This is a genomic window from Microbacterium shimangi (assembly GCF_043556445.1).
In the GTDB taxonomy this organism is placed as follows: Bacteria; Actinomycetota; Actinomycetes; order Actinomycetales; family Microbacteriaceae; genus Microbacterium.
In genome coordinates this window covers 965,281-1,017,574 of record NZ_JBIGII010000004.1, presented here as the reverse complement: position 1 = coordinate 1,017,574, position 52,294 = coordinate 965,281, and the positions used below count along the sequence as shown (strand labels likewise).

At 69.0% G+C, this 52,294-nt stretch carries 66 protein-coding genes (1 of these 66 cut by a window edge); 28 read left to right on the top strand and 38 right to left on the bottom strand.

The annotated features are described in order from the left end of the window. Window positions 1–64: 64 nt before the first annotated feature. The gene (locus tag ACFXQA_RS11910; RefSeq protein ID WP_394520051.1) at window positions 65–655 is read left to right on the top strand and encodes a nucleoside deaminase; all 591 of its coding nucleotides are present in this window, start codon (window positions 65–67) and stop codon (window positions 653–655) included. Between the two features lie 12 nt (window positions 656–667). On the opposite strand, the gene ACFXQA_RS11905 is transcribed toward ACFXQA_RS11910, so the two are convergent. Beyond that, entirely contained in the window at window positions 668–1,840 is a 1,173-nt protein-coding gene (locus ACFXQA_RS11905) for a hypothetical protein (RefSeq protein ID WP_394520050.1), read from the bottom strand. A 90-nt stretch (window positions 1,841–1,930) separates the two neighbouring features. Here ACFXQA_RS11905 and ACFXQA_RS11900 point away from each other — a divergent pair, with 90 nt between their 5' ends. The 4 genes from ACFXQA_RS11900 (at window position 1,931) to ACFXQA_RS11885 (ending at window position 5,148) form a co-directional block, all read left to right on the top strand. Beyond that, window positions 1,931–2,353, top strand: coding sequence for a YchJ family protein (locus tag ACFXQA_RS11900; RefSeq protein WP_394520049.1), 423 nt, complete (start codon window positions 1,931–1,933; stop codon window positions 2,351–2,353). A gap of 46 nt (window positions 2,354–2,399) precedes the next feature. Continuing rightward, window positions 2,400–3,536, top strand: coding sequence for an NAD(P)-binding domain-containing protein (locus ACFXQA_RS11895; RefSeq protein ID WP_394520047.1), 1,137 nt, complete (start codon window positions 2,400–2,402; stop codon window positions 3,534–3,536). Window positions 3,537–3,570: 34 nt separating this feature from the next. Further along, the gene (locus tag ACFXQA_RS11890; RefSeq protein ID WP_394520046.1) at window positions 3,571–4,212 is read left to right on the top strand and encodes an SDR family oxidoreductase; all 642 of its coding nucleotides are present in this window, start codon (window positions 3,571–3,573) and stop codon (window positions 4,210–4,212) included. 159 nt (window positions 4,213–4,371) lie between these two features. Next, complete coding sequence (locus tag ACFXQA_RS11885) at window positions 4,372–5,148, top strand: isocitrate lyase/PEP mutase family protein (RefSeq protein ID WP_394520045.1); 777 nt, start codon at window positions 4,372–4,374, stop codon at window positions 5,146–5,148. A 4-nt stretch (window positions 5,149–5,152) separates the two neighbouring features. On the opposite strand, the gene ACFXQA_RS11880 is transcribed toward ACFXQA_RS11885, so the two are convergent. From ACFXQA_RS11880 to ACFXQA_RS11870, 3 genes are read right to left on the bottom strand one after another with little or no spacing between them, the layout of a single operon-like run. After that, the gene (locus ACFXQA_RS11880; protein ID WP_394520044.1) at window positions 5,153–5,788 is read right to left on the bottom strand and encodes an LON peptidase substrate-binding domain-containing protein; all 636 of its coding nucleotides are present in this window, start codon (window positions 5,786–5,788) and stop codon (window positions 5,153–5,155) included. Continuing rightward, the gene (locus ACFXQA_RS11875; RefSeq protein WP_394520043.1) at window positions 5,785–6,852 is read right to left on the bottom strand and encodes an FUSC family protein; all 1,068 of its coding nucleotides are present in this window, start codon (window positions 6,850–6,852) and stop codon (window positions 5,785–5,787) included. Before ACFXQA_RS11875 ends, ACFXQA_RS11880 begins: the two co-directional genes overlap by 4 nt. Before the next feature lie 59 nt (window positions 6,853–6,911). After that, window positions 6,912–7,139 (bottom strand): hypervirulence associated TUDOR domain-containing protein, encoded by a 228-nt coding sequence (locus ACFXQA_RS11870; RefSeq protein WP_394520042.1) that lies wholly within the window; start codon window positions 7,137–7,139, stop codon window positions 6,912–6,914. 107 nt (window positions 7,140–7,246) lie between these two features. Between ACFXQA_RS11870 and ACFXQA_RS11865 the strand changes: the two genes are divergently transcribed. The 3 genes from ACFXQA_RS11865 (at window position 7,247) to ACFXQA_RS11855 (ending at window position 8,731) form a co-directional block, all read left to right on the top strand. Beyond that, a complete protein-coding gene (locus ACFXQA_RS11865) occupies window positions 7,247–7,585 on the top strand; it encodes a TraR/DksA family transcriptional regulator (RefSeq protein WP_394520041.1) in 339 nt (112 codons plus the stop codon). Between the two features lie 97 nt (window positions 7,586–7,682). After that, entirely contained in the window at window positions 7,683–8,465 is a 783-nt protein-coding gene (locus ACFXQA_RS11860) for a CPBP family intramembrane glutamic endopeptidase (protein WP_394520040.1), read from the top strand. A 50-nt stretch (window positions 8,466–8,515) separates the two neighbouring features. Further along, window positions 8,516–8,731 (top strand): SCO4848 family membrane protein, encoded by a 216-nt coding sequence (locus tag ACFXQA_RS11855; RefSeq protein ID WP_394520039.1) that lies wholly within the window; start codon window positions 8,516–8,518, stop codon window positions 8,729–8,731. 15 nt (window positions 8,732–8,746) lie between these two features. On the opposite strand, the gene ACFXQA_RS11850 is transcribed toward ACFXQA_RS11855, so the two are convergent. Next, window positions 8,747–9,586, bottom strand: coding sequence for a helix-turn-helix transcriptional regulator (locus ACFXQA_RS11850; RefSeq protein WP_394520038.1), 840 nt, complete (start codon window positions 9,584–9,586; stop codon window positions 8,747–8,749). 102 nt (window positions 9,587–9,688) lie between these two features. Between ACFXQA_RS11850 and ACFXQA_RS11845 the strand changes: the two genes are divergently transcribed. Then, complete coding sequence (locus ACFXQA_RS11845; protein ID WP_394520037.1) at window positions 9,689–10,453, top strand: SDR family NAD(P)-dependent oxidoreductase; 765 nt, start codon at window positions 9,689–9,691, stop codon at window positions 10,451–10,453. A gap of 62 nt (window positions 10,454–10,515) precedes the next feature. Here the strand turns inward: ACFXQA_RS11845 and ACFXQA_RS11840 are convergent, their stop codons facing one another. The 4 genes from ACFXQA_RS11840 to ACFXQA_RS11825 all read right to left on the bottom strand — a co-directional run bounded on the left by ACFXQA_RS11840 (window position 10,516) and on the right by ACFXQA_RS11825 (window position 13,125). Then, the gene (locus ACFXQA_RS11840) at window positions 10,516–10,938 is read right to left on the bottom strand and encodes an organic hydroperoxide resistance protein (RefSeq protein WP_394520036.1); all 423 of its coding nucleotides are present in this window, start codon (window positions 10,936–10,938) and stop codon (window positions 10,516–10,518) included. Window positions 10,939–10,955: 17 nt separating this feature from the next. Then, window positions 10,956–11,396 (bottom strand): MarR family winged helix-turn-helix transcriptional regulator, encoded by a 441-nt coding sequence (locus tag ACFXQA_RS11835; protein WP_394520035.1) that lies wholly within the window; start codon window positions 11,394–11,396, stop codon window positions 10,956–10,958. A 170-nt stretch (window positions 11,397–11,566) separates the two neighbouring features. Continuing rightward, window positions 11,567–11,923, bottom strand: a complete 357-nt coding sequence (locus tag ACFXQA_RS11830; protein ID WP_394520034.1) for a UBP-type zinc finger domain-containing protein — start codon at window positions 11,921–11,923, stop codon at window positions 11,567–11,569. Continuing rightward, the gene (locus tag ACFXQA_RS11825; RefSeq protein WP_394520033.1) at window positions 11,920–13,125 is read right to left on the bottom strand and encodes an MFS transporter; all 1,206 of its coding nucleotides are present in this window, start codon (window positions 13,123–13,125) and stop codon (window positions 11,920–11,922) included. Before ACFXQA_RS11825 ends, ACFXQA_RS11830 begins: the two co-directional genes overlap by 4 nt. A gap of 146 nt (window positions 13,126–13,271) precedes the next feature. On the opposite strand from ACFXQA_RS11825, the gene ACFXQA_RS11820 reads away from it, so the two are divergent. Both ACFXQA_RS11820 and ACFXQA_RS11815 read left to right on the top strand, forming a co-directional pair. Then, on the top strand, window positions 13,272–13,958 hold the full coding sequence (locus ACFXQA_RS11820) for a DUF7255 family protein (RefSeq protein ID WP_394520032.1): 687 nt from the start codon (window positions 13,272–13,274) through the stop codon (window positions 13,956–13,958). 68 nt (window positions 13,959–14,026) lie between these two features. Next, window positions 14,027–14,677, top strand: a complete 651-nt coding sequence (locus ACFXQA_RS11815; RefSeq protein WP_394520031.1) for an SGNH/GDSL hydrolase family protein — start codon at window positions 14,027–14,029, stop codon at window positions 14,675–14,677. Between the two features lie 19 nt (window positions 14,678–14,696). On the opposite strand, the gene ACFXQA_RS11810 is transcribed toward ACFXQA_RS11815, so the two are convergent. The 5 genes from ACFXQA_RS11810 to ACFXQA_RS11790 all read right to left on the bottom strand — a co-directional run bounded on the left by ACFXQA_RS11810 (window position 14,697) and on the right by ACFXQA_RS11790 (window position 17,384). Then, window positions 14,697–14,819, bottom strand: a complete 123-nt coding sequence (locus ACFXQA_RS11810) for a hypothetical protein (RefSeq protein ID WP_394520030.1) — start codon at window positions 14,817–14,819, stop codon at window positions 14,697–14,699. A gap of 13 nt (window positions 14,820–14,832) precedes the next feature. After that, window positions 14,833–15,072 (bottom strand): hypothetical protein, encoded by a 240-nt coding sequence (locus ACFXQA_RS11805; protein WP_394520029.1) that lies wholly within the window; start codon window positions 15,070–15,072, stop codon window positions 14,833–14,835. A 94-nt stretch (window positions 15,073–15,166) separates the two neighbouring features. After that, on the bottom strand, window positions 15,167–15,739 hold the full coding sequence (locus tag ACFXQA_RS11800; RefSeq protein WP_394520028.1) for a DUF2238 domain-containing protein: 573 nt from the start codon (window positions 15,737–15,739) through the stop codon (window positions 15,167–15,169). After that, window positions 15,736–16,566, bottom strand: coding sequence for an endonuclease/exonuclease/phosphatase family protein (locus tag ACFXQA_RS11795; RefSeq protein ID WP_394520027.1), 831 nt, complete (start codon window positions 16,564–16,566; stop codon window positions 15,736–15,738). Before ACFXQA_RS11795 ends, ACFXQA_RS11800 begins: the two co-directional genes overlap by 4 nt. Continuing rightward, a complete protein-coding gene (locus ACFXQA_RS11790) occupies window positions 16,563–17,384 on the bottom strand; it encodes a glycosyltransferase family 2 protein (RefSeq protein WP_394520026.1) in 822 nt (273 codons plus the stop codon). Before ACFXQA_RS11790 ends, ACFXQA_RS11795 begins: the two co-directional genes overlap by 4 nt. Before the next feature lie 160 nt (window positions 17,385–17,544). On the opposite strand from ACFXQA_RS11790, the gene ACFXQA_RS11785 reads away from it, so the two are divergent. From ACFXQA_RS11785 to ACFXQA_RS11775, 3 genes are all read left to right on the top strand, one after another. After that, window positions 17,545–17,844: a biopolymer transporter Tol gene (locus tag ACFXQA_RS11785; RefSeq protein WP_394520025.1), complete on the top strand. Its 300-nt coding sequence runs from the start codon at window positions 17,545–17,547 to the stop codon at window positions 17,842–17,844. 99 nt (window positions 17,845–17,943) lie between these two features. Beyond that, window positions 17,944–18,426 carry a pyridoxamine 5'-phosphate oxidase family protein gene (locus ACFXQA_RS11780; RefSeq protein WP_394520024.1) on the top strand — a complete coding sequence of 161 codons (483 nt, stop codon included), beginning with the start codon at window positions 17,944–17,946 and terminating at the stop codon, window positions 18,424–18,426. A 44-nt stretch (window positions 18,427–18,470) separates the two neighbouring features. Beyond that, window positions 18,471–19,205 (top strand): sulfurtransferase, encoded by a 735-nt coding sequence (locus tag ACFXQA_RS11775; protein WP_394520023.1) that lies wholly within the window; start codon window positions 18,471–18,473, stop codon window positions 19,203–19,205. Between the two features lie 11 nt (window positions 19,206–19,216). Here ACFXQA_RS11775 and arfB read toward each other — a convergent pair whose 3' ends face one another. Together arfB and ACFXQA_RS11765 are read right to left on the bottom strand one after the other, a co-directional pair. Then, entirely contained in the window at window positions 19,217–19,654 is a 438-nt protein-coding gene (arfB, locus tag ACFXQA_RS11770) for an alternative ribosome rescue aminoacyl-tRNA hydrolase ArfB (RefSeq protein WP_394520022.1), read from the bottom strand. A 296-nt stretch (window positions 19,655–19,950) separates the two neighbouring features. Beyond that, a complete protein-coding gene (locus ACFXQA_RS11765; RefSeq protein ID WP_394520021.1) occupies window positions 19,951–20,673 on the bottom strand; it encodes an alpha/beta hydrolase in 723 nt (240 codons plus the stop codon). Window positions 20,674–20,774: 101 nt separating this feature from the next. Between ACFXQA_RS11765 and ACFXQA_RS11760 the strand changes: the two genes are divergently transcribed. Together ACFXQA_RS11760 and ACFXQA_RS11755 are read left to right on the top strand one after the other, a co-directional pair. Beyond that, window positions 20,775–21,734 carry an AraC family transcriptional regulator gene (locus tag ACFXQA_RS11760; protein ID WP_394520020.1) on the top strand — a complete coding sequence of 320 codons (960 nt, stop codon included), beginning with the start codon at window positions 20,775–20,777 and terminating at the stop codon, window positions 21,732–21,734. A gap of 53 nt (window positions 21,735–21,787) precedes the next feature. Further along, window positions 21,788–22,408: a histidine phosphatase family protein gene (locus ACFXQA_RS11755; RefSeq protein WP_394520019.1), complete on the top strand. Its 621-nt coding sequence runs from the start codon at window positions 21,788–21,790 to the stop codon at window positions 22,406–22,408. A 37-nt stretch (window positions 22,409–22,445) separates the two neighbouring features. Here the strand turns inward: ACFXQA_RS11755 and ACFXQA_RS11750 are convergent, their stop codons facing one another. The 6 genes from ACFXQA_RS11750 to ACFXQA_RS11725 all read right to left on the bottom strand — a co-directional run bounded on the left by ACFXQA_RS11750 (window position 22,446) and on the right by ACFXQA_RS11725 (window position 27,864). Next, a complete protein-coding gene (locus tag ACFXQA_RS11750; RefSeq protein ID WP_394520018.1) occupies window positions 22,446–23,477 on the bottom strand; it encodes a hypothetical protein in 1,032 nt (343 codons plus the stop codon). Further along, window positions 23,470–24,102: an ATP-binding cassette domain-containing protein gene (locus tag ACFXQA_RS11745; RefSeq protein ID WP_394520017.1), complete on the bottom strand. Its 633-nt coding sequence runs from the start codon at window positions 24,100–24,102 to the stop codon at window positions 23,470–23,472. Before ACFXQA_RS11745 ends, ACFXQA_RS11750 begins: the two co-directional genes overlap by 8 nt. Further along, window positions 24,093–25,235, bottom strand: coding sequence for a peptidoglycan-binding domain-containing protein (locus ACFXQA_RS11740; RefSeq protein ID WP_394520016.1), 1,143 nt, complete (start codon window positions 25,233–25,235; stop codon window positions 24,093–24,095). Before ACFXQA_RS11740 ends, ACFXQA_RS11745 begins: the two co-directional genes overlap by 10 nt. A 47-nt stretch (window positions 25,236–25,282) precedes the next feature. After that, on the bottom strand, window positions 25,283–25,810 hold the full coding sequence (locus ACFXQA_RS11735) for a hypothetical protein (protein ID WP_394520015.1): 528 nt from the start codon (window positions 25,808–25,810) through the stop codon (window positions 25,283–25,285). Window positions 25,811–25,830: 20 nt separating this feature from the next. Continuing rightward, complete coding sequence (locus ACFXQA_RS11730) at window positions 25,831–26,163, bottom strand: hypothetical protein (RefSeq protein ID WP_394520014.1); 333 nt, start codon at window positions 26,161–26,163, stop codon at window positions 25,831–25,833. A gap of 204 nt (window positions 26,164–26,367) precedes the next feature. Next, complete coding sequence (locus tag ACFXQA_RS11725) at window positions 26,368–27,864, bottom strand: MFS transporter (protein WP_394520013.1); 1,497 nt, start codon at window positions 27,862–27,864, stop codon at window positions 26,368–26,370. 106 nt (window positions 27,865–27,970) lie between these two features. Here ACFXQA_RS11725 and ACFXQA_RS11720 point away from each other — a divergent pair, with 106 nt between their 5' ends. Next, window positions 27,971–28,609, top strand: coding sequence for a TetR/AcrR family transcriptional regulator (locus tag ACFXQA_RS11720; RefSeq protein ID WP_394520012.1), 639 nt, complete (start codon window positions 27,971–27,973; stop codon window positions 28,607–28,609). A gap of 56 nt (window positions 28,610–28,665) precedes the next feature. On the opposite strand, the gene ACFXQA_RS11715 is transcribed toward ACFXQA_RS11720, so the two are convergent. From ACFXQA_RS11715 to ACFXQA_RS11700, 4 genes are all read right to left on the bottom strand, one after another. Further along, a complete protein-coding gene (locus ACFXQA_RS11715) occupies window positions 28,666–28,869 on the bottom strand; it encodes a cold-shock protein (RefSeq protein WP_394520011.1) in 204 nt (67 codons plus the stop codon). A 31-nt stretch (window positions 28,870–28,900) separates the two neighbouring features. After that, entirely contained in the window at window positions 28,901–29,221 is a 321-nt protein-coding gene (locus tag ACFXQA_RS11710) for a hypothetical protein (RefSeq protein WP_394520009.1), read from the bottom strand. 214 nt (window positions 29,222–29,435) lie between these two features. Beyond that, complete coding sequence (locus tag ACFXQA_RS11705) at window positions 29,436–30,680, bottom strand: FAD-dependent oxidoreductase (protein WP_394520008.1); 1,245 nt, start codon at window positions 30,678–30,680, stop codon at window positions 29,436–29,438. 21 nt (window positions 30,681–30,701) lie between these two features. Continuing rightward, on the bottom strand, window positions 30,702–31,646 hold the full coding sequence (locus tag ACFXQA_RS11700; protein ID WP_394520007.1) for a hypothetical protein: 945 nt from the start codon (window positions 31,644–31,646) through the stop codon (window positions 30,702–30,704). A 47-nt stretch (window positions 31,647–31,693) separates the two neighbouring features. Between ACFXQA_RS11700 and ACFXQA_RS11695 the strand changes: the two genes are divergently transcribed. Then, window positions 31,694–32,773: a hypothetical protein gene (locus tag ACFXQA_RS11695; RefSeq protein ID WP_394520006.1), complete on the top strand. Its 1,080-nt coding sequence runs from the start codon at window positions 31,694–31,696 to the stop codon at window positions 32,771–32,773. A 6-nt stretch (window positions 32,774–32,779) separates the two neighbouring features. Here the strand turns inward: ACFXQA_RS11695 and ACFXQA_RS11690 are convergent, their stop codons facing one another. Then, a complete protein-coding gene (locus ACFXQA_RS11690; protein WP_394520005.1) occupies window positions 32,780–33,859 on the bottom strand; it encodes a DNA polymerase IV in 1,080 nt (359 codons plus the stop codon). A gap of 131 nt (window positions 33,860–33,990) precedes the next feature. Between ACFXQA_RS11690 and ACFXQA_RS11685 the strand changes: the two genes are divergently transcribed. After that, complete coding sequence (locus ACFXQA_RS11685; protein WP_394520004.1) at window positions 33,991–34,935, top strand: SPFH domain-containing protein; 945 nt, start codon at window positions 33,991–33,993, stop codon at window positions 34,933–34,935. Window positions 34,936–34,959: 24 nt separating this feature from the next. Beyond that, window positions 34,960–35,178, top strand: coding sequence for a hypothetical protein (locus tag ACFXQA_RS11680; protein ID WP_394520003.1), 219 nt, complete (start codon window positions 34,960–34,962; stop codon window positions 35,176–35,178). Window positions 35,179–35,208: 30 nt separating this feature from the next. Here ACFXQA_RS11680 and ACFXQA_RS11675 read toward each other — a convergent pair whose 3' ends face one another. The 4 genes from ACFXQA_RS11675 to msrB form a co-directional block, all read right to left on the bottom strand. Beyond that, complete coding sequence (locus ACFXQA_RS11675) at window positions 35,209–36,291, bottom strand: epoxide hydrolase family protein (RefSeq protein WP_394520002.1); 1,083 nt, start codon at window positions 36,289–36,291, stop codon at window positions 35,209–35,211. Beyond that, a complete protein-coding gene (locus ACFXQA_RS11670) occupies window positions 36,288–37,493 on the bottom strand; it encodes a MalY/PatB family protein (protein ID WP_394520001.1) in 1,206 nt (401 codons plus the stop codon). The genes ACFXQA_RS11675 and ACFXQA_RS11670 overlap by 4 nt, the downstream gene beginning before the upstream one ends. 72 nt (window positions 37,494–37,565) lie before the next feature. Next, window positions 37,566–38,117, bottom strand: a complete 552-nt coding sequence (msrA, locus tag ACFXQA_RS11665) for a peptide-methionine (S)-S-oxide reductase MsrA (RefSeq protein ID WP_394520000.1) — start codon at window positions 38,115–38,117, stop codon at window positions 37,566–37,568. Beyond that, the gene (msrB, locus tag ACFXQA_RS11660) at window positions 38,114–38,575 is read right to left on the bottom strand and encodes a peptide-methionine (R)-S-oxide reductase MsrB (RefSeq protein ID WP_394519999.1); all 462 of its coding nucleotides are present in this window, start codon (window positions 38,573–38,575) and stop codon (window positions 38,114–38,116) included. Before msrB ends, msrA begins: the two co-directional genes overlap by 4 nt. 114 nt (window positions 38,576–38,689) lie before the next feature. Between msrB and ACFXQA_RS11655 the strand changes: the two genes are divergently transcribed. Further along, window positions 38,690–39,466, top strand: a complete 777-nt coding sequence (locus ACFXQA_RS11655; protein WP_394519998.1) for a fimbrial protein — start codon at window positions 38,690–38,692, stop codon at window positions 39,464–39,466. A gap of 24 nt (window positions 39,467–39,490) precedes the next feature. On the opposite strand, the gene ACFXQA_RS11650 is transcribed toward ACFXQA_RS11655, so the two are convergent. After that, window positions 39,491–40,609 carry a zinc-binding alcohol dehydrogenase family protein gene (locus tag ACFXQA_RS11650; RefSeq protein WP_394519997.1) on the bottom strand — a complete coding sequence of 373 codons (1,119 nt, stop codon included), beginning with the start codon at window positions 40,607–40,609 and terminating at the stop codon, window positions 39,491–39,493. Window positions 40,610–40,683: 74 nt separating this feature from the next. On the opposite strand from ACFXQA_RS11650, the gene ACFXQA_RS11645 reads away from it, so the two are divergent. Continuing rightward, a complete protein-coding gene (locus tag ACFXQA_RS11645) occupies window positions 40,684–41,244 on the top strand; it encodes a TetR/AcrR family transcriptional regulator (RefSeq protein ID WP_394519996.1) in 561 nt (186 codons plus the stop codon). Window positions 41,245–41,266: 22 nt separating this feature from the next. Here ACFXQA_RS11645 and efeB read toward each other — a convergent pair whose 3' ends face one another. Genes efeB through efeU form a run of 3 tightly spaced genes read right to left on the bottom strand, consistent with a single transcriptional unit; the run spans window position 41,267 to window position 44,743 of the window. Beyond that, the gene (gene efeB, locus ACFXQA_RS11640) at window positions 41,267–42,580 is read right to left on the bottom strand and encodes an iron uptake transporter deferrochelatase/peroxidase subunit (RefSeq protein ID WP_394519995.1); all 1,314 of its coding nucleotides are present in this window, start codon (window positions 42,578–42,580) and stop codon (window positions 41,267–41,269) included. A gap of 1 nt (window position 42,581) precedes the next feature. Beyond that, entirely contained in the window at window positions 42,582–43,811 is a 1,230-nt protein-coding gene (gene efeO / locus ACFXQA_RS11635; RefSeq protein ID WP_394519994.1) for an iron uptake system protein EfeO, read from the bottom strand. After that, complete coding sequence (efeU, locus tag ACFXQA_RS11630) at window positions 43,808–44,743, bottom strand: iron uptake transporter permease EfeU (protein ID WP_394519993.1); 936 nt, start codon at window positions 44,741–44,743, stop codon at window positions 43,808–43,810. Before efeU ends, efeO begins: the two co-directional genes overlap by 4 nt. A gap of 207 nt (window positions 44,744–44,950) precedes the next feature. On the opposite strand from efeU, the gene ACFXQA_RS11625 reads away from it, so the two are divergent. From ACFXQA_RS11625 to ACFXQA_RS11615, 3 genes are read left to right on the top strand one after another with little or no spacing between them, the layout of a single operon-like run. Then, window positions 44,951–45,772, top strand: coding sequence for an SDR family NAD(P)-dependent oxidoreductase (locus ACFXQA_RS11625; protein ID WP_394519992.1), 822 nt, complete (start codon window positions 44,951–44,953; stop codon window positions 45,770–45,772). 5 nt (window positions 45,773–45,777) lie between these two features. Then, on the top strand, window positions 45,778–45,933 hold the full coding sequence (locus ACFXQA_RS11620; protein WP_394519991.1) for a DUF2256 domain-containing protein: 156 nt from the start codon (window positions 45,778–45,780) through the stop codon (window positions 45,931–45,933). After that, window positions 45,930–47,378: a cryptochrome/photolyase family protein gene (locus ACFXQA_RS11615; RefSeq protein ID WP_394519990.1), complete on the top strand. Its 1,449-nt coding sequence runs from the start codon at window positions 45,930–45,932 to the stop codon at window positions 47,376–47,378. Before ACFXQA_RS11620 ends, ACFXQA_RS11615 begins: the two co-directional genes overlap by 4 nt. 95 nt (window positions 47,379–47,473) lie before the next feature. Here ACFXQA_RS11615 and ACFXQA_RS11610 read toward each other — a convergent pair whose 3' ends face one another. From ACFXQA_RS11610 to ACFXQA_RS11600, 3 genes are all read right to left on the bottom strand, one after another. Further along, the gene (locus tag ACFXQA_RS11610) at window positions 47,474–47,755 is read right to left on the bottom strand and encodes a thioredoxin family protein (RefSeq protein WP_394519989.1); all 282 of its coding nucleotides are present in this window, start codon (window positions 47,753–47,755) and stop codon (window positions 47,474–47,476) included. 209 nt (window positions 47,756–47,964) lie between these two features. Continuing rightward, the gene (locus tag ACFXQA_RS11605; protein ID WP_394519988.1) at window positions 47,965–48,669 is read right to left on the bottom strand and encodes a response regulator; all 705 of its coding nucleotides are present in this window, start codon (window positions 48,667–48,669) and stop codon (window positions 47,965–47,967) included. Continuing rightward, window positions 48,663–49,916, bottom strand: a complete 1,254-nt coding sequence (locus ACFXQA_RS11600; RefSeq protein WP_394519987.1) for a sensor histidine kinase — start codon at window positions 49,914–49,916, stop codon at window positions 48,663–48,665. The genes ACFXQA_RS11605 and ACFXQA_RS11600 overlap by 7 nt, the downstream gene beginning before the upstream one ends. Window positions 49,917–50,041: 125 nt before the next feature. Between ACFXQA_RS11600 and ACFXQA_RS11595 the strand changes: the two genes are divergently transcribed. The 3 genes in view from ACFXQA_RS11595 to ACFXQA_RS11585 are tightly spaced (each overlapping or abutting the next) and all read left to right on the top strand, a layout consistent with a single transcriptional unit that may run on beyond the window. Then, complete coding sequence (locus tag ACFXQA_RS11595) at window positions 50,042–51,025, top strand: Bug family tripartite tricarboxylate transporter substrate binding protein (RefSeq protein ID WP_394519986.1); 984 nt, start codon at window positions 50,042–50,044, stop codon at window positions 51,023–51,025. Then, a complete protein-coding gene (locus tag ACFXQA_RS11590) occupies window positions 51,022–51,675 on the top strand; it encodes a tripartite tricarboxylate transporter TctB family protein (protein WP_394519985.1) in 654 nt (217 codons plus the stop codon). Before ACFXQA_RS11595 ends, ACFXQA_RS11590 begins: the two co-directional genes overlap by 4 nt. Continuing rightward, a protein-coding gene (locus ACFXQA_RS11585) for a tripartite tricarboxylate transporter permease (protein ID WP_394519984.1) crosses the window boundary here: on the top strand, window positions 51,675–52,294 show its 5' portion. Its footprint extends 928 nt past the window's final position; the window shows 620 of its 1,548 coding nt (coding positions 1–620); its start codon is at window positions 51,675–51,677; its stop codon lies off the right edge, out of view. The genes ACFXQA_RS11590 and ACFXQA_RS11585 overlap by 1 nt, the downstream gene beginning before the upstream one ends.

Below are 52,294 nucleotides of genomic sequence, written 5' to 3'. Positions count from 1 at the left end.
CGGATCGGAGTCGATGGAACCCCTCCGTAACAGGGGGTTCACACGGATACGCGAGGATGAAGGCATGACTCTTGCGACCGGATTCTCCGTTTCTCTTCCCGCGTGGCTGCAGGGCGAGCTCGACCAGCTGCCCGAGGTGCTCCCGACCGCGGAGGAGCGCATGGATCTCGTGAACGCGCTCGCCGACCGCAATTGGCGCGAGGGCAACGGCGGGCCGTTCGCGGCGATCGTCGTCGAAGCCACCACGGGGCGCCTCGTCTCCGCCGGGGTGAATGTGGTGCTGAGCTCGGGCCTCAGCTCGCAGCACGCCGAGGTGACCGCTCTCGGACTCGCGCAGACGGCCCTGGGCCGGTGGGACCTCGGTGCCGACGGCGCCGACCTCGAGCTGGTCGTCAACTGGCGCCCCTGCGTCATGTGCTACGGCTCCACGATGTGGAGCGGGGTGCGCTCGCTCGCGATCGCCGGTGACGGGCCCGAGCTCGAAGAACTCAGCGGTTTCGACGAGGGTCCGATGGTCGCCGACTGGGCCGAGCAGTTCGAGGCACGGGGCATCCGCGTGAGTATCGGTGTGCGGCGCGATGAGGCGACGGAGGTCTTCCGGGCCTACGGCGCATCCGACTCGACCGTGTACAACGCGCGAGGCGTCGTCGACTGAACCCGCGGAGGGCTAGAGCGTCCCCGGACCCCAGTACACGCTCTGGCCCGAGTCGAGATCGACGACGTAGGAGCCCGACGCCACGGCTTCGGCACCCACGTCGAAGATCTCGTAATAGGTGACGGTCTCGCCGGGTTCGATGGTTCCGAGGTCGTAGACGCTCGGGTAGGTGTCGTCGTAGGAGACGTAGGCGAGATCGGCCAAGCCGCCGTCTGCGGTCAAGAAGCTCGAGTACGGCAGGTAGGAGTAATCGGACGCGAGGTCGATCGTTTCGTCGGTGGCGTTCGTGAGTTCGATGGGCACACCGATGAACGCCCCGTAGACGGGTGTCTCGTCGCTGTTGACGAGTGCCTCTTCAGTCAGGTCTTCGAACGGCAGAACAGTCATCTCCCACGCGACTTCGCCGACGCTCTCATCGAAGAGGGTGAGTGTGGAACCGGGCGCGAGAGGGTCGGCGACGGTGTTGCCCTCTTCGCCCAGCTCGGGGGCGCTCAGCCACGGGTACGACGAGGAGTACTCGGGGTTCAGCTCCGGATCCTGATCCGGCGGACCGGACAGAAGACCGTCGAACCCGCCGACGAGAGCCATGACGACCGCCCACACCAGTGAGAAGACGAACCCGACCGCCGAGATGATGATGGCGGCGATCGCGAGGCCCTTCCGGGGCATCCTGCGGGCCAGCGCAATGATCGCGAGCACGATCGCCGCGATGAAGAGGATCCACGACAGTGCCAGCCCACCGAAGGGGCTGAAAGACACGGCGAAGCCGAGGATCGATGACGCCAGGGCGAGGATGCCGAGCACCGGTGTTCCTCCGGCGGCGGGCGGACGAGGCTGCCAGGGGGCGCCACCGGGGTAGCCGCCGTTCGGACCGTAGGCGTTCGGCGGATAGCCGACGGGTGCCGGGCCGCCGGCGGGCGGACCCCACGTGGGCGGGGCGCCGGGGTAACTCTGGAACGGAACGCCGCCAGGGCCCGCCGGCGTTCCGGCACTCTGGGGCATGGCGCTCTGCTGAACGGCACTCTGCTGAACGGCACTCTGCTGAACGGCATAGGGCGGAACGGGCGCGGCGTAGGGCGGAAGAGGCGCCGGGGGAGCTGCCTGGGGCGGCGCTGCCGCGTACGGCGGCAGGGGCGGCGACGCGACGGCGTCTTCGTCCTCGTTCGGGCGGGTGCCGTCGGTCATGGCTGCTCCTGTTCGGTGGTCGCCCGCCCATGCTACGGAAGTTGCGCGACGCGGCGGGGACGCTGTGGAGTGCCGCATTAGAGTACGAGCGTGTCATTCGGAGCCGCCGCCGCGTCGGGGGGATTCGCGCGCGTTTCGCCCGATGATCCCTGCCCGTGCGGTCGGGATCGGTTCGACGGATGCTGCGCACCTCTCCTCGATGGGCGAGACGCGCCGACGGCCGAGCGTCTGATGCGGTCGCGGTACACCGCTTTCGTCATCGGGAACGCCGAATACCTGCGCCGCACGTGGCACCCGCGCACCCGCCCGTCCGACGTGGGGCTCGACCCCGCCACGCGGTGGACAGGTCTGGAGATCCTTTCTGCGGAGGCGGGTGCAGCCGGCGACGAGTCGGGGAGCGTCGAGTTCCGCGCCCGCTGGCGGGTCGGTCGAGAGCACGATGAACTGCACGAGCGCAGCAGATTCGCGCGACGCGGTGCACGCTGGGTCTACGTCGACGGCGAGATCCTCTGACGCCGACCGCTGGAATACCCGCGGCTCGCCCGCCGTTCGGGGCTTCGTGACGAATTCTCCGCGGCCTGTCGACGTCGTCGTCGTCGGTGCCGGCCAGGCGGGGCTTTCAGCCGCCTACCACCTGCGCCGGCGCGGTTTCGTTCCGGCGGCCGAGGCGGCAGCATCCGATCGTTCCTTCGTGATCCTCGATGCGAACGACCGGCCAGGGGGAGCATGGCAGCATCGTTGGTCGTCGTTGCGGATGGCGACGGTCAACGGCATCCACGAGCTGCCGGGGTTCGTCGTCCCCGCCGCCGACCCGACCGCGCGGGCCAGTGACGTGCTGCCCGCGTATTTCGCCGCCTACGAAGCGCGCTTCGACCTCGACGTGCAGCGCCCGGTGGCGGTCACGGCGGTGCGGCGCGCCGATGACGACCCGCACGGACGCCTTCTCGTCGAGACGGACACCCACACCTGGGCGACGCGGTACGTGGTCTCGGCCACCGGCACGTGGACCCGCCCGTTCTGGCCGCGCTACCCCGGACAAGAGGTGTTCGGCGGACGCCAGCTGCACACCGCCGATTACGTGTCGGCCGAGGATTTCGCCGGCCGTCGCGTGCTCGTGGTCGGAGCGGGCGTCTCGGCCGTGCAGCTTCTCGAAGAGATCTCGCACGTCGCCACGACTTTCTGGATGACGCGTCGTGAGCCCGACTGGATCGAGACCGACTTCGACGTGCCGGCGCGGGTGGCCGCCATCGCCGGTGTCGAAGACCGGGTGCGTCGAGGGCTGCCGCCCGGCAGCGTCATCTCGGTGACGGGGATGCACTGGACGCCGTGGGCACGCGCGGCGCAGAAGCGAGGCGTGCTCGAACGCCTGCCGATGCTCACGCGCATCGAAGAGAGCGGCGTGCGTCTTCCCGACGGGACGTTGCTCGCGGTGGACGACATTCTGTGGGCGACCGGGTTCCGACCCGCCCTCGAGCACCTCGCGCCGCTGCGGCTCCGAACTCGCGACGGCGGTTTTCGCGTCGCCGACTCGCGGTCGCTCGACGAACCTCGGCTGTTCTTCGTCGGATACGGCCCGTCGGCCTCGACCGTCGGGGCGAACCGCGCCGGTCGTCAGGTGGTGGCGCAGATCGTCGCCGAAATTCGAGAGCTCGAATCGGCGTCAACCCCCGCCCCGGCTGTCGCGGCCGGTGCGTAGCGTGGAATCACCGACGTAAGAAAGGTAGGAACTCATGAAGGTTCTCGTTCTCGGCGGCCACGGAAAAGTGGCACTCCTCCTCGCTCCGCTGCTCTCGCAGCGCGGCGACGACGTCACCTCCGTCATCCGCAACCCCGACCACGCCGCAGACATCACGGCGGCCGGCGCGACACCCCTCGTTCTCGACATCGAGTCGGCCGACGAGGCCGCCGTTCGCGACGCGGTCTCGGGCTTCGACGCCGTCGTCTGGTCGGCCGGCGCCGGCGGCGGTACCACCGAGCGCACGTACGCGGTCGACCGCGATGCGGCGATCCGGGCGATGGATGCAGCCGCCGCGACCGGTGTGCGGCGCTTCGTGATGGTGTCGTGGATCGGATCCACTCACGACCACGGCATCTCGCCCGATGATTCGTTCTTCGCCTACGCGGATGCCAAGCTCGCCGCCGACGACCATCTGCGTGCGACGGCCCTCGACTGGACGATCCTCGGACCCGGAACGTTGACCCTCGACCCGCCCACCGGTGCCATCACCCTCGACCCGCAGGGCCAGGGCGAGGTGTCGCGCGCCGATGTCGCCGCCGTCATCGCGGCGTCGCTGCTCGATGACCGCACCGTGGGGCGGTTCATCCGGTTCGGCGCCGGAGACCAGCCGATCGCCGACGCGCTCGGCGCCTAGGGCCGCCGGACCCTTCGACAAGCTCAGGGGCCGGCGGGCGGCAGGACGCCTCGGTCGCTGAGCTCGTCGAAGCGGCTGCGGTGCTCGTCGGGCTACTTCAGACGCCGAGCCGCCGCAAAGCCACGCCTGCCCTCAGGTCGCGGCCGTAGCGTGTTCGCCATGAGCACTCAGATCGGAAAAGCCCAGACCTTCGCGCAGCTGCACACAGCTCCCCAGATCCTCCGCGTCGTGAACGTGTGGGACGTCGTCTCGGCGAAGGCGATCGCCGCTCTCCCCGAGACGAAGGCGATCGCGACCGCCGGTCACTCCATCGCGGCGACCTTCGGCTACGAGGACGGCGAGAACATCCCGCTCGACGTCATGCTCGACATGGTGCGCCGCATCGCCGAGGCGGTCGACCTGCCGGTCACCGCCGACCTCGACGCGGGTTTCGGCGACGCCGGTGAGACGACCCGCAAGGCCATCGCGGCGGGCATCGTCGGGGCGAACATCGAAGACCGGTTGAAGCCGCTCGCCGAGTCGGTCGCCGCCGTCGAAGCCGCGATCGCCGCGGGTGAGGCAGAGGGCGTGCCGTTCGTGCTGAACGCGCGCACCGACGCTTTCGTGCGCGGCGGCGATCGCCCCGCATCCGAGTCGGTCGCCGACGCCATCGAGCGGGGTCGCGCCTTCCTCGCGGCGGGCGCGACGTCGGTCTTCGTGCCCGGTGTTCTCGACGCCGACATCACGCGTCAGCTCGTCGAAGGCATCGGCGACCGCCGTGTCAGCGTCATCGGTCTGCCCGGGGCATTGACCGCCGCGGAATACGAGTCGCTCGGGGTGGCGCGCATCTCGTACGGACCGACGACGCAGCGCGTCGCGCTCACCGCGCTGCAGGACGTCGCGAAAGAGCTCTACGCAGACGGAGTCATTCCGGCGAGCACCCGCGCTCTCAACTGAGGCGTCAGTCGAGGGGCTCCTCGTCGATGCCGCGCACGGCGAGGAGTTCTTCGGCACCCAATGTCAGGTCGATGACTTCGCGCAGCAGTCCGCCGGCACTGGTCGTCCGCAGCAGTGCCAACTGATCGAGAGGCCCGAGCGGAGCGATGGCGGCGATCTGCCATGCGCGCGCCAGCGGGTCATCGGCGAGTTCGATTCCGGGCTCCCACCGCGTCGTGCCGTATTCGCCGGCCCGCGACAGGACGCGACGGACGATGCTCTCGGCCTCGGCAGACAAGGGGGCGAGGGCATCGTTCCACTCGAGTTCGGGCAGCATCCGCACCCGAGCCCGCGGGTAGGGCGCGTCGTCCAGCCACTCGACGACCTCGAAGCGGCCGCCGCCTCGCGCGAGAACGGAGATCTGCCCCTCCTGCGGAAGCACCCGTTCCAGACGCGCCACCGTTCCGAGGGCGAACCGGCGGTCGCCGCCGCCCGTTTCGCTCCCTCGCTCGATCAGCACGACGCCGAACTCGGCGGGCTGCTCGTCCAGCAGCATCCCGAGCATCTTCAGGTATCGCTCTTCGAAGATGCGGGCGGCCAGCGGGGTGCGGGGAAACAGCACCATGCCCAGCGGGAACATCGCGAGAATACGTTCGGTCATGTGTGCGTCGTTTCTCCGAGGGCTTCGTGGATGCGGTGGAGGTCGACCAGCAGCGAACCGACGAGTATCCAATAGCCCGCCGACGGGGCGCCCACTTCGAGCGGGCGAGTCAGTGCAGGGGGTTCGAGGGCGGCGGATGCTGCCGTATCGGGCTCGTGCGTCCGTGCGGCGGCGGACGAGCGATGGCGGACGATCGTGAGGTGCACGTCGTGGGCGGCGCGACGGAGTTGGTCGGCGATCGCACGCACGGTCGGTTCGTCGGCGATGGAGGGGTCGTAGCGGTCGTACGCCGCACGGGTCATGCCGATGACCTGGGTCATGATCGGGGTGAACACCTCGAGCAGGCTCTCGAGGCGCGCGAGGTCGGCCCGATGGCGCCGCCCGCGGGGGTTGAGCGCAAGGGAATCGGTGGCATCGGACAACGCGGCTTCCGCGGTGTCTCGCATCGGGCGCATGAGCCGCGCCTGCAGGAGGAGTTCTTCGAGCGAGGCGGGGGTCTGCGGCGACTCGAGGGCGTCGGCGAGACGGCCGAGCGCGGCGGTGAGTTCATCGCCGAGCGCTTCGATCCGTTCCTGCGCCGGTGCCACCACCACCGGAGGAACGAGCAGCACGTTGACGATGAGTCCGATGAGTGCGCCGATCAGCGTTTCGATGACGCGGTCGACGGCGTAAAGGGGAGTGGCGGTGCCCAGCGCGAGCACGAGGATCGCACTGATGGCGACCTGGTTCGCGGCGCCGGGCGTCAGCTTCAGCGCCCACGCCACCAGCAGGGCGACGGCCGCCGTGACGAGGATCACCCACGTCGACGAACCGAGTGCGATGCCCAGGGCCGAAGCGACGATGACGCCGGCGATCACCCCGACGCTGCGCTCCAGTGCCCGGGTCAGTGACTGGTTCAGGCTCGGTTGCACGACCAGCAGAGCCGCGATCGCCGCGAACACAGGCGGCGGGCCCGGCACGAGCGCACCGGCGACGAGCCACGCCGCGATGGTGGCGATCGCCGACTTCGCGACCTGCAAGAAGGGGGTACGGCGCGCGGAACGGAAGGAAGCGGTCACACGCATGCTTCGAGAGTAGGCCCGCAGCATCCGCTCGCCCCTCTTCTGCGTTATGCCGGCACGACTCAGGAGTCGGCGGAGCCCTTGAGCTTGCGCAGGGCCGATCCCTTGTGCGCCGCGCGGTTGCCGCTCTTCTCCGACTCGACGATGTACGCCGGCTCGTCGGATGACGCGGTGAACTTCTGTCCGGCGAGGGTGAAGTCGCTCGTTTTCTGCTCGACGACGGTGCCGCGCGTGCGACCCTGCGGGGTGTTCCAGCTCACCCGATCGCCGGAGGAGAGGTCTTTCGTCATGGCGCGTCCCTTGTTCGATTCCCTCGATCGTGGCGGGCCCGCGGCCGGATCGCACGGGATTGACAGGCCGCCCTGCCGAGCCCATCGGCGCGTAGCGTGGGTGCGTCATGACCGTCGATCACGCCGCAATCCTGCAAACGCTTCTCCGCGAGGCCGAGACGCGGCTCGTGCACCTCGACGACGACGAGCGCAGTCTGCTGCGCGACCGTTCGGACGCCACCGCCGATGACGAGCACGATCCCGAAGGATCCACGCTCTCGGGGGAGTGGACGCGGGTCGATGCTCTTCGCCGTGGGGCCGAGCTCGATCGGACCGATGCCGCCGCCGCACTGGAGCGTCTCGCCGAAGGCTCTTACGGTATCTGCGTCGTGTGCGGCGCGCCGATCGCGGCGGGGCGGCTCGAGGCGCGTCCGACAGCGGCGACGTGCATCGCCTGCGCCCGGTGACACCGGAAAACCGGCGGGTGCGGAGACGGTGAGGTTGACGATAGCTTGATCTCGTTCAGACCTGCGTGGCCACGTTGCGAGAGAAGAGGACCGCCGGATGTCTCCGTCTGTGAGGGTTCGCCCCAGGGTATGGATCGGTCTCGCGATCTACGTCGGCTACGTGATCGTCGTCTTCGCCGTCCAGGGCCTTTCCGGTGTGCGATACAACGAACTCGGAGAGAGCGGCAGCACCCTCTTCTTCGGCGCCGGTCTGTCGCTGATCGTCGCGGCTGTGCTGTTGGCGATCACGACCACGCTGCTCGGGTGGTGGCGGCCCGCCCTGTTCGACCACCGCCGAAGCGTGCGCTGGCCGATCATCGCACCCCTCCTGATGGTCGTCGCGGTCGTCCTCAACCTCGTCTCGGTGGACTGGGCCTCGTACGACGGGGCGTTCTTCGCCGCATCCCTCGTGATCATCCTCGTCGGCTTCACCGAAGAGCTCACCACTCGCGGGCTCCTCCTCACTGCACTGCGAAGCCGACTCAGCGAGGTGTGGGTGTGGCTGCTCACCACCGCCCTGTTCGCCGGGATGCACCTGCTGAACGCCGCCAATGGGCAAGACCTCGGGCCGACCATCCAGCAGGTGGTCTTCGCGTTCCTGGGGGGAACGGTCTTCTACATCTTCCGTCGTGTCACCGGCACGCTCATCTGGCCGATGCTGCTTCACGGCCTGTGGGACTTCTCGACCTTCGCCATCGGGCGCGGCACCCCCGCCCCGACGTTCGTCATCGGACCCGTCGTCGAAATCGTCGCGGGCATCCTCGCGCTCATCGCCGTGGCATTCGTCATCCGCGGGGCCGACGAGCGGATCGACGGGAGAACCCAGCCCGCTTCCGCGTGATCCCCGCGCCGGCACCCACCGCGGTATTCGCCGCCGCGTAGGCTTCGACGGTGGAAACTGTGCCGGTCGTCCTGCTCTTCGTCAATGCCGCCTTCAACGTGATCGTGTGGCCGCGGTTCTACACCCGTGTGGCGAAGGACCCTCGCGCACGAGATGCCGCCGGTAAGGCGACGACGTTCCTCATCGTGCACGCGGTACTCATCGCCCTCGCCCTCGCGCTGGCCCTCGCGTCGATCATCGCGGGCATCGTCGCGATCACCGTCTGAGTCACGGCCGGCGCCTCACGCCGTCATGCGCTGGGTGCCGAGCACGCAGAGGAGCGCGAGTTTCTCGGCGTCTTCGGTGCCCGGCCGAGCCGTGAAGACGAGCAGTCGTTGACCGGCTTCGGTGTCGAGGAGCGTCTGGCATTCCAGGGTCAGGTCCCCGACGCCGTCGTGGTGGAACCGCTTGGACATCGGATGCTTGTCGCTGACCTCGTGCGACGCCCACGCCGCGACGAACTCGGGGCTGATGCGCAAGAGCTCGGCGACGATCGCGCCCACCATCGAATCGCTGCCGAGACGCGCGTAGGCGTTGCGAAGCTCGGCGGTGAAGATCCGCCCGCGCAGTTCGTGGTCGGCTTCGGGGTAGATCGCGCGTGAGGCAGGATCGGTGAACCAGCGATAGGTGGTCGAGCGGGCCATGCCCTCGAGACCCGACAGGTCGCCGAGCAGGGCCTTCGCGGGTTCGGTCTGCAGGAGCACCTCACCCCGTTCACTGATCACCTGTGCGGGGGTGTCGCCCAGCCTGTCGATGATGCGGAGGATGCCGGGCGCGATGTGGTCGCTCACACCGATCCGATCGGGTGGGGCCTGTCCCGCGATCCGGTACAGGTGATCCCGCTCGTCCAGGTCGAGACGCAGCGCCCGGGCGAGCGCGCGCAGCATCTGCGTCGACGGCTGCGGGCCCCGCTGCTGCTCGAGGCGGTTCAGATAGTCGGTCGACATCCCCGCGAGCTGAGCGACTTCTTCGCGCCGTAAGCCGGGTGTGCGGCGACGCGGCCCGCGTGAGAGCCCGACATCCTCGGGCTGCAGCGCCTCGCGTCGCGTGCGAAGGAACTCAGCGAGTTGCATGCGGTCCATGCCCCCATTGTCTGCTCTCTCGACGCGAGACAGCCAGGGACCGCCGCTCCCTCGATGAGCGCGCCCTGGCTGCCCGTCAGCCGTCGGCCGAGAGTGGAGCACATGACCAATTCACGCATCACCCTCATCACCGGCGGCTCCCGCGGACTCGGCAGGGCTGCGGCTCTCGCCCTCGCCGACGCCGGCGACGACGTCGTCGTCACCTTCCACACCAACGGCGGCGCCGCCGCATCCGTCGTCGCCGAGATCGAGGCACGGGGTCGGCGCGCCGTCGCGCTGCCGCTGGACACGACAGACCCCGACACGTTCCCCGCGTTCGCCGACGCCCTGCGCGGCGCCCTGGCGGAGACCTGGCAGCGCGACGACTTCGACGTGCTGCTCAACAACGCCGGCTACGCCGGGAACACGCCGTTCGGCAAGATCGACCGTACCGAGATCGACCGGCTCGTGGCCGTGCACTTCACGGGGGTCGTGCTCCTCACGCAGGAACTCGAGCCGCTGATCGTCGACGGCGGACGGATCCTCAACATCTCGACCGGACTCAGCCGGTTCGCCACCGCGTCGGCGTTCTCCGTTTACGCGGCGATGAAGACGGCGATCGAGACGTGGACGCTCTACCTCGCGAAGGATCTCGGCGCACGTGGCATCGCGGTGAACGTTCTCGCACCCGGCGCGACCGCCACTGATTTCGCCGGCGGAAGCATCCGCGACAGCGAGCAGTACCGCGCGATGATCCTGCCGACGGTCGCCATGGGTCGGATCGGACAGCCCGACGACATCGGTGCGGCGATCGCCGCGGTGCTCGATCCGCGTATGGGCTGGGTCACGGCTCAGCGCATCGAGGCCTCGGGCGGCCAACGGCTCTGACGCGAAACGACGAACCGCCGGCCCCTGGGGACCGGCGGTTCGTCGTGCGGGCGGTGACTCGATCAGTCGTCGGTGACGGTGACCTTCACGTCGATGTTGCCGCGGGTCGCGTTCGAGTACGGGCACACCTTGTGCGCGGCGTCGGCGAGAGCCTGAGCCTGGTCGTGCGGCACGTTCGGGATGACGACCTCGAGTTCGACGGCGAGCTGGAAACCGCCGTCGCCGTTCGGACCGATGTGCACGCGTGCACCGACGGTCTCGTCTTCGAGCGTGATCTTCTGCGAGCGGGCGACGCCCTGGAGCGCACTGTGGAAGCACGCCGCGTAGCCGGCGGCGAAGAGCGCCTCGGGGTTGGGGGCGCCGCCCGCGCCGCCCATCTCTTTCGGGATGCTCAGGTCGAGATCGAGGGTGCCGTCTTTCGTCGCGACGTGTCCGTTGCGTCCTGCGCCGGTCGACAAAGCTTCTGCGGTGTAGATGACGTCCATGGGGATGTCCTTTCGGTTCAGGAGGCGGATGCCTCGGAGGAGGCCTGCACGGTGCGGGTGAGGCTGTGCAGGGAGTCGAGGAGCCCGCGCGCGGTATCGAGCCCGATGCCCATGCAGGTGGCGATCTCGGCCGAGACGCCGCTCATGCGGGCGCGGAGGTCGGTGCCGAGCTCAGTCAGTTCGACCTCGACGACACGTTCGTCGTCGGAGCGTCGGGCGCGCGTGACGATACCCGCCCGCTCGAGGCGACGCAGCAGCGGCGACAGCGTGCCCGAGTCGAGGTCGAGAGCCTGGCCGAGCTGACCGACCGTGCGAGTGCCGTCGGTCCAGAGCGTCACCAGCACGAGGTACTGCGGATAGGTCAGGCCCCAGGGCTCGAGCACCCGGCGGTAGGCCTGGGTGGTGGCACGGCTCGCCGAATAGAGGGCGAAGCACACCATCTCGTCGGTCGCGGGCATGCAATAAGCATTGCACGCGATCTAGTTGTGCACAACCTAAACCGCTCCAGCATCCGCTGCAGAACCCCGCGGTGGTGTGAACAAACCGATGAAGTGGGCACCGAACCTGAGGAGATCCCCGATTTCGAGGGGGGAGTCGCCGCGTGCCCGCCTCGAGGCGCGGGATGTCCTCAGCTTTCGTCGAGCTGCCGCTCCCAGTCCGCGGGCAGGCGATCGGCGGGGCCGGGGACAGTCTGGCTGCGGGGATGACTGCGCGGCGGCGCCAGAGCCGGCCCGTCGAGGTACTCCTCGGTGGTGTAGTCCCAGAACCACTCCTCGCCGGGTTCGTAACTCTGCATCACCGGGTGCGCCGTGGAGTGGAAGTGCGCGGTGGCGTGCTTGTTGAGCGATGCGTCGCAGCATCCGACATGCCCGCACCGGGCACACCGGCGCAGGTGCACCCACCAGCTACCGGTGGCATCGCACTCGACGCAGCCCGGCCCACTCGGGGGGACGTCGGTGCGGAGGGAATCTGTCGACGCGTTCATGAGGCTGCCTTCCGGGTGCGCATGACGAGGCCGGCGCTCACCGTGGCGATGAGCACCAGCGCGGAGAAGACGAGCAGCACAGTGGTCTGCTCGACGAATGTCAGGAAGAGACCCACCGCGAGCACCGGCAGGGCGAGTCCGCAGTACGCGATGAGAAAGATCAGTGCCAGCGTTTCACCGCGGCGGCTCGGGTCGGCGAGCGATGACGCGGTCGCGATCGACGACTTGAACAGCAGCCCGACGCCGACGCCGGCGACGATGCCGCCGATCAGGAAGACGGCGAGCTGGGGGAGTACCGCCCCGGACGCGACCCCGATCAGCCCGACGGCGCAGCAGCCCACCGCGATGCCGAGCTGCGTCCGCAGCGGCACGCGTGCGAACACGAGTTGGCCGGCGGCCGCGGCGGCGAACACCGAGAACGCGGTGGCGCCCGCGGCGAGGTGGTCCGGCTGCTCGAACGTGCCGACGAGGAAGGTCGGCGCGAGCGAGGTGAACAACCCGAACACCGAGAACCCCGCGAAGGCGCCGAACCCCGCCGCGATGAACGCACGACGGGCCGACGGCGGAGCGGCCAGCCGCTGAGGTCGGTACACCGGTCGCTGCTCGGGCACGCGGACGGTCTCGGGCACGGCGGTGAGCACGACCGCCGCGATGAGCAGGGCGACGAGGAAGACGACATGGGGGAGCACGAGCGGGGCGGGGAGGAACTCGGCGAAGAGGCCGCCGATCAGGGGGCCGAGCGCCAGGCCTCCGAGGTTGGCGGCTCCCGCGACGGATGCTGCCACGATCGCGTTCTCGTCGGGTCGCGCCTTGGCGCGCAACTCTCCGAGGTGGGCCGTGGCGGTGGCCGTGAGGATTCCGATGCTCGCGCCGTTGACCAGCCGCGCGACGATGAGGCCCGGTACCGAGCTCCACGCGAGGAAGAGCACGGCGGACAGCGCCGAGACCAGCACGGCGATCACCAGCATCCGTCGTCGTCCTGCCCAGTCGCTCACGTGTCCGACGAAGAACAGGCTGAAGACGACCCCCACCGCGTAGGCGGCGAAGACGACGGTCACCACCGAGACCGGGAAGCCGTCTTGCTGTTGGTAGAGGGGGTACAGCGGAGTGGGGACCGTGGAGTAGGCCATGACGAGGACGAAGCTCACCGCGACGACCCAGAATCCTGTGGCGTGCGAGATGCGCGATTTCTTCTCGGCCATGCTGTTCCCCTTCTTCCTCTCCGACCGTAGAGCCTCGGTGCCGTTCCTGGGTGCGACGGTTGTCGAGGGCCCCGCCGATCCTGATGTTCGACCGCCCGACCCCGGCTATTCACCCGTCGGCCGTCGTGAAGCGAGAAGGTGTAGTCGTGGTGCGTGGAGATCGACAAGACCGACTCGGCCGGCTGCTGCGCGGCCTCGGCATGGACACCGCGGTGGCGCCGCCGCTGCCGCGAAGCCCCGGGCTGGACCAGCCCGTCGCGGGGTGGGTGCGCGAGCTGTACACGCAGCTCGGTGGGGTGCTGCAGACGCCGTTGCTCAAACCCGTCGGCTGGGATCTCTCGCTGCGAGGAAGCAGCGGCCGCCTGGTCGTCGAACTCGACGAGGAGCAGCATTTCACCCGCTACCGTCTGACCACGCTCGCGGCGCCCTGGGCCGAAGGCCTGCCGTGGACCGACGACTACCGTCGCTTCTGCCTCACTCGTGAAGATGCGGCACTACTCACGCATTCGTCGGGCGGCTTCTGGGAGAGCATCGGCTCGGCGACGCAGTTCGGTGCCGCCGCGCCGCACGGCGACCTCTCGGGTCCCGGCTCCCCGAGCTGGAAGCAACGCGCCTTGTACGACGCGATGCGCGACGCGGTCGCGGCGTCCGGCGGGGTGCGGCTCGCGCGGCTGTCGGTCCACGACGATCTCGGCGGCGTGACACTCAACGACGTGCTCGAAGACGCCGCCGAATTCGACGACGATGCGTTGCGCGATCTGCTCGACCGCCGTACCTCCGGAACGCGCGTGGCGGCTCCCGGCGCGGTGCTCGCGGAGACTCTGCCACGCTGAGCGAAACCCCGAGTCGCAAACCGCCACGGGGGTTGCTCCGAAGAGAGAGCGACGAGCGGGAGGTACGGATGCGTCGCATCATCGCTGCGATCGTGGGTGCCCTCGGCCTCGCCCTGACCGGATGCTCCGGGGCGTCGGTGGCGCCGCCGCCCGACGACGGTCGACCGCTCGTGGCCTTCTACGGCGACTCGTACACCCTCGGGACCGGCGCGAGTTCGCCCGAGGCGCGCTGGTCGACGCGGATCGCCCAGGACCACGGGTGGCGCGAGTTCAATCCCAGCGTCAACGGGCTCGGATTCGTGAACAACCGCGATGCACGGGGCGTCGACCTGCCCGGCGACATCATCGCGGCAGAACCCGACATCGTCATCGTCACGATGGGCCTCAACGACGTCTTCAGCTTCGAGGCGCGTGGCACGGCGATCCGCGATCGTATCGCCGACGACTTCGAAAGGCTCGCCACCGCACTTCCCGAGGCCCGGTTCATCGTCGTCGAGCCCTTCTGGTACACCGCCGAGCGACCGGAAGGGCTGGAAACCATCATCGGATGGGTCTCGGATGCTGCGGCAGACATCGACGCCGAGTACATCCCCGGTGCGTCGTCATGGATACAGGGCCGCCAGGGTGAGATGGCCGACGACGGCCTTCACCCGAACGACTCCGGGTACGACGAGATCTATCGGAACATGAAGACAGCCCTCGCTGAGCGAGGGCTGTGATTCACGACCGGCAGGGGGATCAGCCGGAGGGGTTCTCGGTGGGTGTTCCGTCTTCGTCGGTCGTGTCGACGTCGTCGGGGGCGCCGCCCGTCGCGGCGTCGGTGTCGATGTCGGTGCTGTCGCGCTGTTCTTTGTCGCTCATGGTGTGCCCTTCGTCAGTCGTTCAGAGCTTTGCGGGCCGTATTCTCGGCTTTTCGTGCAGCCTTCTCGGCCGACTTCCTGGCCTTCTTGAGGTGCTTCGCCGCCCGACGGCGGATCTTCTTGACCTCGGGATCGTTCCAGACGGCGACCGCGGCGGCGGCCAGCGCGCCGTACTTCGCGATCACGGCCCGGACCCCGAGGAGGACGCCGGCAGCGGCGCCGGCGACGAGGAGCAATTTCGCGAATCGGTTCATGAGGGTCCTCCAGGTGCTTCTTCGTACGTACGTGTTCCATCACACCCGTCGCACGCCCCCGGGGGCACACCCTTGCGCCCGAGCGCCGCGTGTGTCAGGTGCGCGCGGCCGGTGCGCGGGCGAAGAAGACGGCCGCCACCAGCGCACCGAGTCCGCCCAAGACCATGTCGCCGATGGTGTCGCTGTACGTGACGAAGATCTCGTCGGTGACGAATGTCTCGCCGAGCCACTCGACCACCTCCCAGAGGGCGCTGAGCGCCAGACCGAAGGCGGTGACGAGCACCACCGCCGCGCGTCGAGTGAACGCGGGGGTGTGCGGCGGAGGCGTGACGCCGACGAAGGAGAGCAGGAGGTAGACGAGCACGGCGAGAACCCCGGTGCAGGCGAAATGGACGAGGAGATCCCATCCCGGCACACTCGTGTACAGGTCGAAGACGTTGCTCCACGCGGCTATCAGGATCGTGAGGCACGCGGCGATGTCGAACGACGGGCGGACGCCCACGAAACGCGGCACGAGCAAGGCCGGCAGCGTCAGCGCGACGATACCGGCGTCGGTCGGCGTCCACCACAGGGCGGCAGCGATGACGCTCAAGGCGCCGACGACGCGCACCGCGTCTGCGAAATACGCGCCGGGGGTTCGGGGTGCGCGCAGGAAGTTCTCGATCATCTCGTTGAGCTCTCATCGGACAGTCTCAGGACTGCCTGGACGGGTAGGTGGTCCGAAGGCCAGTTCCCTTCGACGGCCGACGCATTCACGCCGACCCGCTTCACGCGGACTCCGTTCGACACGGCGATCCAGTCGATGCGGCCCGACCCGGCGCGCGGGGGGCGATAGTTCGCGAAAGTGCCCCACTCGGGGGTCACCCGCGTGTCGGCGGCCGCCCACGCATCGCGGAGGCTGTCGCCCGCCAGCAAGGCGCGAACGGCGGGCGAGTCGGGGGCCGCATTCAGATCGCCGAGCACCAGGGTCGGGTGAGCCGCCGCGGCGGCGAGGTCGCGGACCATCTCGCTCGATCGCACCCGGGCCCGCGCCGAGAACGGGTCGAGGTGGGTGTTGAGCACGACGAAGCGGGTGGAGGTCGCCCGGTCGAAGAACGAGGCCGTCACCACGATGCGGGGGAAGGCCGACCCCCACGATCGCGACCCCGCCACGTCGGGGTGCTCCGACAGAGCGCTCTGTGTGGAGTCGACCAGTTCGAGGCGCTCCTCGTCGTAGAACAGCGGGCACGCCTCCCCGCCTCCGTCTCGGTCGCGCCCTCGTCCGACCGACCGATAGCGCTTGCCGAGCGAGGAGTGCACGAACTCGGCTTGGTCGGGCATCGCTTCCTGAACGCCGAGGACCGCCGGCGCCTCCGCGGTGAGCAGCGTCCGCAGCGGGTTGCGGCGGGCGTCCCACCGGTCGGCACGCCGCGGATCGAACACGACCCGCCGCCGGATGTTGTAGGTCATCACGTGCAGATCGGGGGGCTCGATGCGGCCGATCATCGGGGTCATCGGGCGAGTCGGGCGTCTGATCGGGCACGATCGCGTCGGAGGCGGTTCCACACGACCCGCCGCCATCGAAGCGGCGGGAAGTCGTGCGGCCAGTGCACGGTCACGGTTCGGAACCCCCGGCCGATCCGGGTCGCGAAACCCGAAGCGCTCGTGAAGGGCCGCATCGACATGCCCATGGCCGCCGTGGGGAGGAGGCGGATGCGGTGGTGTTCACCGAGGTGATAGGCGAGATCGAAGTCGTCGTGCAACGAAGCGTCGTGGCGGTGCACCGACGAGCGCACGTCGTTCCACGCGTCGCGGCGGAGCGCGACGTTCGATCCGAACAGGGGCAGGTGGCCGAGAGCGGGCGCGGTGGCCAGCGTGTACGCCAACAGGTAAGCCGCGGCGAGGGGGCGCCGCAGCATCCGCGGTCCGTCGACGAACCGGGCGCCACCGGTGAAAGCGGCCACGTCGGGATGCCGGGTGAAGGACGCGATCACCATCTCGACCCACGTGGGATCGGGCACGCAGTCTGCGTCGAGGCGCAGAATGACCGCTCCCGTGGCCGCGTCGTAGCCGAGCGCGCTCGCCGCGGGGATACCGGGGCGGACACATTCCACGACCCGCGCCCCGGCGCGTCGCGCGACCTCTGCGGATGCATCGGACGAGCCATTGTCGACCACGATCGTCTCGTTGGGGGTGCGCGTCTGGTTCGCGAGTGCTGCGAGGCATCGCGTGAGCGCAACGGCGTCGTTCTTCACGGGGATCACCACGGAAACGGTGAGGTAATCGGGCAACGACCCTCGGGGGCGGTGTCGTTGTTCGGTGGCGTTCGTCACGTCGTCTCCTCGGCGGGCAGAACTGCCACGCTAAGCGGCCGACGAGCCGGAGCGGTGGCCGTTGACAGCCACAGTGGTGCGAGGTACCCGGGAGACGGCGGCCGCCTTCTCGGGCGTGGCGCCGACGTCACGCCCGGGATGGGTGTGGACTGACCGCGTTATGACCGAAGACGACGAACGCTGGCTGGTCATCAACGGTCGTCGGTGGCGTCGCACCGATCCCGCCCTCCCTGAAGACGTCGCCGCCGCGCTGCGCTCGCACCTCGGAAGAGGTCGTTCGGGGGTGCGCACGGCAAAGCGGGCCGGCGACGACGAAGCTGTCGCCGCGGCTCGGCACCGTGTGGGCTTGGCCAAGCACGGTCTCGGGGAGCGCGGTCCGTACTGGTGGGACGACGCCGAGACCGAGCGGCTCGCCCGGGCCCGAGCCGCCCTGGACGAGCTCGGCGCCCTGGACGACTGAGGGCGCGGACACGGTTTCTCCGCCGGTGTCAACGGCGTGCGCTCTCGGCGGCGGGGGCGTTCGATAGGACTGTTCCATTCCCTACCGGAAGGCCCACACATGACCGCGTCGACCCCCGAGCTCGAGAAGCTCGCCAGCCTGCTGAAGGATTTTCGTTTCGCGATGCTGACGAGCCGCGCAGACGACGGCAAGCTGACGGCCCACCCGCTCACGGTGCAGGAAAGCGAGTTCGACGGTGACCTCTGGTTCATCATCGGTCGCAACGCCTCAGCCGTCGAGCACATCGCCCGTGACGCGAACGTCGGCGTCTCGTTCAGCTCGAACGATTCGTGGCTGTCGTTGGCGGGCACGGCCAGTGTCGTCGACGACATCGCCAAGCTCCGTGAGCTCTGGAACCCCGCTGTCGAGGCATGGTTCCCCGACGGCCCCGAAGACCCGAACGTCACCCTGCTCAAGGTCGACACGGTCAGCGGCGAGTACTGGGACACCCCCGGCGGCAAGGTCGCCACGATCGTGGCGCTCGTCAAGCACAAGCTCACGGGCGAGGCCTACGAAGGCGACAACGAGAAGTTCGACCTCTGACACGGCGTTCGAACGAGGGCACCGAGCGTGCGTACGCTGGCTCGGTGCCCTCCGTTCTGAACATCTCGGCCTACCTGTTCACCCCGATCGATGATCCCGCCGCGCTCCGACCGGTACTGGTTGAGCGGGCGCTGGCCGGAGGGCTCCGCGGCACGATCCTTCTCGCCGAGGAGGGGATCAATCTCTTCCTCGCCGGTGACGCGACGTCGCTTCGCGAATTCGTGGACGTGCTGCGTTCAGAACCTCGGTTCGCAGGCCTCGAGCCGAAAGAGAGCTGGTCGGACGACCAGCCCTTCCGCAAGATGCTCGTCAAGGTCAAGCGCGAGATCATCCGCATGGATCGCCCGACCGTCCGGCCCGCCGTCGGTCGCGCGCCGGCGGTCGCTCCCGAGACGTTGCGCGGGTGGCTCGACCGCGGTCATGACGACGAGGGACGTGAGGTGGTCCTCCTCGACACGCGCAATGCCTTCGAGGTGGACTACGGCACGTTCGACGGTGCGACGAACTGGGCGATAGAGCGGTTCACCCAATTTCCGGATGCTGCGGCCGCGCACCTCGCCGACCTCGAGGGCAAGACGGTCGTGAGTTTCTGCACGGGCGGTATCCGCTGCGAGAAGGCGGCGATCCACCTGCGTGAAGAGGGCGTCGAGGCGTACCAGCTCGACGGCGGCATCTTGGGGTACTTCGAGAAGGTGGGCCGGGCGCACTGGAGTGGAGAGTGCTTCGTGTTCGATGAGCGTGAAGCGCTGACGCCGGAACTCACCGCGAAGAAGGCGTGAGGGACTCGGCGTCAGTCGGTAGGCGGTCGACGCAGCTGCTTCGTGGTGGTGCGCCGCTGTTTCGCTTTCAGCCGACGCTCCTTCGAGCCTCGGCTGGGTTTCGTCGCCCGACGCGTCGGCGCCGGCGGACGCAAGGCGTCGCTCACCATCGCGGTCAACTGAGCCCGGGCCGCGTCTCTGTTGCGCAACTGTGCGCGGTGCTCGGACGCGGCGATCGTCAGCACGCCGTCGACCAGGCGACCGCTCAGCCGCTCGAGGAGCCTTTCCCGCTGGACAGGCGAGAGCACCGCGGACCCCGCCGCATCCCAGACGAGCTCCACGCGGGAGTCTGCGGTGTTGACCCCCTGCCCGCCCGGGCCGGACGAACGAGAGAACCGCCATGACAGCTCCGACTCGGGGATGACGACCCCCGCTGCGACCCGGAGACCGGGTCGATGCGGGGCAGCCATGCACCCATCATCCTCCCGGAACGCCCATCTTCACGCGCAGACGCTGGCGCGCAGATCGAGACCACCACAGTCCACTGCCGCACCGACCGAACTCGCGACGCGGGCCGAGCGCCGGTGCGCCCCGCCCCTCCGCCTTCGCACTAACTCAGGATGAATGGCCGCCTCCGTCGCAGGCGCCGCGGAAAGTCGGGGTACGGGCAGAGCCTGCGCCCATCCAGCCTGAGTTAGTGCGCGATGGGCCGAGTCGACCACCGTGGTTCGTATCGCCTGGTCGCGCAGCCCGCGGGCCTGCGAGGTCAGCCGTCGGCGGCGACGGCCGCCGGGCCCGTGGCCGCCTCCTCGATGATGTCGGCGACGGCCGCGGGCTGCGAGAGGAACGGCGAGTGGCTGGTGTCGAGGCGCCGCAGGGTGGAGCCGGCACGCGCCGCCAGGCCTTCTTGCGCCGGGACGGGAAAGATCGCGTCCTGTTCGGTGAGCACGAAAGTCGAAGGCTTCGTGCGCCAGGCGACCGCCGTCAGCGGCTCCTGGAACGCCAACACGCTCTGCGGCCGTAGCTTGGCGGCGGCCGTGGCGGCAGCATCCGGTTCGACGTCCGCGAAGAACAGCGAGATCGGCGGCTCTTCGGCGGTGCCGGCGGTCGCCAGCGGGCCGTCGACCACCCACCACGACGGCGCGACCCCGCCGACTGCGCCGAGGAGCGATTCACCCTCGTCGAGCACGAACGCCGCGATGTAGACGATGTGCCGCACGTTTTCGGCCGAGGCCGCCTGCGTCGTGGGCACCCCGCCGTAGGAGTGCGCGACGACCACGACCGGGCCGTCGATGGCGTCGATCGCCGCAGAGATCGCGTCGGCGTCGTCGGCCAGGTGCAGACCGATGGGATCGGCGGCGTGAACGGTCGGAAGGTCGACCCTCTCGACGGTCCAGCCGCGGTCTTCGAGGATGGCGGCGAGCGGGTCCCAGGCCCATGAGCCGTGCCAGGCGCCGTGCACCAGCAGTAAAGTCGGTTTCTCAGACATCGTCGTCTCCTCCGGGTGTGTACAGCTTCGCGCTGTGCTTCGCAGCAGGGTACGGCGATGACGAGGCCGGGCGCACTGGTGGGAGGCGAAGATTCATGGACGTGAGCGCACCCTCGTCGCCCCTGCTCGAGGCGACGACTCGTGACGTCGAGCCGCGCCGGCAGTTCGACCATTTCTGTGACGCGCTCTGCGACGTCTACCTCGGTATTCGCCCGGAGCGCGAGGTTTCTCCGGGCTTCGACGCCGACGTGCTCGCTTTCACCTGGGGTGACCTCGTGCTGTCGCGCATGCGTGCGCCCGGGCACGACGCGCTGCGTGACCGGCGCGGTATCTCGGCGCGGCCCGACGACGCCCTCTTCCTCAACTTCAGCAGCACCTCGCCGTCGATGGTCGAGCGCGGGGGAGAGGCGACAGCGGTACCCGCCGCAACGCCCGTACTCCTGGACAACTCCGAGCCGTTTCGTCTGCGGTTCGATGCATCTCGGAGGTTCCACCTGTATTCGCTCCGCGTGCCGCGTGACGCCGTCGGGCATGGTCTCGACGCGACGAGCGTCGCCGAGATCAACGAGCGGATGCGGCACACCCTCCTCGGCCGACAGATCACCCTGCAGACGCGGCTGATGACGGCCGAGTTCGATGGGGGCCGCACCGAGATCGCCGGAGCGATGGCGGTGGTCGTCGCGGCACTGTTCCGAACCCTCTGCGCCCCCGATCAGGAGAGCACCCCGGGCCGCTTCGCCCAGTATTCGGCGACGGCGGGCACCCACCTCGGCCAGCCGGCTTTCGGTGTTCGTGATCTCGCCGCCATCCACGGTGTGTCGACCAGGACGGTTCAGGCCGTCTTCGCCGCGGAGGGCGAGACCGTCACCGAATGGATGCTGCGCGCGCGTCTCGAGTGGGCGCGCGACCGACTCAGCGACCCGACGTGGGCGGGTCGGTCGATCGAGCAGATCGTGCACGCCTGCGGGTGGGGCGACGCATCCGGCTTCCATCGCGCCTTTCGAGCACGGTTCGGACGGACACCCGCGTCGTTTCGCCCGCCGAGCGCGGCGGCCCGCTGACATCGGCGTCGCGACGCCACGCGCGTGCCACCTGACGGGGGAGGATGAGGGGCATGAGCGAGACAGTGAAACCGGAATCCGAAGGACGCATCGTGCTCGTGCGGCACGGTGAGACGGAGTGGAGCCGCAACGGACGCCACACCGGGCTGACCGACATCCCGCTCACCGAGACGGGCGCCTATAAGGCCGAGTTGGCGGGGACCCTGCTCGCTTCGCGGCACTTCGGTCTGGTTCTCTCCAGCCCGCTGAAGCGCGCCGTCGAAACGGCGCGCCGCGCGGGTTTTCCCGACGCGCACGAAGATGCGCGCCTCGTGGAATGGGACTACGGCGCGTACGAGGGCCTGACGACCCCCGAGATCATCGACCACCTGGGTCGCCCGTGGACGGTATGGGACGGGGGAACCCCAGCGGGTGACACCCCGGGCGAGAGCGTCGAACAGGTCACGTCTCGTGCGGGGGCGCTGCTCGACAGCATCCGCCCCCGCGTTCTCGATGGTGAGGACGTGCTGCTGTTCTCGCACTCCCACTTCTTGCGCGCGCTCGCGGGCGTGTGGCTCGGCCTGACCGCGGCGGGCGGCCGATACTTCGTGCTCGGCACATCGGCGGTCTGCGAACTCGGGTACGAGCACGGCTCCGAGGTCATCGTGCAGTGGAACCACGTGCGCGGTCGGTGAGTGGCGGCGGACACCTCGCGCGGGGGCGAATCGCTGCTCAGCGATCCTTCGCGAGGTCCGTCGGTCGACGGAAAGGGATGTCTGCCGATGCCAGAGTGGCGACGAAGGCCCAGGTTCCTGCCAACGAGAATCCGCCGAGGGCCGCTGTGGCCGGGTCGAGAAGATGCGCCACGAGAAGCAGAGCGGCGATACCGGTGACGGCTGCGGCCGTACCGGCGATGAGGAGATTCTCGAGGGTGATGAGCGTGAGCAGAGAGGCTCGCGCGGTTCCTGAGAGGCGGTAGACGGCGAGCTCGCTGGTGCGCGTCCGGGTGATGACTGCCGTGATGAAACCGCCCGCGAGACCGAGCGCGAGTGGTGCGAAGCGGCTGATACGCGAGAGGTAATCGGCGATGGGGTCCAGCGGCGTAGTCAGCACCTCCTGACCGCTCACCGTGTTGCCTTCGATGTCGAGCTGAGCGATCAGGTCGGCTGTGACCTCGGGGGCCGAGACGTAGGGACCGAGCAGGATGACGCACCGTGCGGCGGAGGTGTCGTCGGGGAGGAGGGGGAATGTGAGCGTGAAAGCCGTGCCCGTCCCCTCCCGAGATGGCGGCGCGATCATGGCGTCGAAAGCCTGACCGCTCACGAAGGTTCGGAACGGCCCCTGCTGGGCGGCCAGCGTGTCGCCCACCAGAACATCGACCTCGCCCAGCTGAGGGAAAAGCGTCGTCGACGCACGACGGGCAGGCGCGTCCACCGCAAAGGGCACAGCATCGACGCGGCCCGAGTCGATGATCAGGCCGGCCTGCTCGACCCCGGGGACCTCGGCTATGGCCTCGCAGGAGGAGCGGGATATGCGCGCCGGGCGGTCGGGCGAAGCCTCGCCGACGATGACCACACCGCGGCCCTGAGTCGTGAGGTCGGCGATCTCGTCGGTGAAAGACCGCTGCTCGAGTACCAGGACGCCGACCGAGCTCGCGCCGAGGACTCCGGCCAAGGCGACGGCCGGCAGCAGGCGGGCGCTGCTTCCGAACACGTTGCGCAACGCCTCGCGAGTGAGGTCGGCGAACCGCCATGAATCAGGCAAGGGAAGCCGCTTCCGAACGCAGGTGAACGGCGGCATGAGAAGCGCCCACGAGAATCGGGTCGTGTGTCGCCACCACGATCGTCGCCCGCGATATGAGGCGGTTCAGGATCCCCGCGACCTCCTCGGTGTTCCGGGCGTCCAGGTTCGCAGAGGGCTCGTCGGCCAGAATCAGCCCCTTCCCCGAGGCGAGCGCTCGGGCGATTGCGACTCGCTGAAGCTCTCCCCCCGACAGCCTGCGGGCCTGTTCCTCGGAACGGTCGGCGAGCCCGACCTGGGTGAGTGCATCCTCTGCCACATCGGTGGCTTCGGCCATGGTCGAGCCGGCGGAGAGAGCTGCGATGAGCACGTTGTCCAATACGGATCGACGGGCCAATGCATTGGAGCCCTGGGGAACCCAGGCCACGAGGTCGGCATGCGGAGCGCGGGAGATGCCACGGTCTTGTACCTCGATGGCGCCCTGATCGAGTGCGACGTATCCGGCCATCGCGGCGAGGAGGGAAGACTTGCCGCTTCCGGACGGACCGACCAGCGCAGTGACCTGGCCGGCCTCGAAGCAGGCCGAGAAGTGACGGAAGACGGTAAACGACCCGAACGCGATGGCGGCGTCGGTGACCTTCACCCGCACGTACGCTCCTCACCCGTCAGGGTCGACACATCCCTCACCACCTGAGCGCCGACGGTGGTGTCGTCGACGATCACGGTACCGAGTTCGCTTCCTGCTGTAGCCGTGACCAGCGGCAGGGCGGTGAGATCCGCCTGCGCGCCGCCGTTGCCCACCGCGATGAGGCAGGTCTGCGATTGTGCGTCGACGAGCACCGCCGTGGAGGGCACCACCCCGGTCGTGTCCGGCGTACGCAGGACGAGTATTCCGCCGGTATAGGTGGACGGAGCGCCCTCCGCCGTCTCCACGCGCGCGGCACCGGTGCGGACAGCCTCGTCCAAAGCGCCAGTGATGGCGGCTGCTTCTTCTCCTCTCACCTCGACACCCGAGATGTCGACCGCGGACGAGCCGAGGCGAAGCGCCAGGTCGACCCCGCCATACGACGCCAAATTGCCCGAAGAAACCGGCGTGAGCACGACGGATTCGACCGGGGCGGCCGCCAACAGCACGGGGTCGCCCGCCGCCACCCGGTCGCCCAGGCCGACGACTGCCTCCACGATCTCCGTTGCGCCGCTCGGAACGTAGGAGACGTACCCGAGGCGGAAAACGCCGTCTTGCGCGACGCCGAGGCGTTGCTGAAGCGCGCGCACGGACGCCGCGATGGCGGGCCCGAAAAGGTCGCCCCCAGAAGCCGGATCCAACAGCCCGAGCCCCGCCAGATAATCGCTCAGGGCTGCAACATCCGCACCGCGGTCGTCCTGAGCCAGATCGCGGTACAGCACCGCACCGCGGTAGGCCAGCACGGGAGTGCCGTCGACGGCGAAGACCTGCTCACCCGGCTCCACCGTGCCCGACTCCCCGAGCCCGGTGATGACGCCGTCGACTCCCGTTCGTAGTTCGGGCTGCGGCCCCAGGGTCGCGACGACGTTCACGGCGATCGCCCGGTCGACTTCTCGGGAACCGACCGTGACCGTTGCGGGTTGTGGCGTCTCGACGCTTCTTGCGTCCAGCGCGGCGGTCAGAGGCACCGCAACGGCGACGGCGATGACGGGGACGGCCCACAGGCCGACGAGCGCGAGCACGCGACGCAGACCGGCGCCCCGGGGCGGACGCGGACGGCGCCTGTCTTGCCCGTCGATTCCATCTGTGGTCGTCACACAAGCCTCCTCGCTCGCGGGTAGCCCTATTCTGGCCGCTGCGTCGGTCACGCGCAGTCTTCGACGCTGTATCCGGCCTCCTCGATCGCGGCTCTGATTTCGTCCATGGTGGCTGCGCCCGATCTTGCGACGAAGTCGAGGCCGAGCTGCGAAACGCATTCCGCAAGTCGGGTGCGCTCGTCTCCCACATCAGCGTTCTCGACGGACTGCCAGATGGTATCGACGGCTGCGTATTCGCCCGCATAGCAGGGGCCGTCGGCACCCGATTCGACAGCGGCGGCCGGAATGCTGAAGTTGATGAACGGGCCGTCTCTTTGAATTCCGAAAGGCTCGTACCCCGCTTCACGGAGACAGGACCGGTACCTCTCGAACGCGGCCATCGCCTCGGCTTCTGTCACGCGGCCGTCCAGGAGTGACTCTCTCTGCGCCTCCGACATGGGCGCTTCTTGGGCCCACATCTCTATTCCCTGTGCCATATCCGCGCCATACAGGCTGCTCCATTCCGACGCCGGGGGCTGCGCGGTGGCGCATCCCGCGAGCAGGGTGCAGCCCGCCACGACCGCGGCGAGCTGCACCCCTCGGGAGAATCGATCTGTCACGGCGTCGTGTAGAACAGAGCCCTGCGCTGCGCGTAGTGGTCGCCTCGGTTCACGTTGGGCAGGCCACTCTGCGTAGTGATGGAGGCGCTGCTCGTGTAGTTCGTGAAGGCGTTGCCGCCGGGCGTGCCGTAACGGGCCCGAACGAATACCGTGCCGCAGTTGACTTCGTTCACGGACCGGACCGTGGTCGTGTTCGAGACGCCGGTCATCGAGCCGCCGTTCGTACAGCTGACCGTCGAGACTCCCGCTGCCGCCGGCAATGCCGGAATCAGCGCGAGCGCCAACGACGCAGCAATCGCCGCGCCAGCAAACTTCTTCTTTATCTTCATTGATATCTCCGTTCGCCTCACTGAATGCCCTCAGTTCAAGACCCCTCGGAGAGGGCAACGACACGACGACCGTGTCGTGAGTGAAACCTAACAGTCACACCGGTCGTTTTGTAGTGTCTCTCGACAAACTCGGTGAGCTCGGTCGGTGCCGCACACAGTCGACGAGGGCCCGGCCGCACCGCGACCGGGCCCCCGTCAGTGTGCTCAGTGCATCGCGACCGGTTCTGCGTCGTCGGATGTCGCCGGTGAGACCCCGTCTGAGGCCTCCGACCGCGCGCGGCGGCGGAACATCACCGCGGCGATGACGCCGCCGACGGCGAAGAAGGCGGCGCCCCACCCGTATGCGGCTGCGTAGCCGGCGACGGCGGCCGAGGCGGCCGTCTCGGCCGTACCGGGGAGCCGGCTCGCGATGTAATCCGCGGTGGCGGTGGCGGCGATCGTGTTGAGCAACGCCGTTCCGATCGACCCCCCGACCTGTTGGCTGGTGTTCACCATGGCCGAGGCCACACCGGCGAAGTGACGGTCGACGCCCGACGTCGCCGTCTGCATGGAGGCCGGCATGATCGAACCCATCGCGAGACCGAGGATCATGAGGGCCGGCAGCACGTCGACCGCGTAGACGCTGTCGAGAGACAGGCGGGTCAGAAGCAGCATCCCGATCGTTCCGAGCGCCATGCCGACCGGGACCATGACCTTCGCGCCGAAGCGGGGGAGCAGCAGGTTGGTGGAGAGCTGGGCGGCGAGCACGAGCATCAGCACCATCGGGAGGAACGAGAGCCCGGTCTGCATGGGGCTGAAGCCGAGCGAGGCCTGCAGGAAGTAGGTGACGAACAAGAAGATGCCGAACATGCCGGCGCCCGCGATGAGGATCGAGATGTACGACGCGGCGCGGTTGCGGTCGAGGACGATGGCCAGCGGCAGCAGCGGATGCGCCGCGCGCCGCTGCCACAGGACGAAGCCGACGAGCAGCATGACGGCCGCAGCGATGACCCCCCAGGCGAGCGGGGAGTCCCAGCCCTCGGTCTCGGCGTTCGCGAAACCGAAGACGATGCCGAAGAGCCCGCCCGATACGAGGATCGTGCCCGGCACGTCGAGCTTCGGTCGAGGGCCGTCTGCGTCGACTTTGCCGACGAAGAGGAGGACGCCGACGATCGCGATGACGGCGATGAACACGTTGATGTAGAGGTTCCAGCGCCAGTCGAGCTGCTCGGTGAGGAAGCCCCCGAGCAGCAGGCCCACGGCGCCGCCGGCTCCGGCGATCGCGCCGAAGACGCCGAATGCGCGGGCGCGCTCCTTCGGGATGGTGAACGTCGTGGTCAGGACGGCGAGGGCGGTGGGGGCGAGGAGAGCGCCGAAGACGCCCTGCAATGCCCGGGCGGCGACGAGAACGCCGAAGTCGGGGGCGGCGCCACCGAGCGCCGACGCGGCGGCGAAGCCGATCAAGCCGATGACGAAAGTGCGCTTGCGGCCCATCAGGTCGGACAGCCGTCCACCGAGGAGGAGCAGAGCGCCGAACGCGAGGGAGTAGGCGGTGACGACCCACTGCCGGTCGCCGTCGGAGAACCCGAGGTCGGCTTGGGCGGAGGGGAGGGCGATGTTCACGACTGTCGCGTCGAGAACGACCATGAGTTGCGCGAGGCCGACGGTGATGAGCGTCAACCAGCGGCGAGAGGGCGCCGCGGTGGTCGGGAATGAGGACATGTCGGAAACTATATACGGAACTGAACAGTTCCGGATATGAAGAGTTCCTTAACGAGTGCACCGCGATACGATGAAGTCACCCCACCACGGAAAGGACGAGTCTGCAATGACGCCGCTCGATCTCATCGACGACACAGAGGCCGTCGCACCCCGTCTCGGGCGCAAGCGCGACCACAGCCGCGATTCCGAGATTCTGGATGCTGCGCTGGAGGTCCTCGCCGAAGAGGGGTATGACGGCATGACCATCGACATGGTGGCCGCGCGGGCGAGGGCCGGCAAGGCGACGCTCTACCGACGGTGGCCGTCGAAGGCGGAGCTGGTGCTCGACGCCGTGGCGTGCATGAAGAAGGCCGATCTCGACCTCGAGGCACTTCCCGACACCGGGACGCTGCGCGGCGATCTGGTCGCCATGATCAAACCGCCGTCGATTCGGGAGGCGGCCAAGAAGATGCAGATCATGGCCGGGGTCGTCTCGATGCTCTCGCGGTCACCCGAGCTGGCCGAAGCGGTGCGCGCGACCATCGTCGAGCCACGCGTCGCAGTCAATCGATTCCTGTTCGCGCGCGCCGTCGAACGCGGCGAAATCCAAAAAGAGCGCGACGTGGAATCCGTCGCGCTCGTGAGTCCTTCGATGGTCGCCTATCGCGTGCTGATGACGGGCGAGCCCGTCACCCGCGAGTTCTTGATCTCGCTGATCGACGGGGTCGTGCTTCCTGCCCTCGGTGTCTCCGCGACCGCGGAGTAATACGAGGGCAAAGACCGACCGGCCGGGCAGCTTGCGCTACCCGGCCGGTTGAAGTCTCAGAGAGGCCGGATGTTCGCAGCCTGCATACCCTTGGGTCCGCGCTCGGCGTCGAACTCAACCTTCTGGTTCTCCTGGAGCTCCTTGAAGCCGCTGCCGGAGATCGCGCTGAAGTGCGCGAACAGGTCGGCGGATCCGTCGTCGGGAGCAATGAAGCCGAAGCCCTTTTCGGAGTTGAACCATTTCACGGTGCCAGTGGCCATCGTGTTCTTCCTTTTTCTTTTCGGGCCGCAATCAGCGGCCGTGTGTTCCGCTTCGAAGTGTACGAAGCGGACGGATGAGGCGGAGCGAACGCAGGCGGCGGGGGGAGACCCGGCGAGCGGTGTTCGTTCCGCGAGCTTCTTCGACCGTCGTCTGGGCGAGCGCGACGGACGCGTGGCGTCCGAGGTCTTCGCCGATGGCGCCGTGTGCGTCATAGCCGTTCGCCATGATGGCGACGAATCCGGCGTATTCGCCGGCATCGGTGGCGACGAGGATGTCGGCACCGGCCTGACGCCAGTGAACAGAAGAAGACGAGGGGAGAGAGGTGAGGGGGGATACGGTGACGAGCGTCAAAACAAGCTTTCAGCAGGGCGGAGGATGCAACCGAGCGGTGCACTCACTTCGCAAAATCTAGGGTTATATGAGCCGTCTCAGACGGGGAAATACGTCGGCGTTGCTGTTCTCCACAATGAGGCAGAGGGTTTCGACGTGTGGGTCCCGGATCGGAACGAGAACAACGTTACCACGGGTGATGCTCGCACGTCGAGAGTCCGACACCGATCTTTGTTCAGCGGGCGGCGAGCACGGCGCGCGCTACGCGGTCGCCCGAGGCGAGGGCGCCCTGGATCGAGGCTGTATCCCGGTGGTCACCGGCGACGTACAGCGCGTCGGCGATCCGCGCACGCTGGGTGACCGCGAGAGGCGCCGCCTGTGCCGGGAGGGCGTCGACGATGTCGTCTCGACGCAGCAGCTCCCACGCCGTGACGTCTGTCTGCCAGATCTCGCCGAGGTGCCGTCGAACCTGCGTCTCGGTGGGCGCTCCCGTCAAGGGCAGGAGGCACGTCGCCTGCACCAGATGCCGCCCACTCGGCGCATAGCTCGACGCGGAGTGCGACATCACGACGGTGTTGACGACCGGCCCGCGGCGTCTGCCGTCGACGCTGATGAGGGCGGATGCGGCGGGGGCGGCGTCCGTCGCGAACCACCACGTCTGCAGTCCGCGCGTGTCGGGCCGCGGGAGGTCGATGAGATCGGGGACGACCTCGGGCCCGACGGCGACCACCACCGCACGTGCAGACAGAGGATCACCGCCGACGATGTCGACTTCTGCTCCGCCCGCCCGGGGGCGGACGGCCGCGACCCTGTGCCCGAGCCGTATGCCCGCGCCGTGCGAAGTGGCTGTCAGGGCGAGCTGGGCCGGGAGGGCACCGATGCCGCGCTCGGGCAGACCCGGGCGGCCCACCACGAACATGCGGATCAGGAGGCGGACGAAGTCGTTCGACGTCTCGCCGGTGTCGTCGGCCAGGACGCCCGCGAGGAACGGCTCGAGCACTTCGGTGCGGAGCGGACCGTGCAGCCCCGCGTGGTTCCAGCCTTCTCGAAGAGTGCGATCTCGGCCCGCGAGCATCGTGCGGGGCCCGACGAGTGCCGGAGCGATCCAGCGGGCGAGGGCGACAGCATCCGCGGGCCGGAGGAGCCCGCTGCGAAGAGTCTCGGGCAACTGAGCAGGATGCCAGAGGGGGTGCGAGAGCTCGGCGATGGTGCGTTCCCGGCGCACCCGCACGCCGACGGGGAATCGTTGCAGTCGCAGGGCGGCGATGTCGACACCGCGCTGCACCGCGGGATAGGCCGGGTTGAGGGTGTGGAACCCCCGGTCGAGGAGGAAGCCGTCGACCGCGTCGGTGCGCTGGCGACCGCCGACGGTGTCTTCGGCCTCGAGGACGACGACATCGCGGCCGGCGCGCGCGAGGGTGATCGCGCAACGCAGGCCGGCGAGCCCCGCGCCGATGACGATCACGTCGTGCGTCTGCATGCGGCCGAGCCTAAGCCGAACTCACGAGGCTCGCGCGGCCGCGCGGAAGACGCTCTGCATCAGGGTGGAGACGTAAGCGCGGTTCTCGTCGGTGATGGCGGGGAGTGACGGCGCGAGGTGGTCCGCGGCGATACGGAACCCCTTCGCTTCGGGCTCCCAGGTGAAGCCGTCGGCGCGCTCGAGGGGGGTTCGGTGCACGTCTTCCATCAGGTCGCGCGAATACACCGCCCGGTGGGTGACGGCGATGCCGTACACACCGGCGAAGGTGGCACTCGACAGGGAGACCAGGAGCGGCTCGTCGGCCGGAAGCTTCCACTTCGAGGCCAGCTTCGCGAGCCCCTTCGCGTCTTTCGGCCGGGAGGGGAGCAGGAAGTCGCTGCTCAGCCTGCTCGACAGGATCAACTGCTCCACCGTCTCCGTCTCGACGGCGGGGGCCTCCACTTCGGCAGCGGACTTCACGACCGCCACGACCGCCGAGAGATAGGCGGCGGCATCGACCGCGCTCGTGTCCCCGAGAAGGGAGGCGACCTGCGCGAGGTCGATCCGGGCGCCGTCCACGTCGAGCGCGTCGCCGACGAGCCCGATCGCGGCGGCGTCGAGCGTTTCCACCTCGAATCGCGCTGTGTCTCGGCCCACGTCGTCGAGATAGACCGTGCGGTCGGTCACCAGCACGCCATTCGATTGCCGACGCCCGAGAAGGTCGATCGAGTGGAAGCCCCAGTACACGAGCGGCAGCTCCCCGTCGGTGCGTGCCTCGCGGAGGTGCAGTTGCTCCACAGCCCGCCAGAAGACGGCCTCGGCATCGTCGTACTCGGGGTGATCGGTCTGGCCCGCGAGGAACACGAAGGAGCCGTTCGATTCCGGTACGGGGACTGCGGCCACCTCGGCCGCCATCCTGTCGAACACGTCGCGTCGACCCTCGGGCAGACGCTCGAGGTAGGCGGACAGATCGGGGATCGCAGGCATGGTGTGCTCCACTCGTCGACGGTCGTGTCGCGTCTATTCTGTGTCGGGTGACCCTCCTGCGGCGACCTGCGGTGCTCGACACGAGGCCGCTCACCGACCGGGTCGATCGTCGCAGACTCCGCTCCTTTCGACGCTCGCTGCCCGAAGCCGTCCGCCCCCCGTTCGTCGCGGCGGTCTGGCCGTCGACGGTCGTGATCGTCCTCCCGCTCGCCTTTCTCTTCATGTGGACGGCTTTCGCGGGCGCCTGGTTCATCGACGACGGTGAATGGGACCCGGCGACGACCGTGCTACTGCTCCCGTACGTGGGGCTGCCGCTCCTGGGTGTGGTGCTCCTCATCCGCGCGCTGCGGCGACGGAGCGGCGTGAGGCAGTTTCGCCTCCACGGGTTCGCGGAGGCGAACGGATTCGACTACGTCCCGTATATCGACCGGCCCTCGCTCCCGGGCATGATCTTCCGTCGGTTCGGGGCCCTCGCCGACTATTCGACCGATGTCGTGCGGCTGCACGCGACCACGCCGTTCGAGGTGGGCAACCATGTCTCGAAAGTCAGGGCCGGGCGCTCGACGACGACCCATCGATGGGGCTACGCGGTCACGCGACTCCCGGTCGCATTGCCGCACATCGTGCTCGACGCGCAGGGCAACAACTCTCTTCGGCGCCCCGCCCTGTCGGGCGCCTATTCGCAGACCCAGCGGCTGTCGCTGGAGGGGGACTTCGACAAGCACTTTTCGTTGTACTGCCCGCGAGGGTACGAGCGTGACGCGTTGTACCTCTTCTCACCCGAGGTCATGGCGCACTTCATCGACACCGCCTCGAAGCTCGATGTCGAGATCGTCGACGATTTCGTGTTCTTCTATTCGCCTCGCGAGCTCTCCTCCCTCGACCCGGAGTCGTGGAGACAACTCCTGGCGACCATCGACGCGTTCTCCGACCGCGTCGAACAGTGGGGGCGCTGGCGAGACGACCGGCTGCTCGACGCGCCGGTCTTCTTCCCCGTCGAGGGTGTCGCGCGCGAGGGTCGACGGCTGGCGTTGCGGGCGGACTGGTGGTGGCTCGTCGGCGTGCCGTTGGCGCTCTTCGGGTTCTTCCGGATCGGGGCCGACCTGATCGCCGCGTGGGGGCGGTGAGAGCCGTCACCAACCGCCGCGCGTGGGGGTGTGTCCCTCTCGCGCGTCATCGGGCATCGCCATGTCGGCGCGAACGCCCAGCAACCTGATCGGGCGGTCGGGATCGATCTTCGCGACGAGGGTCATCTCCTCGCGCGTGATGAGATCTCGGTCGTTCGTCGGGGCTATTTTTCGGGTGAACGTCTTCGTGAGGAACGGCGCGTACCGGACCTTGAGACCGAGCCCGATCACCATTCGCTCCTCGGCGGCCACCTCATCGAGCACCTCGTCGAGCATTCCGCGGACGGCGGTGTCGACGTCTGCCGGGTCGATGAGGTCTTGCTGGAACGTCGTCTCACGGCTGTGCCCGCGCGCCACCCAGGGGGTGTCATCGACGACGGCGCTGCCCTGGCCACGCCCCAGCTGCCCGTACCACAGGCCCATCTTCGGGCCGAACTCCGAGGTGAGTACGGCGTCGTCGGCGGAGGCGAGCTCACGGACGGTGAGGATGCCGTGGGCCGCCAATCGGCGTGCAACTTTGCTTCCGATGCCCCAGAGCTCCTTCGTGGGCAGGTCGCCCATGACCTCGAACCAGTTCGCAGCCGTGAGACGGAAAGTCCCTCGGGGCTTGCCGAAGTCGGTCGCGATCTTCGCGCGAACGAGGGTGTCGCCCACTCCGACGGAACAATGCAGACCGGTCCGCTCGAGGACCGCGGCCTGGATCGCCCGCGCGTATCCCTCGGGGTCGGCACTCTCGACGCCCACGAAGGCTTCGTCCCATCCCAGAACCTGCACGGTCGCGCCGGGCTGCGCGCGGAGGGTGGCCATGACCTCCTCCGACGCCGCGGTGTACGCGGGCGCGTCGACGGGGAGGAGCACGGCATCGGGCACCTTCCGCGCCGCGATCCGCAGGGGCATTCCCGACCCGACACCGAACGCCCGCGCCTCGTACGAGGCGGTCGAGACGACGGCTCGCTCCGTGGGATCGCCGCGTCCGCCGACGATCACGGGCCTGCCGGCGAGCTCGGGTCGTCGCAGCACCTCGACGGCCGCGATGAACTGATCGAGGTCGACGTGCAGCACCCAAGGGATCGCGCCATCGCTCATGCGCTCCAGTGTGCCGCGGTCCGCCGACAATCGCGCGGGGGCGTTCGTTGCCGTGGCGCGACTCCATCTGTAACCCGGTACTGGTAGGCAGGTACCGCGCACCCGCCCGCCGACGAAAGGCACCTCAGACGATGGTCTGGTTCATCCTCGCAATCATCCTGCTCGCCGTCGCCGCAGCATCCGTCGTCTGGGCGTTCCTCTCGAAGTCGAAGACGCCGGCGATCTTCACCGGTATCGCCAGCGTGGTCGTCGCACTGGTGTGCATGTTCATCTCCACCTTCTGGTCGAACGGTGTCGGGGAGGCGAAGGTCATGGTCAACTCCGTCGACCGCACCGTCGTCGGCACGATCGAAGAGCCGGGCACGGGGTTCAAGCCCGCCTGGGTCGACTTCGTCGACTTCGATCTGTTCTCGCAGGAACTGAAGTACGCGGGCGGCGACACCGCTCCCAGCTACGCGGGTGGAACGGTGAACGGGCGCGAGATCACGGTCTCGGTCGGCGGGGTCAGCGGCGGGTCGACGCAGGCGAACGTCGACATGACCTTCGTGTACTCGGTCAACGCCGAGAAGGTCGAAGACGTCTACGAGGAGTTCCGCTCGCAGGAGCGCTTCACCGAGCAGATCGTGAGCAAGCAGGTGCTGTCGATCTCGCGGCAGGTACCCGCCGAGTACAGCGCCATCGACTTCCGAGGTGCCAAGCGCGGCGAGGTCGAACTCGGCATCCAGGCAGCGCTGAACGATCGGCTCGAGCAGTACGGCGTCGAGTTCACGTCGGTGACCATCCAGGATGTGCGCTACCCCGACGTGGTCGAGACGGCGCTGACCGCGATCGAACAGGCGAACCAGAAGGCGCAGGAGGCCGAGGCGATCCAGCGAACGCGGCAGGTCGAAGCCGAGACGAAGAAGATCGAGGCGCAGGGTGAAGCCGACGCCAACCGCATCCTCTCGGAGTCGTTGACCCCCGAGGTGGTCGAGATCCGCCGTCTCGAAGCTCTCATCGAGGTGTCGAAGAACGGCGACCTCATCATCGACGGCGGAGAAGGCGGCACCCTCATCCAGCGCAACGCCCCGCAGTGATCCCGACCGAAAACGGAGCACGCCATGGTTCCTCTCGCCCTCGTCGTGGGCTTTCTCACCGTCTTCGCGATCGGCGTGGGCACGGGGGCCGCCATCATGCGCGCGCGCTACCGGAGCGAAGTCCACTTCAAGAAGGCCATCGAAGACGCCCGACTGCAGGGTCGGCTCGACCGCGGCGAGGGGCGTCCCGGGCTCGAACCGCCGCCGCCGTGGCCCGGTCCTGACTCTCCGCGGCAGGAGTGAGACCCTGAGGTGCGTGCCCTCGGGCGTGCGTCAGGGGCGCGCAGCGTCGAGGGCGGCGCGAACTCCGTCGGCGAACCACTCCGGGCGTTCCCACGCGCCGAAGTGCCCGCCGGCAGGATGCTCGGTCCACTGCACGATGTCGAAGAAGCGCTCGCCGAACACGCGTGGCGCGCTGATGAGGTCTTTCGGAAAGAGCGAGACCACGGTCGGGGTGTCGAGCTTCGCGGTCAGCGGGGCGTTGTCTGCCGCGTAGGGGGCGAAGGACGTACCGATGCTGCCGGTCACCCAATATGCGGTGAGCCAGGTCAAGAGTTCGTCTCTCGAGAACACCGACTCGACGTCGCCGCCGCTGTCGGTCCACGACGTGAGCTTTTCGACGATCCAGGCCGCGAGTCCGGCGGGGGAGTCTCCCAGGCCGACCGAGAGGGTGTTCGGTTTGGTGGACTGCCCGAGCGCGTAGGCGCCCTCTGTCGCACGCCAGGCGTTCGCCGACGCGAGGTAGCGCGTCTCGGCCTCGTCGAGGGTCTCGGTATCGACGGCGAACGCGTGGGAGTAGGGAATGTCGGTCAGGTGAAGTGCGGTGACGCGGTCAGGATGCTGCGAAGCCCACCGCTCCGCGATGCCGCTGCCGATGTCACCGCCCGAGACGACGAACCGGTCGTACCCGAGCTCGGTCATCATCGCGTCGAGCTGCCGGGCGACGGCGTCCGAATTCTCGCGCATCGGGCCGGCGGAGAACGGAAATCCCGGGAGCGCCGGCACGACGACGTTCACGTCGGAGAGCAGCGGCAGCACGCGGTCGAAACGGAGGATCGAGTCGGGCCAGCCGTGCAACAAGACGACGGTCGCCCTGTCGTCACCCGCGCGATGGTGGACCGCCCGCACGGCGGTCTCCGGTGCACCGGTCAGCACCCACGGCAGGTCGAGGATGCGCCGCTCGTGCTCTCGCCAGTCGTAGTCGTCGGCCCACGACGTGATGAGGGACTGCAGGAACGGGCGGTCGACGCCGAGACGGCCGCCGCCGGCGGCGAGCGGCGTCACCCACCGGGTGCGGGCGAGTCGTTCTCGCAGGTCGTCGAGGAGGGCCTGGGTGACGGGCGCGGGGGCGTTCACGCGACCTCGACGTCTCTGTCGGCTTCGACCGGCGCGGCGCCGCGCCGCGCGAGCGCCGCGCCGAGCCGCTCGACCGCTTCGCGCAGGAGCGGTCGGGGGAGCGCGAAGACGAAACGCACGTGCCCGATGCCCGCGACGCCGCAGGCGGCGCCGTCGGTCATCGCGACGCCCGCGTGTTCGCGGAACCATTCCGCCAGGTCGCCCTCGAGGCCGTACGCGCGAAGGTCGATCAGGGCGATGTACGTGCCCTCCGGAACGGTCATGCGCGCCTCGGGCAGGTGCTCGGTGACGAGTTCGCCGAGGAGTCGGCGGTTGCCGTCGAGATAGGCGACGGCGTCGTCGAGCCATTCGCGCCCGGCCGTGTAGGCCGCGGTGTTGGCGACGACACCGAGGGTGGAGGTGCCGTGTCCGGCCCAGAAACCGAGCTCGGTCCAGATCGCCGCATCCGCGTCGCTCGAGAGAATCACCTGGGCGCACTTGAGCCCGGCGAGATTCCAGGCCTTCGAGGCCGATGCGGCGGTCAGCGTATGCCCGGCCGCCACGTCTGAGATCGACGCGTACGGGATGTGGCGGGCGGGCGCGTAGACGAGGGGTGCATGGATCTCGTCGGAGAAGACGCGCCCGTTCTTCGCCGCGACCACGCCCGATACGGCCTCGAGCTCATCACGCGTGAAGACCGTGCCGAGGGGGTTGTGCGGGTTGCAGAGCACCAGCAGACCCGCGCCGTCGTCGAACGCACGCGCGATGCCGTCGAGGTCCATGACCATGCGCCCGTCGACCTCGATGCTGGGCACCTCGATCACCCGGCGCCCCAGACGGGGCGGCACGAGAAGGAACGGCATATAGGCCGGCGTCGGCACGATGACCGCCGTGCCCGGCTCGGTGAAGTGCTCGATCGCGAGCTCGAACGCGGTGATGACGTCGGGCACGTGATGCACGCGCTCGGCCGGGACCTCCCAGCCGTAGGAATCCCGGTACCAGGCGGCCGTCGCCGCGGCGAGTTCATCAGACAGGTGGGACGGCAGGTAACCCGTCAGGCCGATGTCGAGAGCACCCGTCAGCGCATCGCGGATCGGGGGAGCGACCCCGAAGTCCATCTCGGCGACGAAGGCTCCGATCACATCGGGGAACATCGTCCACTTCAGGCTTCCGTTCGCGCGGAGGTCGGCTTCGGACAGGGCGTCGAAGAACGGGACGGTCATGCGTCCATCCTCGCCCATGCCTACGACAAGAGCCGCGACCCCGAAGGGACCGCGGCTCTGGGCCAGTCGGGGTTACGCGGTGACGCCGGCCTCGGCGCGCTTCGGCAGAACCCACCCGGGACGCACGAAGTGGCACGTGTAGCCGTGGGGGATGCGGATCAGGTAGTCCTGGTGCTCGGGCTCGGCCTCCCAGAACGGGCCCTCGGGCTCGATCGTGGTGACGACCTTCGCGGGCCACAGCCCCGACGCGTCCACGTCGGCGATCGTCTCGCGGGCGACCTTCTCCTGCTCGGCGGAGAGCGGGAAGATCGCCGAGCGGTAACTGGTGCCGACGTCGTTGCCCTGACGGTTCAGCGTCGACGGGTCGTGGATCTGGAAGAAGAACGCGAGGATGTCGCGGTAGCTCGTCTTCGTGGGGTCGAAGACGATCTCGACAGCTTCGGCGTGACCGGGGTGGTTGCGGTAGGTCGCGCGCTCGTTCGTGCCGCCGGTGTAACCCACGCGTGTGTCGAGCACGCCGGGCTGGCGGCGGATCAGGTCTTCAGCGCCCCAGAAACAACCGCCGGCGAGAACCGCCGTCTCGGTGCCGGGTGTACGCGTGATGGTTCCAGTGGTGTCGGTCATGCTGCGCTCTCTTCGGTGGTGAACAGTGTCGTGTAGGCGCCATAGCCCTGCGCCTCGAGTTCGGCGACGGGGACGAAACGCATCGCGGCCGAGTTCATGCAATAGCGCAATCCTCCCGCATCCTTCGGGCCGTCGTCGAAGAGATGGCCGAGGTGGCTGTCTGCGCCGGCCGAGCGTACCTCGGTGCGCTTCATCCACAGCGTGCGGTCGGTCTTCTCGGTCACCACGCTGGGGTCGATCGGCTTGGTGAAGCTCGGCCACCCCGACCCGCTCTCGAACTTGTCGGTCGACGAGAACAGCGGCTGGCCCGAGACCACGTCGACGTAGATGCCGGCCTCGTGGTTGTCCCAGTAGCGGTTGCGGAACGCGGGTTCGGTGGCGTCCTCCTGCGTGACGCGGAACTCGTTCGGGGTGAGGCGGCTCAGCGCCTCGGGAGTCTTGCGGTAGTCGGTGCTCACGGGTCCTCCTCGAATCGCGCCGCTGGCTGCGGCGTCACTGAAGAGAACCGTCACCGCGTCGGTTTTGGTCCCGTGAAGCTGGGAGCGGGGTGTGAGTTCTGCGATACTCCTCGCGTGCCCACGCGCAGCCGTATCGGAATTCCCCTCGCTCTCGCAGCGATCGTCGGCGCTCTGACAGTCGGGTGCGGCGTCCTGCAGACGATCTCAGCGAACGGCGACGACGTCGCGCGCAGAAACGTCGAGGACATCGCCACTCAGATCGCGGCCCACTCCGACAACAAAGCCGAGATCACCGTCATCGAGATGGTCGCCTTCTGGGTACCTTCTTCCTCCGTCGGCGGCGAAGGAGCCGTCACCGTCGAGCCACTCGCCTGGTCTGGACAGATCGGGTCCGACTCCACGGCGACGATCGACGTGCGCATTCACGCGGAAGTGGAGGCCTACTCGTCCCCGGCGATCTTCGGCGATTCGCACGGACCCGGCGAGGCGACGACCTGTTTTCGTTTCGTCTGGCCCCTCTACGACGAAGCGGCCCGCACCGAGATCCCGTGCCCCGACGGTCCGGCGCCGATCCGTCCGACGCCCGCCCCCGCCCCAGACCTCGATGACGCGGATCGGGCGACCGTCGTCGCCGTTCTCAACTCGGGAGTGGACGCCGAAGAGGCTGGCATCGCGCTCCGAGAGGCCTTTCCGTCGCCCCTGGTGACGATCGAATCCGTCGACTGGCGCGGGCAGATGGTGGTCGCCGTCGGGATTCCGGAGGAACGCGAGTGCATCCTCGCGGCGCGGGATGCTGACGGCGCGGTCTCGTTTCCCTCGTTCCGTCAGATCTCGCTCGAACCGGGCGAGGGCGGATGCTCGACGTCGCTTTACACGAACCCGCCCCTGTGAGCTGCCCGGCCCCGTTCCTCCGGATCAGTCCAGGGCGATCACGAGCTTGACCGTCGAGGTGCCTTCGCGCAGAGCGTCGAGCGCGGGCTGTACGTCGGCAAGCGATGTGCCGACGATGCGGGGCGCGGGGAACGGGGCGTGTCGCCCATCGGCCAGGGCGGACGGCAGGTGGTCGGTCCACAGCATCCGGCCCACCTCGTTCTTCATCAGGCTGCTTCCCCAGACGAACCGGGCACGGACCCCGTGCAGCGCGCAACGGATCTGCAGCAGAACGTTGCCGGTGATCAGCCGCGCCATCAGTCGCGCACGGGTCGCCGAGAAGCCCCCGCGACGCGGCTGGTCGTAGAACGAGACGGAGGGGCTGCTGAGCGCGACGCGTTTCGCACCGGTCGCGATGGCGATCGCGACGCTCGGCTCGGCCGACCCGGTGGCGATGGCCAACACGCCTTTCACCTTCGAGCCGCGCGCGGCCGCGGCGATCTTCTCGACCACGTCGGGGTCGCGGTAGTCGAAGACGTGCGCCGCACCCAACGCGCGCAGACGCTCGTGGTTGCGCGGCGACGCCGTGGTGATGACGGCGTACCCGGCGGCACGAGCGAGCTGGATCGCATTCGCCCCGACGCTCGTCGAACCGCCCCAGATGACGACTGTCTCGTCGCGTTCGATCGCGGCTGCGGAGGGATGCGACAGACCCAGTTGGTCCACCTGGAAGAGGGCGGATGCCGCGGTCGACACCGCCAGGGGCAGCACGGCCGCGTCGGCGAAGTCCATACCGGCGGGGATCGGGGCGGCCAGGCCCTCCTCGACCGCGACGAACGTCTGGAAGCCTCCCTCCGCGACCTGGTCCCGGCCCCTCTCCATGCCGACCGCGTAGGCGAAGACACGGTCGCCCGGCACGAAGCGCGTGACCGACCCGCCCACCGAGACGACCTCTCCGGCGACGTCTTCGCCCAGCACCACGGGGTATGCGAGCCAGCGGTACATGAGTCGCCCGTTCGATTGGGTGATCGCGTCGAGCGGGTTGACGGCCACCGCGCGAACGCGCACCACCAACTGCGTGGGTGTGGCAACCGGCAGGGGCGCTTCGCGGACGGTGAGGTCGGCGTACGGCGCGTCGATCCAAGCTGCGGTGTTGCTCGTCATTCTCGGTCCCTCGATCTCGGTGATGACATCTCGTGTCATAGCAATGATGACACGAAATGTCGTACCCTGGTCGCATGACCCGATGGGCCCCCGACGCGGCGCTACGCCTCGAGCACGCAGCCACCGAGCTGATGGAAGAGCAGGGGTACGGCCCGACGACCGTTCCGCAGATCGCGACGCGCGCGGGCCTCACCACCCGGACGTTCTTTCGGCACTTCGCCGACAAACGCGAGGTGCTGTTCCTGCGCGACCGCGAGTTCCCCGAGGTCGTCGCGCGAGCGCTTGCCGACTTTCCGGACGACATCGCCCCGTCGGCGCTGGTCGAGCAGGGGCTCGAGGTCGCCGTCGCCCCGCTCGAGGAGTGGCGCGACGGGGTCTCGCGGCGCCGGGCACTGGTTCGATCCGAAGACCGCCTGCGCGAACGCGAGCTGCTCAAGTCTGCGCGGCTCTCCGACGCCGTGGCGAGCGCGCTGACGTCGCGGGGCGTTGCGACGCTCGACGCCCGTCTGCTCGCAGCACTTTCGGTCGTCGTGTTCGACACCGCCCTCGATGAGTGGCTGGATTCCACTGACGGGACGCCGCTGGCCTCTCACCTTCGCGCCACGTGGATCAGGGTCAGATCGCTCTCGCGGTGAGGCGCGGGAAGCGTCAGCGGTGTCAGGCGAACAGCCCGGCGCCGACGTACGAGCCGGGCGCGGCGCCGGGCGGGACCGCCCAGACCCCTGACCCCACATGGCGGAGGTATTCGCCCATGGCGTCGGTCGACAGCGCGCGCTGCAGCGTGACGAACTGTGCGGGATCGCGCTGGAAAGACAAGAAGAACAAGCCCGCATCGAGCCGACCGAGGTCGGTGTTGCCGTCGACGTAGTTGTAGCCGCGGCGGAGGATGCGCGTGCCCCCGTTGTTGTCGGGGTGGGCGAGACGCACGTGGCTGGCGCGGTCGATGCGGGGCGTTCCCGCGGCATCCGTCGCCTCGAAGTCGGGGGCGGTGAACTCGTCGCCGCCCGACAGGGGTGCGCCTTTGCCCTTGTCGCGCCCGACGATGCGGTCTTGCTCGCTGAGGCGCACGCGGTCCCAGGTCTCGATGATCATCGCGATCTTGCGTGCGACGAGGTACGAGCCGCCGGCCATCCACGCCGGGCCGTCGCTGTCGCCGACCCAGACGCTCGCGTCGAGCGCCGCGGCGTCATCGGCGAGGATGTTCGCCGTGCCGTCTTTGAAGCCGAAGAGGTTTCGCGGAGTCGCGGCGTCCGACGTCGTGCGAGAGGTGCGTCCGTAGCCGAGCTGCGACCAGCGGATGCGCGCGCGTCCGAAAGCGATGCGGCTCAGGTTGCGGATCGCGTGCACCGCCACCTGCGGGTCGTCGGCGCAGACCTGGATGCAGAGGTCACCGTCGGATGCTGCCGGGTCGAGGTCGTCGCCGAGGAATGCGGGCAGTCGCTCGAGCGGCGAGGGGCGCGAGGCCGTGAGGCCGAAGCGGTCGTCGAAGAGGGTCGGCCCGAAGCCGAACGTGATCGTCAGCCCGCTCGCGGGGAGCCCCTGCGCTTCGCCGGTGTCATCGGGCGGTGCTTCGGGCGAACCGTTGACGGCACCCGTGGCGCTGACTTCGAGCCCCTGCGACAGGCGCGCGGCCGCGTACGTCCAGTCCTGAAGAAGCGAGACGAGGTCGTCGCGGTCGGTGCGGGCCATCATGTCGAACGCGGCGAAGTGCAGGTGCTCCTGCACCGGCGTCGTGATCCCGGCCTGGTGTGCACCGTAGAAGTCGTAGGCCGTCGACGCCGAGTCGGCCCCCGTCCGGCCGATCGCTCCGGCCGTTGCCGCACCCCCTCCGGCACCGAGAACCAGCCCGGCGGCACCCGCACCGAACGCCCAGCCGAACAAGCCGCGCCGCGAGACGCCGGCGGGTGCCGGGGCCTCGAGGCCGGGTTCGGACGGCTGGCCGTCGGTCGCGGGCTCGAAGTCGGTGGTCACATCACTCCAGCACGGTCACGGTGAGCTGCGAGAGCGGCTCGGCGAGGGCGTTGATGAGGTCGGTGAACTCGCGCTTGTTCTCGTCGGTGAGGGTCGCGTAGCCGACGAAGCCGTCGGTGAGAGAGCCGTGCGCGGCGAGGGACGCTTCGAGGTCGGCGTAACCGGCGTCGATGTCGTCGACGAGGGCGGCACCTTCTTCACCCTTCGACGCAGCGAAGTCGGAGACGAGCGAGAAGGCCATCTTCGACCCTTCGACGTTGGCCGCGAAGTCGTAGAGGTCTGTGCCCGACCACCAGTCCTCCTCGCCGCTGATCTTGCCCGTGGCGACCTCGTCGAGCAGGGCGATCGCGCCGTTCGAGATGCCGGCGACGCCCTGCTCGTCGAGAGCGGTCTGGAAGTCGGTGGAGTGCACGTAGTCGTACAGCTCCTGCGCGTCGGTGATCAGCTGGTCGCCGTAAGAGGCCCGCTCATCGGGGGTCGACGGTGCCCAGTCCTGCCACGCGGGGGTCTCGCCGTCGGCGTTGAGCGCGTCTTGCGCGGGAACCCACAGATCTTTCTCGATGCGGTGGAATCCGGTCCACTCGAGGCCCTCGGCGGCAGCGTCGACCTCGCGGTAATCGATGCGCGGGTCGAGGTCGCCGAGCGCCTCTGCCACCGGCTCGATGCGCTCGTAGAATGCGCGCACCAGGGGGAACTGCGCCCGAGCAGTGCCGTCGTCACCCGCTTCGTAGGCGGCAACGAAGGTGTCGACGGCGGGGACGAGCTGCCCGACCTGATCCTTGACGAACGCCGCGTAGAGGTCGACGGCCTGCTGCTTCTGCTCGGCGTCGGGGCCCTCGATCGCCACCGCGTCGCCACTGACCGCGAAGCCCGCGCGGCCGACACCGTCGCCGATCATGCCCGGTTTGCAGAGCGTGTAGTAGTCGCCGGGCTGGGCGACGACGGTGAGCGTGCGCGAAGCGCCGGGGGCGATGTTCTCGACCTCGCCCACGATCCGCAGCCCGTCGTCGGCGAGCAGGTAGAACTCGGTCACTTCGTCGCCGCTGTTCGTCACATCGAAGGCGAGCGTGCCGCTCGTGGCGCTCGAGCCCGATACCTCGCATCCGTCACCGGTGGAGGTGACGGTGAGGGCATCGGATGCTGCGACATCGGCTTTGGCGACGCATCCGGTCAACACGAACGCCGTGACACCGACGGCGGCAGCCGCTCCGACGAGACGAGAGGTTTTCATAGTGCTCCTTGAGAGGTGGATTCCACGACGACCCGCGGTTCGCGAGTGGCCGTGGGAGTGGTGCGAGCTGCGGCGCCCCGCGCGAAGAAGAAGCCGACGACGCCGATGTAGACGACCCACGCGATCACCTGCACCCACGACATGCGCGGCATGAATCCGACCGTCGCCTGCAGGATCGCGGCGAGCGGCCCGCCCGGTGCGACGACCGTCGAGACATCGAACGCCCACCCGAAGGGCAGCCCTGCCCAGCCGGTCATGACCGCTCCGGTAGCGGCGTCCAGAGGAGCGGCGGCGGTGAACGGCCCGGGGAGCGCCCCCGCTTCTTGCAGATCGTGGATCGCGTAGGCGAGCACGCCGGCCGCGACGATCACGAGGAAAGCGCCGGTCCAGGTGAAGAAGACCCGCAGGTCGAGCCGCAGCATCCCCTTCGCCACGGCCCAGCCGAGGACGGCGGCGACCCCGAGGCCGAGGAGCGCCCCGACAAGGGCCGAGGGGGCATCGCCGAACGACTGCACCATCGACCACAGCAGGAGGGTCGTCTCGATGCCCTCGCGGGCGACCGAGACGAACCCGATCGCCACCAGCGCCCATACGCTGCGGGCGGCGAGGGCGCGCTGCACCCCGCTCTCGAGATCGTGCTTCAGCGTGCGGGCGGTGCGCTGCATCCAGAAGATCATCCAGGTGACCATGGCGACCGCGACGAGCGACAGCAGGCCGCCGATCAGTTCTTGCGCCTCGAAGGTGAGCGAGTACGCACCGAAGGTGAGGATCGCTCCGATTCCGAGCGACAGCGTGATCGCCAGGCCCACGCCGGCCCAGAGCCGGGGGAGGGAGTCGCGCCGCCCCGCGCGCGTCAGGTAGGCCACCAGGATGCCGACGACGAGAGCCGCCTCGAGGCCCTCGCGCAGGCCGATGAGGAAGGTGGCGAACACGGGCAGACGTCCTTGCGGGTGTGAAAGGGGCGGGAGGCGAGTCGAGGGAAGGTTAGGCAACCCTCACCGATGGGAAAGATTACGCCCGGAGGGCTTGTTCGTCCACATCGACTCCTCGAAGTCGAGCAATCCGCTCGGCGCGCAACCCCCGGCTGCCGCCAAGCCTGCGCGTCTACGCTGGCCGAACCCGATACCCAGGAGGACACCGTGTCGCGCACCATCGTCATCACCGGAGCAAGCGACGGCATCGGCGCAGCCTCGGCGCGCCAGCTGCACGAGGCGGGCGAGCAGGTCGTCGTCGTCGGCCGCAACCCCGAGAAGACCGCCCGTGTCGCTCGGCAGTTGGGCGTGCCCTCGCACGTCGCCGATTACAGCGACCTTTCGCAGGTGCGCGACCTCGCCGCGGTGCTCCTCGAGACGTACCCGCGCATCGACGTGCTCGCGAACAACGCCGGCGGCGTCTTCGGCGAGCGCACCGTGACGGGCGACGGCTACGAGTTGACCTTCCAGGTGAACCACCTGGGCGGCTTCCTCCTCACCAACCTGCTCCTCGACCGGCTGATCGAGAGCCAAGCGTCGATCGTGCAGACGTCGAGCTTCGCCGCCCGCGGCTTCGCGCGGTTCGACATCGACGACCTCCAGGGTGAGAACCGTTTCTCGGCGACCACGGCGTACGGCAACGGCAAGCTCGCCAACGTCCTGTTCACGAAGGAGCTCAACCGCAGATTCGGCGACGACGGAGTGAGCGCGGTGGCGTTCCACCCCGGCGCCATCGCCAGCGGGTTCGCGGCAGCATCCACCGGTCCGTGGCGCTTCATATACACGAACCCGCTCGCGAGCCGTCTGCTGACCTCGACCGAGGTCGGCGGCGCGCGGCTGACGTGGCTCGCACTGGGAAAGCCGGGTGTCGACTGGGAGCCCGGCGAGTTCTACTCCAACAACAAGCCCTCTCGCACCAGCCCGGTCGCTGCCGATCCGTTGATCGCGAAGCGGCTCTGGGATGAAAGCGCCGAGATGGTCGGGCTCTAGGCCCCATGCCCGCCACCCCGCGGCAGTCGAAGCCCTGCGCTCACTGCGGTCGTCCGTTCAGCGACCGCAAGCGGTGGAGCGGCCGTGAGCAGTGGGACGAAGTGAAGTACTGCTCCCGCGGATGCCGCGCCGCGGCCGCCCGCGAAAGGCGCAGCGCGTGAGGGCAGCCCTGATCCTCGGCACCCAGGTGTTCGCGCAGCATCCGTCGTTCGACGATCCCGACATCGACGCGTTCTTCTTCGTGGAGTCGGCCGCACGCTTCGAGCGGATGCCGTACCACCAGCACAAGATCGTGCTGGTCCTCGCGGCCATGCGGCAGGCGGCCGCGCGCCTCGAAGCCGAGGGCCGAGAGGTGCACCGCGTCGAGCTGTCCGAGGGGCTGGGCTTCGCCGAGGGAATCTCGAGGCTTGTCGAAGAGACCGGTGCCGAAGGGCTCGCGTGGATGAGCGCGACCGACCGGGGGGTCGACGAGCGCCTCGATCGTCTCTGCGCGAAGCTCGGCGTGCCGACCCGGGTGTATCCCGACGCGCTGTTCCTGACCCCGGCAGAGCTGGTCGACGGGTGGTTCGGTGAGCATCAAACGCCGCTCATGGAGGACTTCTACCGCTGGCAGCGCCGGCGCACCGGCGTCCTCATGGACGGAGACAAACCGGCCGGCAAGCGCTGGAACTTCGATGCCGATAACCGCCAGCCGCTGCCGAAGGGCGGGCTTGCGATTCCGGCATTGCCGGTCGTCGCCCGTGACGCGATCACCGAGCGCACGATCGCCGAGGTGGCGGAGCGCTTCGCCGGGCACCCGGGTGACGCGTCGGAGTTCTGGCTGCCCGTCACCCCCGAGGTCGCACGCGACTGGCTCACGACCTTCGTCGACGAGCGACTGCACGACTTCGGCCGGTACGAAGACGCGATGGCGCACGACGAGCCGTTCCTGTTCCACTCGCTGATCTCGCCGCTGCTGAACATCGGGCTGATCACGGTGCAAGAGGTGGTGGATGCGGCGCTCGCCGCCGCCGACGACGTGCCGCTGGCATCGATCGAGGGGTTCCTGCGCCAGGTCATCGGCTGGCGCGAATACATGCGGGGGATGTACCGGGTGCACCCGGTGCTGGAGCGCACGAACTTCCTCGGACAGGAACGCAAGCTCGAGGGCTGGTGGTACACGAACGAAGACGTGCCAGACGATCTGCCGGAGCCCGTTCGCGCCGTGCTCGCGCGCGTGCACCGCTGGGGCTACGCGCATCACATCGAGCGGCTCATGGTGCTCGGCAATTGGTTCCTGCTGCAGGGGTACGAGCCGCGCGAGGTCACGCGGTGGTTCTCGGCGCTCTTCGTCGACGCCTACGAGTGGGTCATGGTGCCGAACGTCATGGGCATGAGCCAATACGCCGACGGGGGTCTCGTCGGAACGAAGCCCTACATCTCGGGCGGTGCCTACCTGCAGCGCATGGGTTCGTGGTGGTCGTCGGGCCGTGAGGCCAAGGAGTCGGCGTTCACCGACGCCTACTGGCGCTTCCTCGACGAGCACGAAGACCGCCTCGCGGGCAACCACCGCCTGGCGCGTCCGCTCGCGCAGATGCGGTCGCGTCGCGAGGCCGCGGCCGAGTGACTCGCCGGGCACAACTCCGGCGATATCGGAGCTTCCGCCCCCTCAGCGGCCTACACGGACCCCGCGAGACCGCATTGCAGGGGTTGTTCGCGGGCTCAGGCGTCGAGCGCCCGAGCGACCGCGACCAGCACCTGGTCGAGCTGGGGCACGCCCGCCGCGCGCAGAACCTCGGCGCCCGCCGCGGTGCGCAGAATCACCGTCGGCGTCGCATCGATGCGGTTCGCCTCGGCCAGGTCGGGCACGAACGCCACGTCGTGTTCCGTGACGACGACGTTCGGGACGAGCTGCTGCACGCGCTCGAGCACTGACCGCGTCTGACGGCAGGCGCCGCAGAACGACGACGAGAACAGGGTGAACTCGATCGGCGCTGTCTGCATACCCGCTGCAACCGCCGCCGCCGCGCCGATATTTCGCGTGGCATCGATTCTTCCCCTGTCGCAGATGGCGACCTCGACCGGCCATTCGTGACAGGGGAGCGCCGGGGGTGGATGTTCCCCTGTCGCAGATGGCGACCCCGACTCACCGTTCGTGACAGCGGAGCGCCGGGGCTCCTGGCGCACCGCAGCGGGGAGACCGCGGCGGGGGGTCAACCCACCCGGCGGTAGAGCACCTCGGGGCGCCCGCGCGCGCCGAACCGGTGCGACACGGCGACGTGACCGGTGTCGGTGAGGTAGCCGAGGTAGCGGCGCACGGTGGCGCGCGAAGCGCCGGACGCCTCGGCCACGGCCTGGGCGGTGACCGGCGTGATGGGGTGCAGCGCGGCGACGATGGTCTGCAGCGTCGAGGCGGCAAGCCCTTTCGGCAGCGCGTCCGGCATGGCGGGCGCCGAGGGGCCCTGACGCGGCCCGACCAGTCGGTCGATCTCGCCCTGTGCGAGGCCCACGGGTGTTTCGGCGATGCGCGCGCCGCGCTCGCGGCGGTACTCGGTCAGTCGAGCGACGAACGCCTCTTTCGTGAACGGCTTCACGAGGTAGCCGACGACGTGCGCGGCGAGGGCCTGGCGCACCGTGAACCCGTCGCGGGCCGAACTGATCACCATGACGTCGACGCCCCACTCGCGCACCAGGCGCAGGCGATGAAGCACCTCGATGCCGCTGAAGTCGGGCAGGTTCATGTCGAGCAGCACGAGGTCGACGCTCGAGTCTGCCGCCAACCGCGCGCCGTCGGCTCCCGTGCGCACCGCCGCGACGAGGTCGAAACCGGGCACGTCGCGCAGGTACGCGGTGTGCAGTCGCAGCACGGCGGGGTCGTCGTCGACGAGCAGGGTGCGGATGCTGTCGGCCGTCACCATACGAACCCCCGGGCGGCGATCGGCATCTCTACCGTGAACCGCGCCCCGCCCCACGGCGATCGGCCGACGGTGATCGTGCCTCCCCGGCCGGCGACCTCGCGGCGCACGATGTCGAGCCCGACGCCGCGGGAGTCGGGGCCGCCCTTCGACGAGACACCCCGCTCGAAGATGCGGTCGACGAGGTCGGGGGCGATGCCTGGGCCGTCGTCGACCACGTCGATGTGCACGTCGGTGGTGTCGGCGACCACCAGCACGCGCACGATGGCTCCGCCCGCCTCGACCGCGTTGCGGCAGAGATTGGCGATCACGAGCAGGTCGGCGTCGTCGAGCATCCCCGGCCCGACCGTGGTCAGCGGGTCGATCTCGAGACGCCCGCCGCGCCCGCCGAACTCGGCCGCGTACGAGTCGAGCAGCGCGCGCAGGGCGGGGTCGCCGACGGCGGCCGCCGCGTCGGTCGCCGTCGTGGGCGGAACCAGTCGGTCGACGTACTCGAGCGCTGCGCCCGATTCGCCCTCGGCCACGAGCCCGCGGACTACATGCAGGCGCGTGCGGAACTCGTGCGTCTGGTCGCGCAGCGCCTCGGCGATCTGCCGCTGGGTCTCGGCGTCGCGGGCGCGTTCTTCGAGGCGGCGGATGCTGCGACGCAGCGCGCCGGTCAGAAGCGCGCTGACGAAGCATCCGATCACCACCGACCCCAGCACCCAGGGGAGGAGGCCGCCCACCGCGGCATCGAGGTCGCCCGCGATGCGGCTCTCGAGGATGCCGACCGAGGCGGTGCCCACGACGTCGTCGCCGTCGTAGACGGGCACCTTTGCGCGCAGGGTCGGGCCGAGGGTGCCGGTCTCGGTGCCGACGAACGTCTCGCCCGCGAGCACCGCCGACGCATCCGTCGACACCGGCAGACCCCGCTGGTCGAGGGTCGGGTGGGTGAGCCGCATGCCGGCGGCATCGGTGATCACGACGTAGTCCACGCCCGAGGCCTCCTGCAGGATGTCGGCGAGCGGCTGCAGTTCGCGCATCGCCGCCGGGGTGTCGTCCTGCACGGCGGCGCGCACCTGCTCGAGATCGGCGAGGCTCCGCGAGACATCGAGCACGCGGTCGGTCGTGGCGAGACGGATGCTGCGTTCCTGCACGGCGAGGGCGACCAGAGTCGTGACGGCGACGCACGCGAGAACCACGATGCACTGCATCACCAGGATCAGCAGCATCCGGGTCTTCGTGGTCGGCACCGGCGTGTTCGAGGTCATCAGCGACTCCTCCGCGGCGTGAGCATCAATGAGCGCAACTCCTCGCGGAGGCGATGCGTCGTTCGCGCGGTGCCACTCTACTCGGGCGACCTGCAGCAACGACGGAGCAGGCGCAGGAGGTGAAGATGCGTCGACGCATCACCGGATCGATCGTGGGAGTCCTGGCCGGCGCCCTGTTCGTAGCCGCGGCCGTGCACGCCAGTGCCACCGGCGGCGGAGCCGTCAGCCCGCGAACGAAGATCACGCTCGTTGCTCCCGCCGCCCCGGGTGGCGGTTGGGACGCCTTCGCCCGCGAGGGCCAGCAGGTCATGCGGGCCGAGGGTATCGCCGGAGGGGTGCAGGTCGTCAACGTGCCGGGCGCCTCTGGCACCATCGGCCTCGGTCAGGTCGCCGAGATGGGCGACCGCCACGACCTCATCATGGTCACCGGCGGCGTCATGGTCGGCGGGATCATCATCAACAACTCGCAGGTGACCCTCGAAGACGTCGTGCCCATCGCGCGCCTCGCCGACGACTTCAACGTGCTCGTGGTACCCGCAGATTCGCCCTTCCAGACGCTCGACGACTTCGCGCAGGCGCTCGCCGCCGACCCGGGCGGCACCGCGATCGCCGGCGGATCGCTCGGCGGCATCGACCACCTGCTCGCCGGACTCCTGGCGCAGGCCGTCGGCGCCGACCCCGCTTCGGTCAACTACCTCGCCTACCCCGGCGGCGGTGAGGTCGTGACCTCGGTGCTCTCGCACACGGCCGCGGCCGGCCTCTCGGGCTACAACGAGTTCCGCGACCAGATCGAGTCGGGCAGCATGCGGGCGCTCGGCACGTCGGCGCCCGAACCGGTCGAGGGAATCGACCTCCCCACCTTCCGCGAAGAAGGACTCGACGTGACGATGTCGAACTGGCGTGGCTTCATCGCCCCACCCGGCATCGATGACGCGACCCGCGAAGAACTCATCGCCATGGCGACCGAGCTGCGCGACACCGACGCCTGGGCCGAGGTGCTCGACCGCAACGGATGGGTCGACAGCTTCATGACCGGCGACGAATTCGGCGCCTTCATCGCCGAAGAGACACTGCGCACCGAACAGATCGTCGAGGAGCTGGGGCTATGACCACCAACGAATCCGCACCGCTCACGACGGGGGCTCTGCGCGTCCAGCGCATGCCCCGCTGGTTCACCGGACGCAGCGAGCTGTTCGTCGTCGCGGGGGTTCTGATCCTCGCGACCTGGATGCTGGTCGGCACGGTCACGATGCAGGTGCCGGCCGGTGCCGCCTTCCCCGGGCCGCAGTTCTTCCCGACGCTCGTCGTCGTCTTCCTCTACGCCGTCGGTGTCGCCCTCGCGATCGAGGTGCTGCGTTCGCCGCAGCGCCAGCACGTCGGCGATGACCCGACCGAGATCTCCGACGAGATGCTCCGCGACCTCGGCAGCCTCGACGACACGAGCGAGATCCGCGTCGTTTCGCCCGAGGACTATCCCGCGGTGTCGACGGATGCTGCGGGGAGCGCAGCATCCGGATCCGACCACAAGACGGTCGCGATCACCATCGCCGCGTTCGCGGGCTTTATCGTGATCCTGCCCTTCGTGGGCTGGCTGATCTCGGCCGCGGCGCTCTTCTGGACGATCGCGTGGGCGTTCGGCAGCAAGCGGCCGCTGATGGACATCGCGGTCGCCGTCATCATCTCGTCGGTCGTGCAGTTGGCGTTCGGTGCGGGCCTCGGCCTGTCGCTTCCCGCCGGATTTCTCGGGGGGATTCTCTGATGGACCAGCTCATGCACCTCATGGAGGGGTTCGCGGTCGCCTTCACGCCGCAGAACCTGCTCTTCCTCGTCATCGGCGCCGTGCTCGGCACCGCCGTCGGCGTGCTGCCGGGTCTCGGCTCGGCGATGGCCGTCGCCTTGCTCTTGCCGGTCACGTTCAGCCTCGACCCGACCGGCGCATTCATCATGTTCGCCTCGATCTACTTCGGCGGACTGTTCGGCGACTCGACGTCGGGGATCCTGCTGAACACCCCGGGTAACTCCTCGGCGATCGCCACGACCTTCGAGGGCCATCGGATGGCCAAAGACGGGCGCGCCGCCAAAGCGCTCGGCACCTCGGCGATCGGTGCATTCATCGGCGGCACGATCGCGTGCGTCCTCGTCGTCTTCTTCGCCCCGGCGATCGTGCAGCTGGCGACGATCTTCGGGCCCGCCGAGTACTTCGCCCTCGCCGTCTTCGCGTTCGTCGCGATCTCAGCGGTCGTGGCCGACTCGATCGTCCGCGGTCTCGTCTCCCTCGGTCTGGGCTTCGCGCTCGCCCTCGTCGGTATCGACGGCATGACGGGCACCGAGCGGTTCACCGCGGGCAGCCCGGTGCTCTTCGACGGCATCTCGATCAT

Bases quoted from the DNA above. Each gene is read 5' to 3' on its own strand.
- ACFXQA_RS11835 (WP_394520035.1), bottom strand. From the start codon at position 11,396: ATGCCCGCGACCGACGAGATGGTGTGCTTCGCCCTCTATTCGGCGAGC.
- ACFXQA_RS11865 (WP_394520041.1), top strand. From the start codon at position 7,247: ATGACCGTCGATCACGCCGCAATCCTGCAAACGCTTCTCCGCGAGGCC.
- ACFXQA_RS11590 (WP_394519985.1), top strand. From the start codon at position 51,022: ATGACCACCAACGAATCCGCACCGCTCACGACGGGGGCTCTGCGCGTC.
- ACFXQA_RS11875 (WP_394520043.1), bottom strand. From the start codon at position 6,852: ATGCGTGTGACCGCTTCCTTCCGTTCCGCGCGCCGTACCCCCTTCTTG.
- arfB (WP_394520022.1), bottom strand. From the start codon at position 19,654: ATGGCTGCCCCGCATCGACCCGGTCTCCGGGTCGCAGCGGGGGTCGTC.
- efeO (WP_394519994.1), bottom strand. From the start codon at position 43,811: ATGAAAACCTCTCGTCTCGTCGGAGCGGCTGCCGCCGTCGGTGTCACG.
- ACFXQA_RS11800 (WP_394520028.1), bottom strand. From the start codon at position 15,739: ATGATCGAGAACTTCCTGCGCGCACCCCGAACCCCCGGCGCGTATTTC.
- ACFXQA_RS11610 (WP_394519989.1), bottom strand. From the start codon at position 47,755: ATGCAGACAGCGCCGATCGAGTTCACCCTGTTCTCGTCGTCGTTCTGC.
- msrA (WP_394520000.1), bottom strand. From the start codon at position 38,117: ATGACCGACACCACTGGAACCATCACGCGTACACCCGGCACCGAGACG.
- ACFXQA_RS11725 (WP_394520013.1), bottom strand. From the start codon at position 27,864: ATGTCCTCATTCCCGACCACCGCGGCGCCCTCTCGCCGCTGGTTGACG.
- ACFXQA_RS11595 (WP_394519986.1), top strand. From the start codon at position 50,042: ATGCGTCGACGCATCACCGGATCGATCGTGGGAGTCCTGGCCGGCGCC.
- ACFXQA_RS11885 (WP_394520045.1), top strand. From the start codon at position 4,372: ATGAGCACTCAGATCGGAAAAGCCCAGACCTTCGCGCAGCTGCACACA.
- ACFXQA_RS11600 (WP_394519987.1), bottom strand. From the start codon at position 49,916: ATGACCTCGAACACGCCGGTGCCGACCACGAAGACCCGGATGCTGCTG.
- ACFXQA_RS11905 (WP_394520050.1), bottom strand. From the start codon at position 1,840: ATGACCGACGGCACCCGCCCGAACGAGGACGAAGACGCCGTCGCGTCG.
- ACFXQA_RS11815 (WP_394520031.1), top strand. From the start codon at position 14,027: ATGCGTCGCATCATCGCTGCGATCGTGGGTGCCCTCGGCCTCGCCCTG.
- ACFXQA_RS11795 (WP_394520027.1), bottom strand. From the start codon at position 16,566: ATGACCCCGATGATCGGCCGCATCGAGCCCCCCGATCTGCACGTGATG.
- ACFXQA_RS11730 (WP_394520014.1), bottom strand. From the start codon at position 26,163: ATGAAGATAAAGAAGAAGTTTGCTGGCGCGGCGATTGCTGCGTCGTTG.
- ACFXQA_RS11890 (WP_394520046.1), top strand. From the start codon at position 3,571: ATGAAGGTTCTCGTTCTCGGCGGCCACGGAAAAGTGGCACTCCTCCTC.
- ACFXQA_RS11845 (WP_394520037.1), top strand. From the start codon at position 9,689: ATGACCAATTCACGCATCACCCTCATCACCGGCGGCTCCCGCGGACTC.
- ACFXQA_RS11780 (WP_394520024.1), top strand. From the start codon at position 17,944: ATGACCGCGTCGACCCCCGAGCTCGAGAAGCTCGCCAGCCTGCTGAAG.
- ACFXQA_RS11645 (WP_394519996.1), top strand. From the start codon at position 40,684: ATGACCCGATGGGCCCCCGACGCGGCGCTACGCCTCGAGCACGCAGCC.
- ACFXQA_RS11705 (WP_394520008.1), bottom strand. From the start codon at position 30,680: ATGCAGACGCACGACGTGATCGTCATCGGCGCGGGGCTCGCCGGCCTG.
- ACFXQA_RS11825 (WP_394520033.1), bottom strand. From the start codon at position 13,125: ATGGCCGAGAAGAAATCGCGCATCTCGCACGCCACAGGATTCTGGGTC.
- ACFXQA_RS11685 (WP_394520004.1), top strand. From the start codon at position 33,991: ATGGTCTGGTTCATCCTCGCAATCATCCTGCTCGCCGTCGCCGCAGCA.
- ACFXQA_RS11910 (WP_394520051.1), top strand. From the start codon at position 65: ATGACTCTTGCGACCGGATTCTCCGTTTCTCTTCCCGCGTGGCTGCAG.
- ACFXQA_RS11755 (WP_394520019.1), top strand. From the start codon at position 21,788: ATGAGCGAGACAGTGAAACCGGAATCCGAAGGACGCATCGTGCTCGTG.
- ACFXQA_RS11680 (WP_394520003.1), top strand. From the start codon at position 34,960: ATGGTTCCTCTCGCCCTCGTCGTGGGCTTTCTCACCGTCTTCGCGATC.
- ACFXQA_RS11840 (WP_394520036.1), bottom strand. From the start codon at position 10,938: ATGGACGTCATCTACACCGCAGAAGCTTTGTCGACCGGCGCAGGACGC.
- ACFXQA_RS11785 (WP_394520025.1), top strand. From the start codon at position 17,545: ATGACCGAAGACGACGAACGCTGGCTGGTCATCAACGGTCGTCGGTGG.
- ACFXQA_RS11720 (WP_394520012.1), top strand. From the start codon at position 27,971: ATGACGCCGCTCGATCTCATCGACGACACAGAGGCCGTCGCACCCCGT.
- ACFXQA_RS11670 (WP_394520001.1), bottom strand. From the start codon at position 37,493: ATGACCGTCCCGTTCTTCGACGCCCTGTCCGAAGCCGACCTCCGCGCG.
- ACFXQA_RS11715 (WP_394520011.1), bottom strand. From the start codon at position 28,869: ATGGCCACTGGCACCGTGAAATGGTTCAACTCCGAAAAGGGCTTCGGC.
- ACFXQA_RS11860 (WP_394520040.1), top strand. From the start codon at position 7,683: ATGTCTCCGTCTGTGAGGGTTCGCCCCAGGGTATGGATCGGTCTCGCG.
- ACFXQA_RS11805 (WP_394520029.1), bottom strand. From the start codon at position 15,072: ATGAACCGATTCGCGAAATTGCTCCTCGTCGCCGGCGCCGCTGCCGGC.
- ACFXQA_RS11620 (WP_394519991.1), top strand. From the start codon at position 45,778: ATGCCCGCCACCCCGCGGCAGTCGAAGCCCTGCGCTCACTGCGGTCGT.
- ACFXQA_RS11700 (WP_394520007.1), bottom strand. From the start codon at position 31,646: ATGCCTGCGATCCCCGATCTGTCCGCCTACCTCGAGCGTCTGCCCGAG.
- ACFXQA_RS11830 (WP_394520034.1), bottom strand. From the start codon at position 11,923: ATGAACGCGTCGACAGATTCCCTCCGCACCGACGTCCCCCCGAGTGGG.
- ACFXQA_RS11605 (WP_394519988.1), bottom strand. From the start codon at position 48,669: ATGGTGACGGCCGACAGCATCCGCACCCTGCTCGTCGACGACGACCCC.
- ACFXQA_RS11850 (WP_394520038.1), bottom strand. From the start codon at position 9,586: ATGGACCGCATGCAACTCGCTGAGTTCCTTCGCACGCGACGCGAGGCG.
- ACFXQA_RS11880 (WP_394520044.1), bottom strand. From the start codon at position 5,788: ATGACCGAACGTATTCTCGCGATGTTCCCGCTGGGCATGGTGCTGTTT.
- ACFXQA_RS11765 (WP_394520021.1), bottom strand. From the start codon at position 20,673: ATGTCTGAGAAACCGACTTTACTGCTGGTGCACGGCGCCTGGCACGGC.
- ACFXQA_RS11690 (WP_394520005.1), bottom strand. From the start codon at position 33,859: ATGAGCGATGGCGCGATCCCTTGGGTGCTGCACGTCGACCTCGATCAG.
- ACFXQA_RS11810 (WP_394520030.1), bottom strand. From the start codon at position 14,819: ATGAGCGACAAAGAACAGCGCGACAGCACCGACATCGACACCGACGCC.
- ACFXQA_RS11650 (WP_394519997.1), bottom strand. From the start codon at position 40,609: ATGACGAGCAACACCGCAGCTTGGATCGACGCGCCGTACGCCGACCTC.
- ACFXQA_RS11870 (WP_394520042.1), bottom strand. From the start codon at position 7,139: ATGACGAAAGACCTCTCCTCCGGCGATCGGGTGAGCTGGAACACCCCG.